Here is a 55,316-nt window from a genome sequence, read left to right as displayed (position 1 = left end):
GCTGATCGCGCGCTTCCCCACCGCGATGCGCAAGACCTATGCCGCCGAGATCCGTGGCCACCGGCTGCGGCGCGAGATGATCGCGACCAGCCTTGCCAATCGCATGGTCAACCGGCTCGGCATGGTCCACCCCTTCGAACTCGCCGAGGAGGAAGGCGTGGGCCTTGCCGAGGTGGCGGGGGCCTTTGTGGTGGCCGAACGCCTGTTCGGGCTCGATGCCTTGTGGCGCGAGCTTGACGCGGCGGCGATCCCCGAAAGCGCAAGGCTGGTGCTGTTTGACCGGCTCGCGGCAGCGGTCGGCAACCTGATGAGCGACGTGCTGCGCACCGCTGCGGGCAAGGTCGAGGCCGGGGCGATGATTGCCGAGCTGGAGAAGGGCGTCGTCCGCCTCGCCGCCGCGCGCGAGGAGCTGCTCGCAGCCGAACCGCGCGCCCGCTCGGCAGAGCTGCGGCAGGGCTTTGTCGCTGCGGGAGCCCCCGAGGCGCTCGCCGCGCGGGTCGCCAACCTGTTCGATTTCGACGGGGCAGTGGGCCTCGTCAAGCTGGCGCTGGAGACCGGGATCGATGCCATCGCGCTGACCCATGCCTTCACCGATATCGGCGGGCGGCTGGGGCTGGACTGGGCGCAGGGGACCGCGGCACATATGTCGCCGTCCGACGTGTGGGACCGCCTGCTGGTCTCGGGCCTCGCGCGCGATTTCCAGGCGATGCGGCTCGATTTCCTGCGGCGCCTGCTGCGGCGCAAGGGCGGCAAGGACGATCCGCGCGGGGCCGTGGGCGAATGGGCCACGCGCAATGCGGCCAGCGTCGCGCAGTTCCGCAGCATGATCGCCCGCGCCCAGGCCCGCCCGCCGGTCGGCCCGGCGATGCTCGCCCAGATCGCCAGCCAGGCGCGGAATTTGCTGGAGCGCTGACGCGCGCGGCCTGTCACACAATCACCAGCTTGACCCTTCGGGCGTTTGCGGCAAGTCAAAGGCCGCAACACGCCGGAGGGGCATTAGGCAGGGCATGACAACAGCGAATATCCAGCACGCAGACGTCGTGATCGTCGGCACCGGCCATGGCGGCGCGCAGGCGGCGATCGCGCTGCGCCAGCACGGGCACGAAGGCTCGATCCTGATGATCGGCCGCGACGATGCCCCGCCCTACGAGCGCCCGCCGCTGTCCAAGGAATATCTCGCGGGCGACAAGGGCTTTGAGAGGATCATGATCCGGCCCGAGAAATTCTGGGCCGACAAGGATATCGCGCTGCACCTCGGCGCGGCGGTGACCGCAATCGATCCCGCTGCGCACCGCCTGACCCTCTCGGACGGGGGCGCGGTGACCTATCGCAAGCTGATCTGGTCAGGCGGGGGCGATCCGCGCCGCCTGCCGGTGCCGGGCGCGGTGCTGCCCCAGGTGTTCTACGTGCGCGACAAGTCCGATGCCGATGCGATGATGCAGGCGCTGGCCGACGGGGCGAAGCGCGCGGTGGTGATCGGCGGGGGCTATATCGGCCTCGAAGCCGCCGCCGTGCTGCGCAAATTGGGCTGCGAGGTGGTGCTGGTCGAGAGGCTGCCGCGCCTGCTCGCGCGCGTCGCGGGGGAAGAGCTTTCCACCTTCTATGCCGATGAACACCGCCGTCAGGGCGTCGATGTGCGCCTCTCCACCGGCGTCCACGCGGTGCTGGGGGATGACACAGTCACCGGCGTCCGGCTCGACACGGGCGAGGAGGTGGCCTGCGACATGGTGGTGGTCGGCATCGGCATCGTGCCTGCGGTCGGCCCGCTGATTGCGGCCGGCGCTGCCGGCTCCAACGGGGTGGACGTGGACTTCTGCTGCCGCACCACGCTGGACGACATCTACGCCATCGGCGACTGCGCCGCCCACGCCAACGACTTTGCCGATGGCGCGGTGATCCGGCTGGAATCGGTCCAGAACGCGCATGACATGGCGAACACCGTCGCCAAGGCGATCATGGGCGAGAAGGAAACCTATCACGCCCTGCCGTGGTTCTGGTCGAACCAGTATGATCTGAAGCTGCAAACGGCGGGCCTCAGCCTCGGCTTTGACGAAACCATGCTGCGCGGCGATCCGGAAAGCCGCAAGTTCACCGTGGTCTATCTGAAGGGCGGCAAGCCAATCGCCTTCGACTGCGTGGGGACGATGAAGGACTATGTGCAGGCAAGGAAGCTGCTGGAGAGCGGCGTCGGCAAAGTCGACCCGGCGCTGCTGGCCGATCCCGAAGTGGCGCTCAAGGATCTTATCTGAGCCGGGTTAGCGCCCAATCGGCGGCTTCGGCCACCGCTGGGTCAGCATCGGCGGTCAACGCCTGAACCTGCTCCACCAACGCGCCATTGCCGCTGTTCCCGGCGGCATAGAGGCAGTTGCGCACAAACCGGTCGCGCCCGATGCGCTTGATCGGGGAGCCGGAGAAGAGCGAGCGAAATCCCGCGTCGTCCAGCGCCAGCAGTTCCGCCAGCCGCGGGGCGACCAGCTCTGCGCGGGGGAGGAATTCGCGGATCGCCTGCGCTTCGGATGCGAACTTGTTCCACGGGCACACCGCAAGGCAATCATCGCAGCCATAGATGCGGTTGCCGAGCCCCTCGCGCAGATCCTCGGGAACCGGCCCCTTGTGCTCGATGGTGAGGTAGGAAATGCAGCGCCGCGCATCGAGCTGATAGGGCGCGGGGAAGGCCTTGGTGGGGCAGGCGTCGAGACAGGCGCGGCAGCTTCCGCACTGGTCGCGGTGCGGCTCAGCAGGCGCGAGGTCCAGTGTGGTGTAGATCGCCCCCAGAAATAGCCAGCTGCCATGGGTCGGGCTGACAAGGTTTGTGTGCTTGCCCTGCCAGCCGATTCCCGCCGCCTCGCCCAGCGGCTTTTCCATCACCGGTGCGGTATCGACAAAGACCTTCACCTCCGCCCCCGGCGCCGCCTCCACCAGCCAGCGGGCGAGCGCCTTCAGCCGCTTTTTCACGACATCGTGATAGTCGCGCCCCTGGGCATAGACCGAGATTCGCGCGTGGGTATCCGAGCCCTCCAGCGCCAGCGGATCATGCGCGGGGGCATAGCTCATGCCGAGCGCGATGACGCTACGGGCTTCAGGCCACAGGCCTTGCGGAGAGCGGCGGTGTTCCAGCCGCGCTTCCATCCACTCCATGCTGCCATGGTGGCCCTCGCCCAGCCATTGCTCTAGCCGGTCAGACCGCAGCGGGTCCTCCCGCGCGCCGGTAAAGCCGCAAACCGCAAAGCCGAGAGCCGCCGCCTGCCCGGCAATGCGCGCCGCCATGTCCAGACTTTCCGGGGCGTTAACCATGTTTGGAGAGGCTCCCGTTTAATCCGACCCGCTAACCGCGTAAGCCATGGATATGGCGGTAAGCGAACAGAATCGGTCGGGCAATCTGGGAATGGGCTTCACCAGCCTTCCCGATGATGCGCGGCCTTTGGCAATCGAGGCCCGCGGGCTGGTCAAGAGCTTTGACGGCACGCGCGCCGTGGACGGGGTGGACATTTCCGTCCCCGAAGGCGCGATCTACGGCATTCTCGGCCCCAATGGCGCAGGGAAAACGACGACGCTGCGGATGCTGCTCGGCATCATCGATCCCGATGAAGGCGTGCGCCGCGTGTTCGGCCATGATCGCCCGCACGAAATCGGCCGGTTGATCGGCTATCTGCCTGAAGAGCGCGGGCTCTATCCGCAGATGAAGTGCATCGAGGCGATTGCCTTCATGGGCGCGCTGCGGGGCCTTTCCTTGAAGGAAGGTCGCATCCGCGCCGCCGAACTGCTCGAACGCCACGGGCTTGGCCATGCCGCCAACCGCACCATCCGCCAGCTTTCGAAGGGCATGGCGCAGACCGTCCAGCTGCTTGGCACGCTGGTCCACAAGCCCCGTCTGGTGGTGCTCGACGAGCCGTTCTCGGGCCTTGATGCGATCAATCAGGGCAAGCTCGAAATGATGATCCGTGCGCTGGCAGACGACGGCGTGACGGTGATCTTTTCGACCCACGTCATTCACCATGCCGAACGCCTGTGCGAAGGCGTGGCGATCATCGCCGGGGGCAAGGTGCCCTATGCCGGGAGCGTCGAGGCGGCGCGCGACCGGATCCCGGCGCAGGTGCGGCTGGAGACGCGCGCGCGTGAAGGCGCGTGGCTCGGCTTCCTGCCGCCCGAGACCCGCCGCAATGGCGATTTTCTGCACTTCCCCCTGCCCGAAAGCGGGATCGAACCGCTGCTGAAGGGCCTGATCGAAGGCGAGGCGGGCATCCTCTCGCTCTCGATCGAGCGCGCAGGCCTGCACGATGCCTTCGTCGCCATCGCGGGCGAGGCTGCTGCCCGCCAGCTTGAAGCCGACAACCAGGGAGACCGCGCATGAGCGAGACCATTCGTCCGCGCCTCTCGGCGCTTGAAGCGGCCTGGGTCATCGCCCGGCGCGATTTTGTCGCGGTGCTGTTCAGCCGAGCCTTCCTGTTCTTCCTGCTTGGCCCGCTCTTCCCGGTGCTGATCGGCGGCATGGCAGGCGCGATCGGCGGCGAGGTGCAGCGCGAGGCGGTGAGTGTCGAGATCGGCCTTGCCATGAACCCTGCGGATAATGCCGCAATGCAGGTCGCCGCCGAAAGGCTTGCCCCGCAGCTGGGCGGCGCGCTGCCGGCCCTGCGCGAAGTGCCCGAGGCCACGGATGATCGCGCCTTCGACGCGCGCGCCTTCATGGAATCGCGCCGCGGCAATTACGCCGCGATCATGACCGGCACGCTCGCTGCCCCCGAACTGGTCGGCACCGAAGGCCAGCTGCTGCGCTGGCAGGGCCCGGTCAGCATGATCGCAGGCCATGCGCTGCAGGCCGAGCCGACCGCCTTCCCCAAGGTGACGAGCGACACCGTCGCCACCTCGGCAGCGACCGAACGTTCGAGCCGCATCCAGACCGCACAGGCGGCGCAGATGATCCTGTTCCTGCTCACCATGCTGCTCGCCGGGATGGTGCTGTCCAACCTCGTCGAGGAGAAGGCGAACAAGATCATCGAGATCCTCGCCGCTGCGATCCCGATGGACGCGGTGTTCATGGGCAAGCTCTTCGCCATGCTCGCGGTCAGCTTTGTCGGCATCGCGGTGTGGGGCACGGCGGGCTTCGTGCTGTGGAGCCTCGGCGGCGGGGCGATCAACGCCTCGACCGGGTTCGACTTCGCCAATCTCCCCGCGCCTGCGGTGGGCTGGCCGCTGTTCATCGCGCTGGGCGTGATCTACTTCGCGATGGCCTATCTGCTGCTGGGCGCCCTGTTCCTGACCATCGGCGCGATGGCGAACACGGTGCGCGAGGTGCAGACGCTTTCGATGCCCGTCACCATGATGCAGCTGATGGTGTTCTTCCTTGCCGCCTATACGATCAAGGCTCCGGGTTCGGGGCTGGAGTTGGCCGCGATTGCCTTCCCGCTGTCCTCGCCTTTTGCGATGCTGGCACGTGCGGCGATGGAGCCGGACGTCTGGACCCACGCGCTCGCGCTGGTGTGGCAGGGGCTCGCGGTGCTGGCGCTGGTCAAGGGCGGATCGCTGCTGTTCCGCAAGCGGGTGATGAAGTCGGGCGGCGCGGGCCGGGTCAAGCGTTCGCGCTTCGGCGCGCTCGCTCCGGCGGCGGAACCGGCGGAATAGGCCCGAAGATAGGTTCGCAATCGCAACCCATATTGACATCGCTGTAAGTTAGGGCAGACTGCGACTCGGACCAGAGCGACCAACCCCGAAAGGTCGCCGGACGGGAGAGACATATGGCCACGATTGCACAGCCGCCCGCCTCGCACACTATCCAGCGCCCGCAAGTGCGCCGCGAGCCGACCTCCTATGATGCGCTGAAGGCCCACTTCGCCGCGCACCCGGAAGAACGGCTGCAACATTCCCATCCGTGGGATGTGAGCCGCTCGGAAATCTATGCCGAGGATCGCTGGCAGCCGGTGTTTTCGGAAATGCGCAAGGCCGGACAGCTGCACTGGATTCCGGACAGCCCCTATGGCCCCTATTGGGCGGTGGTCGGCCACAAGGCGATCCAGCATATCGAGGCCCTGCCCGAAACCTTCTCGTCGAGCTGGGAGCATGGCGGGATCACCATCCTCAACCGTCTGACGGAAGAAGAAGCTGCCGCCGCCGGCATTGATGCGCCGCGCGAGCTGCCGATGTTCATCGCGATGGACCGCCCGCAGCACACCGGCCAGCGCCGCACCGTCGCGCCCAAGTTCACCCCCAGCGCGATCACCGACATGGAAGCGGAAATCCGCGCCCGCACCGGCGAGCTGCTCGACAGCCTGCCGCGCGGCGAGGTGTTCGACTGGGTCGATACGGTCTCGATCGAGCTGACCACGGGGATGCTGGCGATCCTTTTCGGCTTTCCCTGGGAAGACCGCCGCCTGCTGACCTTCTGGTCGGACTGGGCAGGCGATACCGAACTCGGCTCGGTGCGCGCGCTGGATGAAGTGCGCTGGGGCATCCTTCAGGAAATGGCGGCCTATTTCCAGACCCTCTGGATGGAGCGCAGCATGGACAAGGAGCCGGGCAGCGATCTCATCTCGATGATGATCCACTCGCCCGCGATGAACCAGATGCGCCCCGAGGAATTCATGGGCAATCTGGTGCTGCTGATCGTGGGCGGGAACGATACCACCCGCAACACCATGAGCGGCATCATCCACGCGCTCGACAAGTTCCCCGATCAGCGCAAGCTCTACGAGGAACAGCCTGAGCTGATCCCCAACGCAGTGCAGGAAATCCTGCGCATGCAGGTGCCGCTCGCCCATATGCGCCGCACCTGCACCGAGGATACCGAAGTCTTCGGCCAGACCATCAAGGCCGGCGACAAGGTGGTGCTGTGGTACATCAGCGCCAACCGCGACGAGGAGGTGTTCGAGGACGCCGACAAGCTCGACATCACCCGCGAGAACGCCCGCCGCCACCTCGCCTTCGGCTACGGCATCCACCGCTGCGTGGGCGCGCGTCTGGCCGAGCTGCAATTGCGCGTGTTGCTGGAAGAACTGCACAAGCGCCGGATGCGGGTGCATGTCGCGGGCGATGTGGAACGGGTGCGGGCGAACTTCGTCCACGGCTTCCGCAAGCTCGAAGTCGAGATCACCACCTTCTGACAACCGTCGCAGGGGCGGGCATGAAACCTCGGCGGGGCTTCGCGCGTATCATAAACGCAAGATGACGGAGAACTCCCCGATGCGCCTGCCCCTGCTCGACCGCCGCACTGTGATCGCCGCCGCCGGCATGGCCACCGCCCTGCCGCTGGTGGCCGCCTGCGGAGCCGCTCCGGCCGAGGCCAAGAGCTTCCCCAAGGGCAAGACCGAGGCCGAATGGCGCCGCATCCTGACGCGCGACCAGTTCCACATCCTGCGAGAGGAAGGCACCGAACGCGCCTTCTCCCACCCGCTCAACAAGGAAAAGCGCAAGGGCACCTTCGTCTGCGCAGGCTGCGCCAACCGGCTCTATGCCTCGGCGCACAAGTATGACAGCGGCACCGGCTGGCCGAGCTTCTGGCAGGCGATCGACAAGGGGGCCGTGGGCACCAGCACCGATTTCAAGATCGGCTATCCTCGCACCGAGGTGCACTGCGCCGATTGCGGCGGGCATCTGGGGCATATCTTCGGAGACGGCCCCAAGCCCACCGGTCAGCGCCACTGCATCAACGGGTTGGCGCTGAAATTCGTGGCGGGCTGAGCGGGCGTTACTCTTCCAGCAACGCAGGCGCCTGAAGCCGCGCCGCCAGCCGCGCGAAATCGCCCAGCGTGAAGGTGTCATCGAACACCACGCCGTAACGCCGCTCGCGCCGCCAGCGCACCTTGGCGCGCACTTCGCGGGTCACGCCCGAGGGATCGGGCAGAGCGAGGCGCACCGCCTGATCGATCGCCAGCAGCCGGTCGCACTCCAGCCGCGCGCCCTGCTGCGAGAGGTTCTCCACCAGCGATTCAAAGCTCTGGCCGAGCGTGCCGACCTGCACCGGGAAGCACAGCCCGAGCCGCAGGCCGCGCTTGGGATAGTCGCCGGATTCGTTGATCAGCTGTTCGACATCGATTGCGGCATCGAAAGTGAAGCCGGCCTCGTTGGCGCGGTTCCAGACGCGGCTGATGGCATAGACCGCGCCGCCGGGCATGTGCAGCTCGTATTGCTGGCAGCTCGGCAGGGCGTGGAACAGGCGCACGCTGATCCCGGTTTCGGAAACATCGCGGATCACGCAGACGAACTCGCCCTGCGCCGAGACCAGCTTGGCAGCGCGGATCAGCAGCGTGAAGCGCGGTGCGGCGCGCTGCTCGGCGCCGGCCTCGTCTGCCGCGTCGGGCAGGCTTGCTAGATTGACTGCCTTGTCCAATTCGCACGCGCCCCGTCTCCGGCGCGCACCACGAGGGCGGGCGACCGGTCACGTCTGTCCCATAAGTGACACAAATCAATAGGGCTAACAGGTTAAGTCCGGCCTAATGGCGCGCCTGCCTGCTTTGACAGGGGTGGGAGGACTGGTACGGGCGGCGGGACTCGAACCCGCACGAGCAAAGCTCAGGGGATTTTAAGTCCCCGGCGTCTACCATTCCGCCACGCCCGCGCAGGGGTCGCCTTGCCACAAATGCGCGTGGCAGCGCCAGTGGAGATCGCGGGCGCGCTTGCCTCGGAGGGTGCAAAGCCCCATCTCCCCCATGGCCGCAGAGCAGCGGCAGCAAGACAGGGGCGCAGCATGGCAGACGGACATTCGGTGGTGGGCACAATCCAGCCCGCGATCACGCTGCTCGGCCTCGGCATCGGGGCCGCGCTGGCGAGCCGCGCGCTGCGGCTCAATCCGATTGTCGGCTATATCGGCTTGGGGCTGGGGCTGGCGAGCCTTGGGCTTGCGAAGGATTTCAGCGGGCCGCTGGTGGCCGCCATGGCCGAGGCAGGGGTGATGTTCCTGCTGTTCAACCTTGGCTTGCACTTCTCCCTGGGGCGGATCCGCGCGGAGGCGGGCAATATCTTCGGCTTTGGTGCCTTGCAGATGCTGGTCGCGGGCGGGGCCTTTGCCGGATTGCTGGCGCTAATGGGCCTGCCCCCCGCCTTTGCGGTGATCGCCGGGTTCGGGCTTGGGCTGTCCTCGACCGCGGTGGTGATCGGCGTCATCCGCGAGCGCGATCAGGAGGATTGCCCCGTGGGCCGCGCCGCGCAGGCGATCCTGATCTTTCAGGATATCGCCGCGATCATGCTACTGGTGGGCGCGGGCGCGCTGGCGGGCGGAGGAGCGCTGCTGCCTGCACTCGGCCTTGCCGGGGCCAAGGCGCTCGCCGCCTTCGCCATCGCGGTGCTCTTCGCGCGCTTCCTGACCGAGCCGCTATTCCGCCTGATCGCGCGGGCGGGCACCACCGAAGTCTACACCGCCACCGCGCTGTTCATCGCGCTCGCCGCCGGATGGGCGACGGGAATGGCGGGGCTTTCGCTCACTCTGGGCGCGTTTCTGGGCGGCATGGCGGTGGCGGATTCCCGCTACCGCATTCTGGTGCAGACCGAGATCGACGCCTTCCGCGGGCTGTTCCTCAGTTTCTTCTTCATCTCGGTCGGCCTGTCGATCGATCCCGCCGCGCTGGCGCAGGACTGGTTGCTGGTGCTGGGTGCGGCAGCGGGCCTGATCGCCTTGAAATGCGCGTTCAACGTCCTCGCCGCGCTGGTCAACCGCTGGTCGGTGCCCGGCTCGATCCAGCTCGGGTTCCTGCTCGGGCAGGGGAGCGAGTTCACGCTGGTGCTGCTGGCGCTGCCCGCCGTGGCGGGGCTGGCCGATCCGCGCCTCGTCTCGACGCTGGTGACCGCGATTGCGATCAGCCTTGCGGTGACCCCGCCGGTCTCCACCATTGGCCGCAAACTCGCAGGCCGCCTGCGCGCCGGTCCGCCCGATGCAAAGCTCGCTGGCGATGATGCGCCGGTGGTGATCATCGGCCTCACCTCTGCGGGCCGCGCGGTGGCCGATGCGCTGACATTCAACGGGGTGGGCTATATCGCCATCGATCCCGATCACACCCGCTTCCAGACCGCGCTGGCGGACGGCTACCACGTCCATCAGGCCAACCCCGCCGATCCGCGCAGCTGGGACGCGATCGGCATGGTTCGGCGCGAGCTGGTGGTGGTGGCGACCGGCAACGGCGCGATCTCGCGCGAGCTCACCCCGCTGGTGCAGGAGCGCCTCCCGGGCATCGCGCGGATCGTCGCAACATCGGGCGACATCGCCGAGGAGGAGTTCGCCGCGCTCGGCATCGTCACGGTCGACACCAGCGCAGCGAGCGGGAACGAGCGGATGATCGAACTGGTGTTCGGCGCATTGGGCCGCGAACGGCGCTTGCCTGTGCCGCGGCTCGCGGGTGATGAGGTGCTGCGCGCGGCGTGACTTGTTTTCCGCATCGCCTCCGGGTTTTTTGTGTTCTGCATCGCCTCCGCGATGCGTCCTCGGCGCTGTTTCCTGCGCTACGCTACGGAGCGCCTGCGGTTCGCGCGATTGCGCTCGCGGCCCTGCGGGCCGAAATCAGCGCCAAATCCTGAGTGTCACAGTGATCCGGCCCGCCATCGGACGGGCCGCAAGGCCGAACGGCCGCCCGCAGCGACGCGTCCGCAGGGCGGTTGAGCGAGGATTTCGCATCGCGGAGGCGATGCGGAACACTAAAACGCACCGAGGACGAAGGCGCGGAGGCGCCTTCGGAAAACCTAGTCGTTCAAACGCTCGCGGATTTCCTTGCCGGCCTTGAAGTACGGCACGCGCTTGGCGGGAACGTCCACCGCATCGCCGGTGCGCGGGTTGCGGCCGCTGCGGGCTTCGCGCTCGCGGGTCGAGAAGGCGCCAAAACCGCGCAGTTCCACGCGGCCGCCTTCGGCCAGACGCTGGGCGATTTCGTCGAAGAAGATATCCACCACCTGCTCGATTTCCTCGGCACGCAGTTCGGGATTATCCTTGTGCAATTCTTGCAGCAATTCGGATCTGATCATGGCGAACTCCGGACGATCATGGACGGTTCGCTCCGCCCCTTCACGCCAAAGCGGGTTAACCCCGCGGTTTCTTGTCATCGCCTCCGACCCGTGAGGCGCCCCCCCTGTAGCTGCAGCACCCCGCGCGATTCAACCTCGCGAGATACGTACATGAACAAATTGTCAGAATTTGGTTGCAGGTGCAACGATGACAATTGTCAGTGTTGAAGTTTTTTCAGGATAAAACCGCAAGATCGGCCGGATCGAGGCCGAGGCGGCGCATCCGCCCGCGAATCTCGGGCCATTCGCTGCGCAGAAAGGCCTCGCGCTCGGCACTGCGCAGGCGTTCGGCCGCGCCGCGAACGACATACATGCCCACGCCGCGTTGCACTTCGACCAGGCCATCGTTCTGGAACTGCTGATAGGCCTTGGCGACAGTGAGCGGGTTAGCCCCCTGCTCTGCCGCCAGCGCCCGCACCGAGGGGAGCATCGCGCCTTCGGCATAGACCCCGTCGATAATCGCCGCCGCGATCTGGTCGCGCAGCTTGAGGTAGACGGGACGGTTCTGGCTCATGGGTGCTTCAGTGCCATAATACAGCCATGCGGTCAATTGATTTGCGGCCCCGCCTCCGCGGGTCAGTCCTCGGGGTGTCTCCGTCGCTTCGCGCCGGATCGCCTGCGGCTCGCGCGCGTGCGCTCGCGGTCGCTGCGCGACCGGATCTCGCACTTACTCCGCAGAATCGTGCTGATCCGGTCCGCCAACGGACGGGCCGCAAGCCCGAACGGGCGCCCGCAGCGGAAGCGAAGCTGAACCGCCGAAGGCGGGACACCCGGCCTTCAGGCCGCGTGAGCGAGGATTTCGCATTGCGGAGGCGATGCGGAAGACAAGAGGCCATTCCCCTCTTCACACGAGTGAAACACACGCTAGGGTGCGCCCCCATGGGACCGCGCCGGAGAGAGGCGCGTATTAGGGATATCATTCTTCATGGCCACTGCTGAGCTGCCGCACGGGGACAGCGCCGGGACTTTCCTCGGCCATCCCAAGGGACTGTTCGTTCTGTTCTTCGCCGAGATGTGGGAGCGCTTTTCCTATTACGGGATGCGCGCCCTGCTGATCTTCTACCTCACCAAGCACTGGCTGTTCTCCGACAGTCAGGCGGGCGTGATCTACGGCGCCTATACAGCTCTGGTCTACATCACCCCGGTGCTGGGCGGTTACCTCGCGGACAAGTATCTGGGCCAGCGCAAGGCCGTCACCTACGGCGCGGTGCTGCTCACCTTCGGGCACTTCCTGATGGGCTTTGAAGGCAATGGCGGACAGGACGCGGCCAGCCTCAACATCTTCTGGCTGGCGCTCGCTTTCATCATCGTCGGTTCGGGCTTCCTCAAGGCGAACATCTCGGTGATCGTCGGCCAGCTCTACCAGCGCACCGATGTGCGGCGCGACGGGGCCTACACGATCTTCTACATGGGGATTAACCTCGGCGCCTTCCTCGGCTCGCTGCTGTGTGGCTATCTGGGCGAGACCTATGGCTGGGCCTATGGCTTCGGCGCGGCGGGCTTCGGGATGCTGGCCGGCCTGATCGTGTTCGTCTCGTTCAAGCCGCTGCTGCTGGGCCGGGGCGAGCCGCCCAAGGCGCTCGCCAAGGGCACCGAATGGGGCCTCTACGCAGTCGGCGTCGCTGCCGTGGGCGCGTGCTGGTGGATGGTGCAGAACCAGTCGGTGGTGGGCGGCCTGCTCGGCCTCTCGGGGGCTGTGCTGGTCGGCTACGTGTTGTTCACCGCCGTGGTGAAGCTGCCGTCCGAAGACCGCGACCGGATCTTCGCCGCGATGTTCCTGATCATCGGCTCGATCCTGTTCTGGGCGCTGTTCGAACAGGCGGGCTCGTCGCTCAACCTCTACACCGATCGCTATGTTGACCGGGCGGGCGTGCCGGCTTCGGTGTTCCAGTCGGTCAACGCGATGTACATCGTGCTGCTCGCTCCGCTGTTCGCGGCGCTGTGGACCTGGCTCGGGCGCAAGGGGCTGGAGCCTTCGGCCCCGGCCAAGTTCGGCCTGGCGCTGATGCAGCTGGGTGCGGGCTTCCTGGTGCTGGTCGCGGGCGCGGCGACGGGTGACATGACCCCGGTCGTGTTCATCTTCCTCATCTACCTGCTCCACACCACCGGCGAGCTGTGCCTCAGCCCCGTCGGCCTTTCGGCGATGAACCGCCTTGCGCCTGCGCACATGGCATCGCTGATCATGGGCACGTGGTTCTTCGCTTCGGCCACCGGCAACTTCGCCGCCGGCCTGATCGCGGCGGCAACCGGTTCGGAAGCCGCCTCGGGCGAAGGCGCGGGCAAGGAGGTCGTGCTCGGCGTCTACAGCCAGATCGGCTGGGTCGCGATTGCGGTCGGCGTCGGCGTGCTGGTGATCAGCCCGCTGATCAAGAAGCTGATGCACCTCGACACGCTGAAGGACGACAGTGCCGCGGGCACCGAGAACGTCGACGAGGCCTACCCCGTCGCTGCCAGCCGGGCCGAGTAAGTTCGCCTGACAAATTAGTCGTCCAACTGCATGGACAGACCCCCGTTTTCCCGTCACAAAGCTGGCGGGAAGACGGGGAGTCTCTGAATGTTTGCAGATAAGAGCACGCGCGCGCGGTTGGCCGCGTTCACCACCTTTGCCAGCGCGCTGGCGCTGATTGCGGGCGCAACGGTCGCTGGCGCGAAAGAGCGCGACAAGAAGAAGAAGGACGAGGCCGTCGCCGAAGCCCCTGCCTTTGCCGCCACCAAGGCCGGCGATCCGGTCTACCCCTCGACCTACAAGCCCTATCCCGGCACCGCCACGGCGATCCGCGGCGCCACCGTCTATGACGGGCGCGGCGGCAAGATCGAGAACGGCGTCGTGTTCATGAGCGGCGGCAAGATCGTCGCGGTCGGCGGGCCGGACACGCCGATCCCGGCCGATGTCGCGGTGTTCGACGCCGCCGGCAAGGTCGTCACCCCCGGCATCATCGACATCCACTCGCACCTTGGCAACTACCCCTCCCCCGGGGTTGACGCCCATTCGGACGGCAACGAAGCCACCGCGCCGACCACGCCCGAAGTCTGGGCCGAACATTCGGTCTGGCCGCAAGACCCGGGCTTTGGCCGCGCGCTCGCCAATGGCGGGATCACCGCGCTGCAAATCCTCCCCGGCTCGGCCAACCTGATGGGCGGGCGCTCGGTCACCCTCAAGAACGTGCCGGCGCGCACCACGCAGGGGATGAAGTTCCCCGGCGCGCCCTACGGCTTCAAGATGGCCTGCGGGGAGAACCCCAAGCGCGTCTATGGCGCACGCGGGCGGATGCCTTCGACCCGCATGGGCAACCTTGCCGTCAACCGCGAAACATGGCTCGCCGCAATCGACTATGCCAACAACCCCGAAGCCAAGCGCGATCTCACCCAGGAGACGCTGGTGGGCGTGCTGAAGGGCGAAATCCTCGTCCACAACCACTGCTACCGCGCCGATGAAATGGCGCTGGTGATGGATATGGCCAAGGAGATGGGCTACAAGGTCAGCACCTTCCACCACGCGGTCGAGGCCTACAAGATCGGCGATCTGCTCCGCGAAAACGATGTGTGCAGCGCGATCTGGGCCGACTGGTACGGCTTCAAGATGGAAAGCTACGACGGCATCCTCGAAAACGCGGCCTTCCTCCAGCGTGAAGGGGCCTGCGTCGTCATCCACTCCGACGATGCGAACGATATCCAGCGCCTCAATCAGGAAGCCGCCAAGGCGCAGGCGGCAGGCCTCAGGCTCGGCATCGACATTCCCGATGCGACCGTGATCGGCTGGATCACCTACAACCCCGCCAAGGCGATGGGCATCGAGGACATGACCGGCAGTCTCGAAGCGGGCAAGATGGCCGACGTGGTGCTGTGGAACGGCGATCCGCTCTCGGTCTATTCACGGCCCGAGAAGGTGTGGATCGACGGCGCGCTGATGTTCGACGCCAATGATCCCAAACGACGGCCGGTGAGCGATTTCGAACTCGGCCAGCCCGGCGAAGGAGATGTGAAATGAAGCGCCTCCTCGTAGCCGGCGCGGTCAGCGCGCTCGCCCTTACCGCCGCCGCCGCACCTGCGCTGGCACAGGACATGGTCGTCGCCAATGCGCGGCTTGTGATCGGTGACGGTTCGGAAGCCATCGAAGGCGGGGTCGTGATCGTCGATGATGGCAAGGTGGTGTTCGCGGGCAAGCCTGCCCCGGGCCAGACCTTCTCCACCGACACGCTGGTCGATGCAGGCGGGGCCTATGTCACTCCCGGCCTGTTCGCGACCGTGACCACGCTGGGCCTTGCCGATGTCGGCGCGGTGGACGATTCGAACGACAGCACAGCGGGCGGATCGCCCTTCAGCGCAGCGCTCGATGCCGCCATGGCGATCAACCCCACCTCGCAGAACATCCTCGTCCACCGCGCGGCCGGGATCACCCGGGCGGCGACCACAACGCTGCCCTCGGGCTCGATCTTTGCAGGCCAGGGCACGATCATCGATCTCGATGGCGATGCCGCTGCGGTGATGCAGCCGCGCGCCTTCCAGATGATCGCCTTGGGCGAAGGCGGAGCGCGGCTGGCGGGCGGCAGCCGTGTCGCGGCCCATGTGCTGCTGCGCGCCGCCCTGCGCGAGGCGCAGGCGCTGGTCGGCAAGACGGTCATTCCCGAGACCACCGAGATCGCCAAAGACGACGAGGTGCTGCTCAATCGCTTCGATGCCGAGGCGCTGGCGCCGGTGGTGACGGGCAAGCAGAAGCTCTATGTCGCGGTTGACCGCGCGGCCGATATCCGCGCCGTGCTGGCTCTGAAGGGCGAATATCCCAAGCTCGATATGGTGCTTGTCGGCGTGACCGAGGGCTGGCTGGTGGCAGGCGACATTGCCGCCGCAGGTGTGCCGGTGATCGCCAACGGCCTTACCGATCTGCCCGACAGTTTCGAGCAATTGGGCGCAACCCAGTCGAATGCGGGCCGGATGGCGGCAGCCGGGGTCAAGGTCGCGATCAACGCGTCCTCCATGCAGAACCCGCGCCGCTTGCAGCAGGTGGCGGGCAACCTTGTCGCGCTGAGCCGCGTGCCGGGGGCCTCGGGCTTCTCTTGGGGCAAGGCCTTCGCCGCGATCAGCTCCGTCCCCGCCGAAATCAGCGGCATGGGCGGCAAGGCGGGTGTGCTCAAACCGGGCGCATTGGGCGATGTGGTGATCTGGGACGGCGATCCGCTGGAAGCGGGATCGGTGCCCAAGGCGGTCTATATCGGCGGGGTGCAGCAGGACCTCACCAACCACCAGAGCAAGCTGCGCGATCGCTACAAGACCCTCGACGAAAGCCGTCTGCCCGAGGCTTACGACTGGTGAGGCTGGCAGGACTTGCAGGGCTGGCAGCGGCGCTGATCGCGGGGCAACCGGCCCATGCGCAAGACAGCGCGCCCGCCCCCGCGCCCCCGTCTGACGCGCAGGATCCCGCGTGGCATGCGAAGCAGCAGCTCTACCTGCTCGGCCTGACGGCGGCGGATGGGTGGAACTTCGAGCCCGGCGGCGTGCGCTGGCGCTGGCTCACCTATCGCGCCTCGCAGCAGAAGCCGACTGTCGCGAGCCGCATCAAGGTCCACTACGAGGGCCGCCTGATCGACGGGACGGTGTTCGACAGCTCCTATGCGCGGGGCGAGCCTGCCACCTTCCCGCTCGGGCGGCTGGTGAAGGGCTGGCAGGTGGCTATCCCCAACATGGGCGTGGGCGAGACCATCGAAATCGCGATTCCCGCCGACCTTGCCTATGGCCCCATCGGGCGCGGGCCGATCCCGCCCAATGCGACGCTGGTGTTCAAGGTGGAACTGATCGCCATCGAAGGCTAACCGTTCAGGCCGGATGGGGCGGCCAGTCCGGTGCTGTTTCGCCCTCGGCAAACAGGTGGGCGGCGCTCCATCCCGCGATTTCGGCATAGACTGGCACCAGCGCCCTTGCGCTATCGGTGAGGAGGTAGCGCGCGCGCTTGCCTTGCGCAGGCTCGCGGCGCAGCAGTCCGGCCTCCTGCAGGATCGCCAGCCGTGACGTCAGCGCGGCGCGATTGATGCCCAGCCGTTCGATGAAATCCTCGAACCGCTCCGCCCCCAGAAAGGCATCGCGCAGGATCAGCAGCACCCAGCGATCGCCCAGCACCCGCGCGGCGCGGGCAATCGGGCATGGGGCACGCGAAGGCTGGTAGGTCTTCATCGTCTGATTATCAGACTTGCGCAGGGCGAAGGCAAGCAGCATAACATCTGTATTGCAGACTTAAAGGATTCTCCCATGACCGCCTCCCGTTTCGACAGCCCCGAAGCCTCGATTGCCTATATGAAGAAGGTCGCGGTGGCGCGCTCCGGCTTTTCCGCGTGGCTCGATGTCGAACCGGTGAAGGTATGGGAGGGCGAAAGCGAACTGCTGCTCGCCCTGCGCCCCGAGATGACCCAGCACCACGGCTTTGCCCATGGCGCGATCGTGGGCCTGATGGCGGATAATGCCTGCGCCTGGGCCGGGGCATCGGTGGCAGGCGATGTGGTGACGGGGGGCTACACCATCGATTTCCTGCGCCCGGCGAAAGGCGCAAGGCTGCGGGCCAAGGGCACCGTCATCAAGGCGGGCAAGCGGCAGGTGGTGGTGCGCGCCGATGTCTGGGCGGAAAGCGATGATGCCGCCCCCGTCCATGTCGCGGTGGCGCAGGCGACCATCGTGCCGACCGGCCTTCCCAGCGCGCGTGTCGAGATCGCATGACGCACGGCTAGGCGGGCACGCTCGCCCGTGTTAGCTATGCAGGCATGGACGGGACCATCATCACACTCATCGCGGCCAATACGGCCTTTGTCGGCACGCATTTCGCCATGTCGCACCCCTTGCGGGCGCCCATGGTCAGGATGCTGGGGGCGGGCGGCTTCACGGCGGCCTACTCCGTCGTGAGCTTTGCGACGCTGGGCTGGGTGGCCTACGCCTTCAAGGCTGCACCGGGGGCTGACCTCGGCGGTTCGGGCGATGCCGGATGGATCGTCGCGAGCGTGCTGACATGGCTCGCGATGGTGCTGCTGGCGGGCTCCTTCGCGGGCAATCCCGCTCTGCCCACCCCGATGGCCGAAGCCCAGGCCCGCGCCGAGCCCAAGGGCGTGTTCCGCGTCACCCGCCACCCGATGATGTGGGGGATCGGCCTCTGGGCGGCCTCGCACATCGCGCTCATGTGGAGCACCCGCACTCTCGTCACCGCGCTCGCGATGGGCATTCTCGCGCTGGTCGGCGCGAAGTTGCAGGACGGCAAGAAGGCCGCGCTGATGGGCGATGCCTGGGGCGAATGGTCGCGCAAGACCTCCTACTGGCCGCAGCTCGGCAAGCTGCTGAGCGTCGGCGCGTTGCCGCTGGTGGCGGGCACAGTGCTGTGGCTCGCGGGCAGCTGGGCCCACCTGTGGAGCGCCGGTATTCCGGCCGGGGTGTTCCGCTGGATCGGGTGATTATTCGCCCGTAAAATTCGCCTGACGCTTCTCGATCAGCGCCATCACACCCTCGGCGTGATCGGCAGTGGTGTGCATCATCGCCTGAGTGTTCGCGGCCAGCTCCAGCGCCGTGTCATAGCTGGTCTGCTGGCCCTGCCGCAGCAGGTTCTTGGTGTGGCGCAGCGAGTGCGGCGGGAGCAGCGCGATCCGGCCTGCGAGCGCGCGCGCCTCGTCCATCAGCGCATCAGCCGGAACCACGCGGCTGACGAGGCCCCAGTCCTTCGCGGTCGCGGCGTCGATCACGTCGCCAGTGTAGAACAATTCCGCCGCGCGGCTCATCCCGATCACGCGGGGGAGAATCCACGTGCCGCCATCGCCCGGGATGATGCCGAGCTTGAGGAAGGTCACGCCGAACTTGGCGCTCTCGCTCGCGATGCGGATATCGGCGAGGCAGGCAACATCGCACCCGAGGCCGATCGCCGGGCCGTTGACCGCCGCAATCACCGGCACGCGCAGGCCATAAAGCGCGCGCAGCATCAGGTGGATATTGTCGCGATAGCCGTCGGAGATCGCCGGCGTGGTGCCGCCGAAAGTCCCGGTCTTGTCGCGCATCGCCTTCACATCGCCGCCCGCGCTGAAGGCCCGTCCGGCGCCGGTGAGGATCACCACGCGGCACTCCATATCGCGGTTGATCGCATTCGCGACCCGCACGAACTCATCCCCGTCGCCCGGAGCGCCCAGAGGGTTCATGCTCTCCGCACGATCAAGCGTGAGGATGGTGACGGGGCCTTCTTTGGCGATCTGGATCAGAGACATGAAACCTTGCACTTTTGTGGCGGGAAATTCAGCTTGGGTATAGGCTTCAGGCCGCAGGGTGGAAACAAAGGAATGTCATGCCAAGCCTCGTGTTTCTGACAGTCTCGCAGCCGCTCATGAGCGCCGCCCTCGCCGTGCAGGGCGCGCCTGCGCCCGCGCCCGCCGTGGAGGTGGCCGCATGGTCCTTGGCTGAGGCACCCCCGCCGCCCGAGCAGCCTGCCCCCGAAGAACCGCAGGACGCACCGCAGGACGAGAACGGCGAAATCGTGGTCGAGGGTGAATATGGCCCGCCCGCCGGCGATCCGGCCGAAAAGTTCAACGCGCAAAGCTACCGCATCACCAATGCTGTCGATCAGGCCGTGATCGAGCCGGTCGCCTATGCCTATCGTGACGGGCTGCCCACGCCGATCCGCGATGGCCTCGGCAATGTGGTCAAGAACCTCGGCGAGCCGAGCAATGCGCTGAATTTCCTGCTGCAAGGCAAGGTCGGCAAGGCGTTCGAGACTCTGGGACGGCTGGCGATCAATTCGACGCTGGGGCTGGGCGGGTTGATCGACGTGGCGGGCAAGCCGGGGATCGGCCTGCCCTATCGCCGCAACGGCTTTGCCAACACGGCGGGCTTTTACGGGGTGGGGCCGGGGCCATACCTCTATCTGCCGGTGACCGGCGCGACCACCTTGCGCGATATCATCGGCAGCACGCTGGATCAGGCGCTGCTGCCCTTCGCGGTGGGCAAGCCCTTCAGCCAGCCGGCCTATGCGGTGACCTATTTCGTGGTCAACGGCCTCGACCAGCGGCTGGAGGTGGATGCAGAGTTGAAGGACATCGCCGCTTCCGACGATCCCTATGCCATGCGCCGCGACACCTATCTGGCGAAGCGCGCGAGAGAGATCGCGGAGCTGAAGGGCGAGACGGTGCCAGAGCCCGAAGCCGCACCCCCACCCGCTCCGGCGCCAGCGCCCGACACCCCGCCGCTATCGCTGATCGAACAGGTGCAGCTCACCGCTCGCAGCGGCGTGGCTACGCGCTGATCCCGGCCAGCCGCCGTTCGAAATCGGTCAGGGGGCGATGCGCCGCGATCGCCGCGAGGAAGGCATCGCGCGGGTGATCGAGCTGGTTCGACCAGATCCACACATCGCCGAAGAACCCGCGCGCCGCGCTGCCGTTCAGCCGCCAGATGAAGCGGCGGTGGCGGCTCTCGATCGGGTATTTCGCGGGCTTGTGCAGGGTGAGGCTCAGCCGCCCCGCATCCCTGTGCACCCCCTTGATCGCACGCAGAGGAATCCGCATGTCGCCATGCGGGCGGACGTAGATGCTCCCATTGTGGATCACCACCTGCGGGCGGCGGTCGAACAGGCGCAGCGTCTGAACTGCCGCAATCCCGCCGAAGAACAGGCTGCCGATCAGGCCGACCAGCCCGATCAAAACGCCGCCCGGACCTGCGCTGCCCGACAGGCCGGGAACCAGCAGCAGGCAGGGCGCGGCGAAGATGCCCGAACCGGCGATCCAGCCAATCAGTTTGGGAAGGGAAAAGCACGCCACAAACGGCTCGGGCGCGCTCTCCCGAACCGCGTCAGGCACGCGCCTCTTCGACATTGGTGCTGTTGTGCTTCAGCGCCTTCAGCACCGTGTCCACGATCTGCGGTGCGTTGAGGCCGGCCTCGTCATACTGCTTCATCGGATCATCGTGATCGATGAAGGTATCGGGCAGGCGCAGCGTGCGCACCTTCAATCCGTTGTCGGTCAGGCCTTCGTCGCTGGCAAAGGTCAGCACATGCGCGCCAAGGCCGCCGATCGAGCCTTCCTCGACGGTGATCACCACCTCGTGGCTGCGCATCAGCCGGGCGATCAGCGCTTCGTCGAGCGGCTTCACGAAGCGCAGGTCAGCCACCGTGGTCGAAAGCCCCTTGGCCTCCAGCTGGTCAGCCGCCTTCAGCGCCTCGCCCAGCCGCGTGCCGAGTGACAGGATCGCAACCTTGGTGCCTTCGCGCACCAACCGGCCCTTGCCGATTTCGAGCTTCACCGGAACTTCCGGCAGCGGAACCCCGGTGCCGTTGCCGCGCGGATAGCGGAAGGCGATGGGGCCAGCGTCATATTCGGCGGCGGTATAGGTCATGTGGACCAGCTCCGCCTCGTCGGCGGCGGCCATCACCACCATATTGGGGAGCGTCGCCAGATAGGTGACGTCAAAACTGCCCGCATGGGTCGCCCCGTCAGCGCCGACCAGGCCTGCGCGGTCAATCGCGAAACGCACGGGCAGATTCTGGATGCACACATCGTGCACCACCTGATCATAGGCGCGCTGGAGGAAGGTCGAATAGATCGCCGCGAACGGCCGCATCCCCTGCGCGGCAAGGCCCGCCGCGAAGGTCACCGCGTGCTGCTCGGCAATCCCGACATCGAAGGTGCGGGTGGGGTGCGCCTTGGCGAACTTGTCGACGCCGGTGCCGGACGGCATGGCGGCGGTGATCGCGCAGATCTTGTCGTCGGTTTCAGCAAGCTTCGCCAGCGTCAGGCCGAACACGTCCTGATAGGCGGGCGCGCTCGGCGCAGCCTTGGCCTTTTCGCCAGTGACGACGTTGAACTTCGGCACGCCGTGATACTTGTCGGCCGAGTTTTCCGCCGGGGCATAGCCCTTGCCCTTCTCGGTCACGACATGGATCAGCACCGGGCCTTCGCTGGTGTCGCGGACATTCTCCAGCACGGGCAGCAGGTGATCGAGATTGTGGCCGTCGATCGGGCCGACGTAATAGAAGCCCAGCTCTTCAAACAGCGTCCCGCCGGTCACCATGCCGCGGGTGAATTCCTCCGCCTTGCCGACCGCGTCGTGCAACCGGCGGCTCATCTTCTGGATCGCGCGCGATGCCAGACTGCGGATGCCGAGATATTCGCTGGAGGACACCATCCGCGCCAGATAGGCCGACAGCCCGCCCACCGGCGGCGCGATCGACATGTCGTTGTCGTTGAGGATGACGACGAGGCGATTGCCCGCCTCGGCCGCGTTGTTCATCGCCTCATAGGCCATGCCCGCGCTCATCGAACCATCGCCGATCACCGCGATTCCGCGGCCCGGCTGGTTCATCATCTTGTTGGCAATGGCAAAGCCGAGCGCCGCCGAGATCGAGGTCGAGGAGTGGGCCGCGCCAAAGGGATCATATTCGCTCTCGGACCGCTTGGTGAAGCCCGAAAGGCCCCCGCCCTGACGCAGGGTGCGGATGCGATCGCGGCGGCCGGTGATGATCTTGTGCGGATAGCACTGGTGGCCCACGTCCCACACCAGCTTGTCCTGCGGGGTGTTGAACACATAGTGCAGCGCGACGGTCAGCTCGACCACGCCGAGGCCGGAGCCAAGGTGCCCGCCCGAGGTGCTGACCGCGTCGATCATCTCGGCGCGCAGTTCATCGGCGAGCTGGCGAAGTTGTTCAGGCTTGAGGCGGCGCAGATCGTCGGGCGTATTGACCAGATCAAGCAGAGGCGTGTGCGGCGGTTGATTCATCCGGCCAGCTTTACACATTGATAAGCGGCGTGTCGATGTAAGGCTTGATCGACGTCAAAGTGACGCGATCAGGCGCAGGCCTTGCACAGCCCCCGGATCTCCAGCACCGGACGTTCCGCCTTGAATTCGCGGGCGGCGGCGATGGCGCGGACGGCGCGGCTCACCTCCTCGTCATCGACATGGGCTGCCTCGCCACATTCGTCACACACCAGGAAAATGCAGTCATGCGCGCAGCCCGGGTGGGTGTTGGCGAGATAGGCATTGGCGCTCTCGACCCGCAATGCGAGGTTGTTCGCCACGAAGACATCGAGGATGCGATAGACCGAATTGGGCGCCACCCGCTTGCCGCGCGCAGCCGAGAGATTGTCGGCAATGTCATAGGCCGACACCGGGCGATCATGGCGGGCAAGCTCGGTGAACACGGTCTCGCGCATGGTGGTCCACTGCTCGCCCGCAGCGGCCAGCGCGCGCGCGGCGGCTTCGATCAGGCTCTCGCCATGCAGCTCGCGGTGCGAATGGCTGGTTGCGTGGCTATGCGAATGTTGTCCCATAGCTGCGAATATAGAGGCAGGCGGCCGCTTCGCAAAGCCGGAACAGGCCTAACCCGCATCCTTCAAAAAGGCAGCGCGGTAAAAGGTCGGGAACATCGCCTTGAGCGCGGCCACCTTGGGCGCGTCCCAGCGCATGATATAGCCGTGCTTGGGGTTCTTCAGCATGAAGTCCTGATGATAGGCTTCCGCCGGGTAGAAGACTTTGTAGGCCTCGATCCGCGTGACGATCGGCGCTTTCCACACGCCCGACTTGCCCATCTGCGCGAGGTAGGCCTTGGCGACGGCGGCCTGTTCGGCGTTCACCGGCACCAGCGCGGCGCGATACTGGGTGCCGACATCGGGGCCCTGCCGGTTCTTGAGCGTGGGATCGGCCACCACCGAAAAGAAGATGCGCAGCAACTGGTCGTAGCGCACCACCGCCGGATCATAGGTGATCCGCACCGCCTCGGCATGGGCGGTGCCGCCGGAGACGATGGTGTCGTACTGCGCCGTCGCCGCCGAGCCGCCGTGATAGCCCGAGACCGCCGAAGTGACGCCCTTCACATGGCTGAACACGCCCTCCACGCCCCAGAAGCAGCCGCCCGCGAAGATCGCGGTCTTGAGGCCCTTCGCCTCCTTTGCGACGCGGGTGGCGGCGGGTGCGTTGACCGGCTCCTCGGCAGCGATGGCGGGGCCGGCGCAGGCTGTGAGCGAGAGCGCGGCAGCGGCGACCAGCGTGGCAAAGGGACGCATCAACGGCTCTTTTCCGCCGGGATCACGAACTCGCTCGCGGGCTGGAGCCGCTCGGCCGCGGGTTCGGCATGGGCGGCGGAGGAGAGATCGCCGGTAAAGCCATGCGCGTTCAGCCCCGCCACCATCAGCGCGCCAAGCGCGAAGCCGAATGCGAAGTTGCGGAGGAGATCGGGAGAGGGGAGGCGCATGGGAGGGCTCGTGATTCGGGTTTGTGTCTGTCCTCTCCCCCATGCCCGCCGCCGAATTGCGACGCGATGAACGGATCGGGCAGGCAGAAGCAAGGCTTGCGGCCGCGATGTAGATACGCAGACGGCCGCGAAAAGTTGCGTTTAAGAGGGCACAGGCCAGGCCGTGGCGCGGATGCGGCCAAGCGAGAGCAGCGCCCGCGCCGAGAGCACTTTCCTACAGAACAGCCCCCGCGATAGGGTGCAAAGCGGCTGGAAAGCGGGCGGCGAGGTTTTTTGGGCGTGAAACATCGGGCAGGGCAGGAAAACTGTTCGATTTCAGAAGAATGACGCGGGAAATCCTATTTCCCAGACCCCCGCTAGCCCCCGTTTGACCCCGAGTTAGCGCGCACTTGACCCCGCGATGAGCCCGCTTTGACCCCCGCGAGGCATGCGCCAGCTAGCGCAACAAATGTAGGATCGCGATGTTCGGGCCAAAGGCCCGCGAGGCCACGCGGCCGAGCCGCAGCTGCTCGATCCCGCAGGGATCGAAACACAGCGAGAAGGAGGGCGCGGAGGCGCCCTCCCACACAATCAGTGCCTAAAATGCCGCATCCCGGTGAAGACCATCGCGAGGCCGGCTGCGTCGGCGGCGGCGATCACCTCGTCGTCGCGGATCGAGCCGCCCGGCTGGATCACGGCGGTCGCGCCCGCTTCGGCGGCAGCGAGCAGTCCGTCGGCGAAGGGGAAGAAGGCGTCCGAGGCGACCGCGCTGCCGACCGTGCGGGAGGCGGGCCAGCCATAGGTCTCGGCGGCCTCGGCAGCCTTGATCGCGGCGATGCGCGCCGAATCGCGGCGGTTCATCTGGCCTGCGCCAATGCCTGCGGTCGCGCCGTCCTTGGCATAGACGATGGCGTTGGATTTGACGTGCCGCGCCACCGTCCAGGCGAAGAGGCAGTCCTTCAATTCCTGCGCCGTCGGCGCACGCTTGGTGACGACCTTGAGATCGTCGGCGGAAATCGCCCCGGCATCACGCGACTGGATCAGCACGCCGCCCGCGATGGTCTTCATCGCCAGCCCGCCGCGACGCGGGTTCGGAAGCTGCCCACATTCGAGCAGGCGCAGGTTCTTCTTCTTCGCGAAAATCTCGCGCGCTTCGGCGCTCACCGAAGGCGCGATCACCACCTCGGTGAAGATCGCCGAAATGGCCTCGGCGGTGGCGGCATCAAGCTCGGTGTTGACGGCAACAATGCCCCCGAAGGCCGAAACAGAATCGCAAGCGAGCGCCGCTTCCCATGCCGACAGCAGCGAGCCGCCTTGCGCCACGCCGCAAGGATTGGCGTGCTTGACGATCACCACGGCAGGCTCTTGGCCCGCGAATTCCGCCGCCAGTTCCAGCGCCGCATCGGCATCGTTCAGATTGTTGTAGCTGAGTTCCTTGCCCTGCAACTGCGTGGCCTGCGGAACCCCCGCGGTGCCCGCCACCTGCGGCACGTAGATCGCCGCCGACTGGTGCGGGTTTTCGCCATAGCGCAGCGTGTCCGCCCGCTTGAAGGCGAGGGGGAGGGTTTCGGGGAACAGCGTCGGCTCGTCCGAAGCGGCAGGCGAGAAGGCGAACCAGCTGGCAATCGCGGAATCATAGGCAGCGGTGCGGGCATAGGCCTTGCCCGCCATCCGCGTGCGGAAGGCTTGGCTTGTGGCGCCGCCGTTGGCGTCCATTTCCTCGACAAGGGTGGCGTAGTCCGCCGGATCGGTGAGGATCGTCACAAAGCCGTGGTTCTTCGCCGCCGAGCGCACCATCGACGGCCCGCCGATGTCGATATTCTCGATCACTTCCTCGCGGCTCGCGCCCTTGGCGACGGTCGCCTCGAAGGGATAGAGGTTGACCACCACCAGATCGATCGCGCCGATCCCGTGGGCCTCCATCGCGGCGACGTGCTCGGGATTGTCACGCAGGGCGAGGAGGCCGCCATGCACGGTGGGGTGGAGGGTCTTCACCCGCCCGTCCATCATCTCGGGGAAGCCGGTAAGGTCCGACACGTCCTTCACGCTGAGGCCCGCATCGCGCAAGCAGCCTGCGGTGCCGCCGGTGCTTACCAGCTCGACGCCGCGTTCCGCCAAAGCGCGGCCCAGATCAGCCAAACCGCTCTTGTCGGACACTGACAACAGTGCCCGCCGGATCACACCTTCAACCATGATGGAATCTATCCTGTTTTCTTCAGCAGCCAGGAGAATTGTCCCCCGCTGCGCAATGCCAGTCCCTCGATCACCAGCTGCTCGGTGGCATGCGGGCGGCCTTCGCCGTCGACCCACAGGCTGTCCTCGGCAGACAGGGTGATCTCGCCGGCGCCCGCCCTATCGCCGCCCATCCGGAATTGCCAGAGCCGACCGTCAGGCAGCAGCAGACTTGCCCCGCGCCTGTCGCCCGAAAGCTGCACCTCGACCCCGCGCCCCAAGTGGAAGCGGATCGCGAAGGCGATCTTGCCGCGCTTGCCGTTCTTGGCGGCGGGGACGAGGATATCCTCGCCCGCCAGCTCGGTGCCGTCGGCCGAAAGCGTGAGGATGCGCTGGTGGGTGAGACCGAAGCGCGCGGCATAGCCATCATGCGCAGCCTCGATCCGCGTCGCCTCGCGGCCGCGGGCGGGGACCATGCGGCGCTCAAGTTCCACCGTCTCGACCCCCTTGCCGAGCTGGCCGTGGAGCAGGACGGCGGTGGAATTGGCGTTGTCGAGCACCAGCGTCGAGAAGGCAGCACTGGCGCGCAGGCCCTGCCCGATGCGCGCGGGCACCTGCCCTCCGGCAAGCGCCGCGCCGCCGCAATTGACGATCACCCGCGCCGGGCCGTCGGACAGCTCGAAGGCCAGCGTGGAGGCGCAGCCGGTGCGCACATGGCGGGCACGCGGCGGCGGGGCGGCATCGAACTGCACCAGCGTGTCGCCCGCCTTGATGCGCTGATAGCCCCAGCCCTGCGCGGTGGCGAGCGGACGGGTGCGCACGCCCGAAGCCTCGATCACGGCATTCACCCGGTCTGCCGGGATCGCCGCCTGCCCCTGCCAGTTGCCGAGCGCGCCGTCGCCGTGCCGCAGGGCGAGGAGCGGCGGCACCAACAGCTCGCGCATCACTTGCAGCGCGGGCGGCGGCGCAACCCGCACCGCATCATAACAGGCGATCAGATCGGTCAGCAGGCGGATCGCCTCAAGCTGCGCGGCGGGGCAGCGCGACAGCACGCCGCCATCCTCGCCCACCATGTCGCCCAGCGCCTTGACGAGGCCCGCCTCGCCATAAAGGCGGCGCGGCTTTCCGTGGGGGAGCAGCAATCCGGCTGCGACGATCCCCGCCCAGCCCGCCACCTGCGCCAGCCCCGGCGCCTCGCGGCCCGCGCGCTTGTCGAGCCAGCTGGCGGTCTCGCCGATTGCGGCGAGCATGCGCGACTTCAAACTCTTGTCATTGCCCGCCAGCACCAGCGGTGCGTGGACCAGCCAGGCGAGGAGGCGCAGGCCTGCGTGCTCGACCTCCCATGCGGGGCCCTTGCCGGGCTCCTTGTGGGCATGGAGCCACAGCGAGGTGATCCGCTCGGCGACGGGAATCGCGTCGGCGCGCTGGGCGGCAGCGGCGAGATCGGCGAGCCAGCTGAAGGAATGGAGCACCCGCTCCAGCGCCGGCGCCGGACGGGCGGAGCCGGTGAAATCGAGCTGCGCGATCGGCAGGCGTGCGCCGAGGACGAGGAAGTGCCCGGCGCGAAGGGCCGTGCCCGCCGCGCGGTCGCCGCGATTGGGACTTTCGACGGTCGCCAGCACCCGCAAGGCCTGCGGACGGCGGAAGGGCTGGCTCAAGGCGTGGCCGGGAATCCCGAGGCGATAGGCAAAGCGGATCAGCGCCTCGCCCGGGCCCGCGGGCGCGGCAATCACATCGCTGAGAGCCAGCGCGCGACCCGGCTCTTCGGACAGGGGTGCGGGCGCCGCTTCAACCGCAGGCGCAGGGCTTTCGGCCAGCGTCAGCACCGGAACATCCACCACCCGCTCCACCAGCGCATCGGCCCGGCGGCCTGCGGGGGTGCGCAGCAGCGTTGCCATCACCCTATCCCCTTCAAGGCGGCGATATTGGCAGCATAGGCGTCCGGCCCGCCCTTGAACGTAGCCGAACCCGCCACCAGCACATCAGCCCCTGCCGCGACACACAGGCGCGCGGTTTCGGCATTGACCCCGCCATCAACCTCGAGGTGGATCGGCCGCCCTTCGGCTTCGATCATCGCGCGGATGCGGGCGATCTTGGCGAGCTGCGAGGGAATGAAGCTCTGCCCGCCGAAGCCGGGATTGACGCTCATCACCAGCACCAGATCGACCATGTCCATGAGGTTGTCGAGCACCTCGACCGGCGTGCCGGGATTGATCACCACGCCCGCCTTCTTGCCCAATGCGCGGATAGCCTGGAGGGTGCGGTGGATATGCGGCCCGGCCTCGGGATGGACGGTGATGATGTCCGCACCGGCAGCCGCGAAAGCCTCAAGGTAAGGGTCGACCGGCGAGATCATCAGGTGGACGTCGAAGGTCTTGGTCGTGTGCGGGCGCAGGGCCTTCACCACATCCGGGCCGATGGTGATGTTCGGCACGAAATGGCCGTCCATCACGTCGATATGGATCCAGTCGGCACCGGCTGCATCCACCGCGCGCACTTCCTCCCCCAGCCGGGCGAAATCGGCAGAGAGGATCGAGGGCGAAATCAGCGGCGTGGGCATGATGCGGCGCAGGGCCTTTTGTGACGGCGTGTTAACTCCAATACGGGAGGCGCGAATCGGGGGACACCCGCCAGACCGCCGTTTTCCACGGCGGCGGCCCGCCAGATCGCGCAAATCCGCCGATATTCGCATGATTAAGCCGCAATTCAGCCAGAGCCTGCCATTGCCCTTGTCTGCCAGCAGGGCGATAGTCATGCGCAAACCGAACCAGCGCCCGTGCCCCGGCCTCTCTCACCATTGTCTCAGGATCCGCCGATGAATGCCGCTATGACCGCTCTTCTGCCGCTGGGCGCGCTCGCCGCGCTCGGGCTTGGTCTTGCCGGTGCCAGCCCGCTGGCCGCGCAGGCGCTCGGGGGCAAGATCGACAATGACATGAGCCTGTGCGCGGCGGGCAAGGGTCCGGCGGTGCGGGTGGAGATCACGGGGCTGAAGTCCGCGAGCGGCAACCTGTTCGTGCGCACCTACCGCGCGAAGGAGAGCGACTGGCTGAAAAGCCGCCGCTACATCCACCGCATCGACACGACCCCGCGCAAGGGCGCGATGAGCGTGTGCGTGCCGCTGCCCGCAGCAGGCGATTACGCGATCGTCGTCCAGCATGACGCCAACGGCAACCGCGAGAAGGATTTCTCGTCCGATGGCGCAGGCATGTCGAACAATCCGGAGGTGAAGACCTTCCTCGGCATCCCGCGCGCGCCCGATCTCGCCAAGACGCGCTTTTCTGCCGGAGCGGGCGTCACCCGGATCGCGATCCAGGTGAAGTACCAGAGCTAGCGCGGCGGTGACGCCAGAGCGCCCACAGCACGCGGGGCGCGGCAAGCAGCGGGAAGCGTTCACTGAGCGGCGTCACTTCGAGCGGCAGGCCGGTGTGCCGCTCAATCTTCCACGCGGCATAGCGCGCCGCGCCTTCGAAGGTGGTGCTGGCCTTGACGAGGCGCAGCAGATTGAGCGGCTTGCCAAGCCGGCGGCGGCGCTGCCACCAATTGAGGATAACGCCGCGCTGCCAGTGCGGCAGATCGGGCGACAGGCGCTCGCCCGCCATGCGTGGCGGGATCCCGCCCGCCTCCAGCGCCAGCGGCAGGAGGCCCGCAAAATGCGCGGCGTTGACGGCAAGAATGTCGTTCTCGCGCCCGCCCTTCTCGACCCGGAATTCGGCAGCATAGGTGGCGCGGAACAAGCTGCGCCAGTAATCCTCCGCCGTGCCGCTGTCAGGGCCGAGCGCCGCAGCGAGCCTTGCCGCCGTGGTGCAGGCCGATGCGATGGCGGCAGTGACGTCATCGCCGGCTGTCTCGTCCGCGGTCCACACCAGGCCGCTCGGCTGGACGAAGCGCGCCCAGATGGTGGTTTCGGTCAATTCGCCCCCCGCCGCCTTGGCGAAGGTCTCCAGCCGCATGGTGGCGACCTTGGCGCGCAGGGTGATGCCGTCGGCGTGCGGACGCTCGTGATAGCTCACCGTGGGCCAGATCCGGGGCTCGTCCGCAGCGGGGCCGGGCAGCAGGACATAGAAATCGAGCACCCCGTCGAGCGAGCGGGTGCGCAGGTTCGATCCGTAGAACAGCACGGCCCGCGCCCCCGCCGCCGCGCCGAGTGCCGCTGCAAAGCCCGCCACTGCCGGATCGACCGGCGCGGCAAGCTGGTTCGCAATACGCTGGTGAAGCGCGCTATCCCGCGCGCCGGGAGCCACCGTCATGGGCTGACGAAGGCAAGCTCCGGCCCCTGGCCGACCAGATAGTCGCCCGCCGGAAAGGCCTCTCCGTCGAGGATGAACTGATCGTCGATCGACAGGGTGAACTGGCTCGCGGCGAGCTGGTGGATGCCGCGCTCACGCAGGCCCGACTGGATCTTGCCCGCCGCCGCCAGCGGGATCAGCGCCGTGGTGCGGCGCGAGATCTGGTCAACCGCGACGAGCTTCAGCCCGTTCTTGAGGAAGCCGAACGGCCGGATGCCCGCGGGCAGGCGTTCGAGCGTCGAGGCAAACAGCACCTGCCGCATCTCCGGATCGCCGTGGCCGCTATGCGCCATCGCGACATCGCCCGCACCAAGGCCGATGCGCATCTTCGCGCCGCGCCGCCACGGGTTGGAACGGCTCGCAAACAGCGATTGCGTGAGCGCCCAGGCCGCCGTTACCGCGACGGCGAGGCTGTTGAACGCGCCCAGCCGATGCGCGCTCTGCCCGGCGCGGGTGGCGGTGGTGAAAGCCCCTGCGCCGAGAATAAAGCCGGAGACGCCGGATTCCGCGCCCTCGGGCGCGCCCTGCGGGGTGATCTCGATCGGGCGGCGCCACACACGGTTGCCGTGATCGAGCGCGTTGATCGCGTCCTGCAGCGTCCAGTTATCAGGAATGCCGAGATCGACGGTGAGCGCGTTGGTCTTGCCCTTGGGCAGCACCGCGATCGCGGGCCAGTCATCGCCGAAGATCGGACGCCCGCAGGTCAGCACATCGCGCACTGTCCCGTCGCCGCCGTTGATGACCAGCAGATCGATCCCGCGCGCGGCAAATTCCGCCAGCGCGGCAGGCAATTGCGCGCGCGCACCGGGCTGGGCGATGTGGACATGGGGCGACAGGCCGCAGTCGAAATCGGCGCCCAGATTGCGGTGGCTGCGCGGGTTGTAGATCACGCCGACCACCGGCGCCTCGCCGCCCGCACGCGGCCGCTCCTTGCGACTGCGCACCGGATCGGCGGGATCGACCCGCGGTATCTGCGCAAACTCGTAGATCGGCGTCGGCATGAGCGTCCTATAGTAACCCCGCCCTCAAACTTCCACTGCGATGTTGCACGCAAGGGGCCGGGCGCCCTGTGGCAGCGCCGCCCTGTGCCGGAGATGAACGGGCGAGGCCGCACAAGAATTTGCTTGCGTGATCGCTCACATTGTCATCATTGTCACATCTGCAACGGCCACAAGGCCCTGCGGTCGCACAAGCAGAACAAGCGGAAGAGAGCGCCGGTGGGACGAGGCATCACCATCGAGGACGTGGCCAGCGCGGCAGCCGTTTCGCGCCAGACCGTGTCGCGCGTCATCAACCGCAGTCCGCGGGTCAGCCCAGAGGCCAAGGCGCGGGTCGAGGCCGCCATTGCCGCGCTGGGCTGGGTGCCGAGCGCGGCCGCGCGCAGCATGGCGGGCGGGCGCAGCCGCATCCTGCTCGCCGTCTTTGCCGCTCCGGCTGAAGGCCTGCCCGCAGCCCAGCCACTGGGTCAGCTGCTGCTGGCGGGGACCACCGCCTGCAACGCCCATGGCTACCGCCTGATCTTCGAACAATTGCCCGCCGAAACCGAGGCGGCGGCAGGGGTGGCGCAGCTTGCCGCAGCGATCGGCGCGCTGGAGCCCGAAGGCGTGATCCTGCTCCCCCCGCTTGACCGGCGGCGCGATCTGGCGGCGCTGGTAGAGAGCCGGAACCTCCGGCGCGAGACGCTTTCCGGCACGGGTGCGAGCGTGGTGGCCGGCAATCCGGGCGAGGCGGCGGCGCGGCACCTCATGGCATTGGGCCACCGCCAGATCGGCTTTATCGCAGGCGCAGGCGATCCGGCGGTGAGCCAGGCCAACCTTGCCGGATACCGCCGCGTCATGGCCGATAACGGCAGCCGCGCGCATCACCACTTCACCGCCGATGTCGCCGCCGATCTCGGTGCGACGCTGGAGCTGGCACGGGCATGGCTGGTGCCGACCATCCGGCCGACCGCGATCATCACCGAAAGGGCCGCAAACGCGCTCGCCGTGCTGCATGTCGCGGCGAGCCTGCGAATTGCCGTGCCGCAGGCGCTCTCGCTCGTCAGTCTGGAAGATGATCCGGCGCTCGCCGCCTGCCAGCCGCCGCTGGCCGCGCTGCACATGCCGGCAGGCACGCTGTTCGCTGCGGCCTGCACCCGCCTGATCGCGAAGGCCGAGACGCCCGGCGAGGCCGCGCTCCCGCCGCCTCCGTCACTCGAACTGATCGAACGCGCCAGCCTCGCCCGCGCGCCGCGGGGGATCTGACAGACCGCGCTAGGTGACGACCCAGACCGAGCGCGTGTAGCTGATCACCGACAGCGGCAGCGTGACGCCGGGAATGAAGTTCTCGAGCGTGTAGTTGACGGTCAGATCGATCTCGGTCGCGCCGGTCACGCGGCTCGCGCCCGACCGGTCGACGGTGATCTGCACCCGGTCGGTGTCGAGCAGATATTGCTGGCTGGTCGCACGGGACAGCAGCACTTCGCGGATCTGGTCGTTACTGAGCGGATTGTTCTTCTGGTATTCGATCATCACAAAACGCGCGCCGTCGGAGGCGAGCGATTGCACCGCGTTGAGGTGCTGCATGTAGAAGGCGACCTGCAGCATCCCGAACACCAGCATCAGGAACACCGGCGCCAGCAATCCGAATTCGACCACCATCGAACCGCGTTCATCGCGCAGCAGGGCCGAAAACACCGGGCGGTGGGCCATCACGACACCTGCACCGTGCGCTGGACCGAGAAATTGATCGCCCGACCGAGGCCGTAGGCATGCCAGATCGGCTCATGCTGGTCCGTGATCGAAATGGTCATGTAGGTCGAGACCGCTTGCCCGGTGGTGCAGCTGCTGCGCGCCGTCACCAGCTGGGCGCTGGTGCCGCAGCGGAAGCGCTGGCTGATGGTCAGCTGGTTGGCGTTGACATCGACCGAGGAGCGGATGATCGCCGCCAGCTGGTCCGGCGTCACAGATGCCCCGCGATTGGTGGCGACTGCGATGATCGCCGCTTCGTTGGCGGCGGTCTGCAATTCCTGCTGGCGCGCCACCATGGTGCTGACCTCGAAGGCGCCCAAGGTCATCATGATCAGCGTCGGCGCGACGATCGCGGTCTCGATCGCCATCGAAGCACGGGCGTCCCGCAGCAGGCGGCGAAGCATGGCGCGGCCCATCATGCCACCAGCCTCACGTCAGCGACCGAGGTGCCGGCGCTGGTGGTCTGGCTGATCGGGCACAGGGTTTCGAGGAAAGCCCCGCCCCGGATATCGATCGTATAGGCCGAGATCTGCAGGCACTGCGCCGCCACGTCAGCCGTGCCGTTCACGCGCAGGTTGCCGTCGGGCAGATAGATCAGCCCTTCGATCAGCGAGTTCGAATTGCCGTTGAAGATGTGGTCACCGCTGGGATTGTTGTTGCGATCCTCGAACACGAGAATACCGGCAAGGTTCGCCGCCTGGCTGGCATAGGGTGTGCCGGCAAAGTCGGCCGCCACCATCGGGGTGAGGTTGATCGCATTGGCATTGCCCATGCCGCCCAGCCGCATCTGCGCGCCGTTGCGCAGCACGAACATCACGCCGTTGCCGACCATGGATGCGTTGAAGGTGAGATCGAGCAGGCCGCCGTTGATCACATAGATCCCGCGCGCCAGCACAGTGTTGCAGCTGATCACGAGGCTGCTGTAGGTGCCCGGCAGCAGCGAGGCCTGACGGTTCTGGCCGCGGCCCGTGCATGTGACAGAGCGCGGGGTGTTGTTCACCGGCGGCACCAGCGAGGCATAGGCATCGCGCAGGCCGATCACGTCCTCGACGATGATGTCCTCATGATCCGGATCGGTGGAGCTGACCGTGCCGCAGGCGGCGATCGAATCGGTCACCACGGTGGCCGAGCCATCAATCACAATAGCGTCCTCGTCGCAGGACAGTGCGGCAAGGCCGCAGCGCGCGCGCACCTCGGCATTGCCGCCGATGCTGGTGCCGGTGCCGCTGTTGCGCAGCGAGATGAGGCAGGCGTTGTAGTCCTCGCCAGCGCGGAAGCTGGCCTGGGCGCGGGCGGTGATGGTCGCCGCGGCGCCGGTCAGGAAGCTGCTGAAGGGCAGGCGGCGCGTGGCGCTCGATGTGACGACGACGGAGTTCTGGGTGCCGTTGCCGTAATTGGCGATCGCGATCACCGGCGCGGTGTCGAAGGCGACCACCTTCGAGACGTTGGCGTCATATTCCTGCTGCGCACGGGTGGCGTAGGTGTTTTCGCTGGTGGGATTGGCGCGCGCCCAGGCACCGGCATAGGCCGCCTGGTCGACCGCATATTGCAGTTCGCGCTTCCACATATACCACTGGGCCACATCGACCGCGAAGCCCGCTCCGCCGACCAGCACCGGCATGCCGGCTGCCACGAGGACGAGAGCGTTTCCGGAGATATTCCGGGCTATCTGCGAGAGCAGCTGCTTGATCTTCTTCATAGCTTACCCCCCGACACGTTCTGGCGCGCCGGACCTTCTCATTCGGACCATCGCCAGAATTGAAGGAAAAAGGTAAACAAAGCGTATCAGCGCGACCGGTTGATACCGGAATGTGACAGGCCATTTCGGTGTAATTGCGGGGTTCTTCGAGCGCGCCGCAAACACTGGTTCTGCGCGTAGGAAGGGCGGATTAACCGGCTTTTCCGGGACAAGTCCTGCAAGCTCAAGATGATGGCCCGCGGGCACTGGAAGACGAAGAGCCAATCATTAACCGCTGCGGCCTGACCCGAGAGCTCTGTCAGGATTTAATGGGCTGCGCGGTTCTTCCGGAGAAAGCGCAAAAGCATTGGCGCACCCGACAGGATTGCTGCGCCGCTACGCGGCTCCGCCACCTGCGCGCTGCGCGCTCCGGTTCCGAAGAGGATTCGAATCTGCCCGGACAGAACCGACAAGGCCCGCCCCCTTTGCAGGGAGCGGGCCTTGTTGGCGCACCCGACAGGATTCGAACCTGTGACCTCTGCCTTCGGAGGGCAGCGCGCTCTTGCAAGCTATTGAAAGGGTTGAAGAAAATCAGCCCGATTTTCCGGTTGCTTATGATCCGCTTATTGTGTGTGGCTCAAGTTTTTGATTTCGCGGGCTTGTGAGCGCACCCATCGTCTATGCCGTTTGCCACCGTACAGCACCAGCCCCGGAAACAGTGCCTGAGCGCATAAGAAGCCTGTGCCAGCTACCCAAGCGCCCCTGACGCTGCTCCGTGCGCTGTCTGGGGCTCGCAACGCAGATTTCAGGGTGTTGCGAACATTAGTGTTGAGCATGGCATGTCACACGCACCAGTGCCCCCCCAGTTCAGCCAACTGAATACGGCGCTTGTATTCCGCGTAGCGTTCACGCTTATCTGAAAGGAAATTGAATACGTCAGCCTCATGTGCTCGGGTCATAACGGGAAAGGCACCGAGCCCGACGTTCTCGATTAGGCGCTTCGCCTGCGCAAGAGTACGGCTCGCTGCACTGGCAGAGTCCTTTTTGGTGGTTGTATCTACGGGTCCGCTTTGTTCATATACGCCGCAAAGAATACCAAACTCATGCAAAGGCATAGATGGGTTAGCCAAGCGCAGCTTATGGACCTCGTAACATCGATGCAACGAATGCAAGACTGGCTTGGTGAAGACAGGATATAGGGCTGTGCTCGGGGGCTGATCAGGATCAGGTACCAACTCAAACTCAAGAAGCTCACGAATTTCTGCTAGGGCCACATTCAAGTTGGAATGACGGTTGACGGCGATCACAATCGCATTGTCAGCCGTCGGATCAAGCTCCCTAAATCCAACATTTCCGTCGTTTATGCGCGAGATGGAAGGCTTATGGGGTGCGTCATCCAATTCGCAGAAGAGTTCACACCCTCGCGTTTCCCACCAAATCTTGAAATTGCCATCCCGGACATCGCCAAAATCTCTGTAGATTTCTGCACATGGTCCACGCCCGCCATTCTCGCAGGTAGCAATGTAATCCGCGTTCTCCCGGAGAAAGAGCCACCAGTAGTAGTAGACGCTGCTTTGTTCTGACGTTGCTTCCGGAAACGGAGGCTTAGGCGGCTTACCTCCATATACGTCGCCCCGCCTTTTGCTCGGTGGAAAATACTGAAAAGTATATGTTCTTCCAAATAGCTTGAGCATTGCACCCTCCAGAAATTCCGCAGCAGCAGGTTGGCAACATTAACCCGCGCGTCAATGCCGCCAGATGACGCTTGCCCCCTCCATAGATGATTACGTGCTCGTCGAGGCATTGCCCCGGCACGTTCCACACGCCGTCAAACAACTCGCGGCACATCTAAAAGGAGATAGAAATATGACGACTCTCAACACCACCGTCACCGCCGAAACGCTCTCGACCGTGGCAGACAACCTGATCGCGCAGCGCGAAGTTTGGCAGAAGGGGTCGTACGCGACCAGCAATGCCGAGCTGTACAAGCTGCTGGGCGGCTGTCTCGATCTCTACAATGTGATTAAGCACGATCCTTCGTTGGCTAAGGGCCTGAACGCATACCTCCGCCTCCTTGGTGTCGATTTCACCGAGAACACCAGCCTTGAGCTGCGTCTTGCACGCCTTGTGTTCGCCACTCCGGGCGCGGAACAGAAGATCAAGAACCGCGTCAACGCTTATGCTCGTGTGATCAAGGTTGCTGCCGCCCACGGCCAAACCAGCGCCACGATCTCGCAGTTCATCGTTGCCAATCACGGCATCGAGGAAATTCGTCGTTCGGGTGTTAAGGCTGGTCAGGATAGCCCTGCAAAGATCAAGTCCCGCAACCGCGACGTTGCCGAAACGCAGTTCGCCGATCCCACGCTTCCCGCTCTGTTCGCTGGTTTTGCAATTCCCGAACAGCTGATGCCTGAAGCGGGGCAGCGCTACAGCGTCGCACTTGTGCGTCGCAATCCGGATGGCACGGGCAGCATCGTTTTTGGCACTGGCAACACCGCTGTTGTCAACACTGTGCTTGCTGCTGGCGGCAAGGGCCTGGTCGATCAGGCGCACAAGCAGGCAGAAGTTGATCTCCTGAATCAGCAGGACGCGCAGCTCTCGGCAAATCTGCAGGCCTTCAAGACCGCGTCAAACGACATCGGCGTCCTTCAGCAGAACGCCGCGTAATCCGGCAAATCATCGGGCAGTGCAGAGATGCGCTGCCCGAATGCCCTCACCACATTCTGGAGATATGTCATGACTTTTGAAGAGAAGCATCAGCCCCGGTCGATCTCCGACCTCGTTTTCCGCGATCCCCATGTGGCCGAAACCATCGGCGAATATGCCGCAGGCAAGCGTACCAAGCACCTCTTGCTCTACGGCCCTCCCGGCTCCGGAAAATCTGAAGCGGCTCGTATTCTGGTGGACACGCTGTGCCCCGGCACGGCCGGGAGCATGGTGAATGAGCATATCAATCCCAAGAACTTCAAGGGCACGGATTTCAGCCAAATTCTTAGCTCTTGGAGCGCACAGACCAGCTTGGGTGCAGCGGCACGTGGCTTCATCGTGATTGATGAGGTGGATTGGTTTGCGGACAAGATGAAGCACCAGCTGCGCGGTTTCATCGACGACCACAAATCCGGCACCATCATCTGCACGACCAACAATCTGCATGACCTCGACGACCCGCTGAAGAGCCGCTTTCACAAGCTCCAAGTGGAGTGGCCCACGGTGAATGACTGGCTTCCTCGCGCACAAACTATCCTCGCTGCTGAGGGTTTTGAACTCGCGCTCGCTGAGGTTCAGTTCTTGCTCAATGGGTTCGCAGGCGACGCACGCGCTCTGACGGATTGGTTGCAGGAATGCGTGCTGCGCTTGAATGCTCCTACCTTTGTTCAGCCTGCCGGCGCCCAGAAAACCACCCCCTCTCTGACGGTCCTCAACGGCGGAAGCGGCATCCAGCCCTAACGCGACCTACCACTAAGAAATTCCGGGCTGCACATTTTGGAACAGCATGCCGCTTTCCGGAGAACGGCGAAGCTTTGCCCCGTGCAGACCGGTCTACATACAAAAGGAATTTCAGATGTTTGATGGTTTTGAATTCAACCCCACCTTCGAAATCACTGCAATCGAGTTTACGTTTAAAAAGCTGGCGCCGCTGCAAGCTGTGCAACTCGCCCAAGCCTTGGTGGACCACATCGATTATGCAGGCTTCAGCGATGTGGATTGGGACCTTGTCACGTTCGAAGGCAAGCCCACGCTGCGTGGTGAGCATCCTGCCGTGCCCATCACTGTTAGCCACCAGAATCTTCACGAATTTGTCGACCGAATTGGCCTTCAGACGAGGCATATGATCGCTGCCTATAATGAGACGTTCGGTGCAGATCTGAAGTTCTATAGCGTCAGCGCCTTCTACGATCCTCCCGAGGTCGATGAATGGGAGGCCTGACCGAAACGCTGGAGAAGGCACGCAAGGTCAAAAAGCTAGGCGAGTTGTGGCGACTGCCCCGGGTCGCTTGAGAACAGTCGCCACATCAGAGCCCATACAGCAGGGTCCGCGCTGCTCCCATAACGGTTTTGGGCATAAAAACTGGAGAAGCATTGGCCGACTGCCGAGCGTGCACGGCCTACCCGCCAAATGCTAAATACCGGCATGAGATTACACGAATTTGCCCCATCCACCCTCAAGCCTATCAAACCCATGACCCCGGCGCAGCATCGCGTGTATTCGATGAAGCGCAACGTGGATCAGGCCAAGGATGCCTTGAAGCGCGAGAAAGACGCGCAGAAGCGGCGCAGGGATTTGGAGCAGCAATGGAAGAAGCTCCGCACACGGTGATCTGCAACCAATTGGCCGGATCGTTCTGATTTAGATCGACATAACAATCGTCTGAAAGCAGCGTGACGCCATCAACAGATGGAGAAACGCATTGTCCAGCCTAGCCAAATTGAACCTGAAGACCGTGCAGCGCATGGTCCAGAAAGATCCTGTCATTGCCCGTCGGGAAAAGCTCATCGCCGCAATTGGCGAGCAGAAGCTGGTGCTGGACGCGATGATGCGGGGCGATGCCTACATCACCCGCGTTCAGCGCTGGAAGGATGACGGTAACGGCAACAAGGCGCTGGTCGAATTGCCCAAGAAGGTCCGTCCATGGTTTTTCCAGCAGGACAATGGCTGGTACGTGCAGTGCCGTTATGGCGCTCGCCCGTTGATGCTGGATGCCAAGAGCAATGCCGTATTCGTCACCAAGCGCGAGGAAGTGGCAACCGCACTGAACGCGATTGAAGCTGCCGTGAAGGCTGGCGAACTGGATGAAGCCATTGCAGCGGTATCGAAGCGGCAGAAGGCATGACCGCCACCGCCATCGCGCTGCTCAACGATCATGCCAGGACAACGCTGACCAATTGCCGCTTGGTGATCACGCAGGGCATCGCGGGGCTTGATGACCTCGAAGCAGTGATTGAACGGGTGCGCAGCTTCACCGATTTCACGCCCAGCAATGACGCCTATGGCGAGCACGACTTTGGTGCCTTGGAGCATGGTGGACACACGGTGTTCTGGAAGTTCGACTACTACGACCTGGACCTTTTGATGCACTCGCCCGATCCCACCGATCCCGCAGTGACTTGCCGGGTGCTGACGGTGATGTTGGCCGAAGAGTATTGACGCATAGTCTGTGGGCCAACGGTCCGCTGCATCCCGATTGCTTGATGGCCATCGTGCAACCGTACTAAAATTGCCCGGTTCTGCATGACCTGCTGTTGCTGCGAAAACACCGGGGGCACGTGGGCGAAAACCCACCCGATCCAGAATCGGGATCGCGTGAAAATTGCAGTGCAGATTTTCTGCCAGCGCCCCAGCCTTTCCGGTCGACCCATCAACATACTGAAAGTAATATGTTACAATGGAGGTCTGACCTTCAACGGCCAAGCCACAGCGCCTTGCTCTGCTGATTGATCTGGGCATGGCATTGCTGGCTCAAGACCAGAAATCGCTCACCCAGCGCTCGGTGATTGGTCTGTTGAACCAACTGATTGCCATAGTGCTGTAGCTTGGACGCGCAGATGGCGATGGTGGCGACAGACGGCTCAGCGTTCTTGAACCGTAATGTGCGCAGATAGCATTCGCTGCGCCCCAGCCAGTCCCTGCTAAACTCGCTCTCGCTGTCCACCGCTTTGATGGTGTGAAGGAGGTCAAAGACCTCATTTATAACCGTTTTCTGCATGTTTCGTGTCCCCGTTGATAAATAACAGCGCAGGACGGGATTGGCGATCAGCGCATCCCTCCCTGCATATTTATCGGAGAAGCAACATGCAGGGACAAAACGCGGGCAGAGCGCCCCTTTCGCTCAAGGATCGGATGACGCGAGAAATCCTCGACCACGTCCAACCCACACACTTCATCACATTATCGCTGTGCCAAGGGCGCATGATCATCGGCGAACACGGCTTGAAATGCTGGGTACGTGGCGATGACGTGATCTATCAACGGGTCCACGAAGGCTTCATGCAGTCACTTTCAAAACGCCTGACACCAAGGGTGGCATGGGATCGTCACAGGCCCATTCTCCCCAGTCTGTCTGCAATCGAGGGAGACGGGAGAGCACAGCGCAATCACTTGCACCTGCTCATCGCTAAACCCGATGGCGTCAGCGAAGAACGCTTCCGCATGGCCGTGTGCGGCGTTGCGGAAGGCAATCCATGGATCATGAATGGCGAATACGCCGTGGACATTAAAAACATCGCGGATGACCGCGAAGCAAACAGGAAAGCCTACTACACCCTGAAGCGCGGTGTTGAGCGCATCTGCATATAGGGTGAAACGGGAGGGCGAGAGCAGCAACGCATTGGAGCGCCTCGCCCGTTTGAACCAGCTCACTCATTTGAAATTCACCCAGCGCCGCCTCGTCCGGTGCTTTAGTGGTCCTGTACCTGATACACCTAGACCATCCCACACAGCGGCAGCGACGATGAAAAACATCGGCAAGGATTGCAGGACGTGAAGCGACAGCGGAACGAACGGCAATCAGCAGCCGTAAGCAAGCTGCGAAGCAGTGAGCTTCATAACCTAATGAAATCACTATTATATTAGATTTCACCCGAACCCATTGAAGTCCTTGGAGGTCTTTTCTGCCCTAAATCGGTCGACTGGCCATAACCTAAGAATATATACCCATATTACTGATAATATGAGGTTTTTGGTCGATGAAGCAGGCGCGGACGCTCAATGAGGCAGAACTGAAGCTGGTCATGGCTCACTGTGCCACAAGGCGACATGCAGCACGTGACCGGGCCATTGTTATGGTCAGTTTCCACCTCGGACTTCGCGCCAAAGAGATAGCTGCGCTGACTGTTGGCGATGTGCGCAGCGATGATGGTCAAATCCGCGATCAGTTCACGCTTGATAAAGCGCAGACCAAGGGCGGCGTCACTCGCACTGTTTACCTGAACCAGAAGCTGCGGCGAGAGTTGCGCTCATTCGTGCCAGCAACAGCGCAAGCCACTGATCCGCTGTTCGCCAGTCAGAAAGGTGGTCACTTCTCAGCCAACACCATGTGCCAGCTGTTCCTCTACATATACGGGCAATGCGGGCTTGCTGGGGCATCCAGCCACTCCGGCAGGCGCTCGTTTATCACCCGACTGGCCAACAAGGGCATCAATGTCCGCTTGCTGGCTGCCTTGGCCGGTCATTCCAGTATTCAGATCACGCAGCGGTACATCGACGTGAACCCGGATCAGCTCAGTGCGGCGGTGGAGTTGCTCTGACTGACCACGAATCGTCGTGTGGCACGAGTGCTTGTAACGAGGGGAACGGATCGTAAAAAATTTCGTAATGTCCCCTCTGAAGCATGATCAGCAATCGGACGAACCAGCACAATACTCATCATATTGCCGCATCTGATCATCGACGTAGGCCTTACCTTCGGAGCTCATATTATCATATTTTTCACGCTGCTCAGAGTTCATGCTCTCGCGGATTGAAGACGAAGGTCCGCTGTAGGAACTGTCAGACTCGGATCTATATTCACTGGTCCCTTCATAATCTGAAGCAATTGCAGGTTCCGAAGAATTTTCGCTAGGCGAGGTGCTCGGCTTAAGGAATATATAAGATACAAAGGCTAAAAGTATCACGACCAATATAGCGCCGCCAAGGCCGCCGTTCCGTCCCGTATTTTTTTGCCTTTCAGCGGAAGGCGATCGCGATCTGGAATTACCGGATTCTTTCAACGCCTTAAATGCAAGGCCTGAGCTGCCATGCTTAGTAAGTAGCCCCCTTACCTCCTCAGCCTCAGCGTCAGACAAGACAGTCTTCGATATCTCGACCATTGCATCATCCGACATCGGCTCCTCAAGCTGCCACCTAGACAGAAATGGGAAGTGGTTCTTTAGAGCGTCCGCGCCATCGGAAAATCTAGAAAGCCATCCATTGTCGCTGACTTCTTGATCAGCTGTATATTTCCCAAAATATAGCTTCCCATTCCGTCTTGAGAAAGCAAAACTATTGGCCGCATAAACTTCTGTCGTATATAAATTCATCAAGGGAAGAATTTTTAAAATCTTCTCTCTAGAAGTCATCAAATCCCATCGGGTCGGCTCATCATTCTCATCGGCAGAGTTATAGTAGCCGCGATCAAATTTTGTTTCTTCTAAAAATTTCTGAGCCAAAATTTTATGAAAAATCTCGTCATCAGATGAAGGCATGTCACTAGAAGGGATTATATCCCTAATGTAATTAAATACTACCCTCTCGGTCTGCCCGTTCACGAATTCCATTTTCATATATTCGACTAAAGAATCAACCCTATCCCTCAATGGAGTAGAATCATCTAGAGATGTGAAATATTCAATTGCTAGCTGCTTTTTCGATCTTTTAGATTCCGTCATTATCAATCCATTCGTTCGATATCGTTAGATTCCGAGAGTTTTCATCCTGGCCGCACGATACTCATCATCGCCAATGACACCGCGATCGAGCAAACTCTTGAGATTTATTAGCTTTCTTTCAATCTCATCAGCATCAAATGACGCTTCACCGTTTGGCGACTTCATAGCCTCCGGCTTGCTTACAGTTTCGGGCAGAGGATCAAATGACCGGCATTTCTTGAATATCTTCAAGGCGCCGGCTTTTGCTATGACCGACGACGGCTTCGGCTTTGACCACGCTTTCCGCACAGCATCCTCTGAAACGAGGGGGGCGAAGTAGGCGACGAGCAATTCGATAACCTCATCGGCTGTCCCAGACAGTGATGATAGCTGGCGAATTTGGTGGCTGGTTGCCGACAATGCGACTGACACAATCTCGGCCATTTCGAGATCGCTCTCTACCTCCAGATCGTAGTGCCGCCATTTGATCGTGTTGACGCTGTCTAAGGCGACCTGGAGATGTCGAAAAAACAGATCTACGCTTTTGGCCTCGAGTGGCTTCCCGAGCTTCTTCGTCAGCTTTGAAATCGGAAATGGCTTCTGCTTTGTTGAACGGCCTTTGATCGGTTCAGGTAAGGCCGCGTAAGCGTCCGGCTTGGCATTCGAAATGACCTTTGGCGCAGCCGAACTGCCCCCTGTACTCTCGACTGTATGAGCTGCCAATGGAGCGGGGGGGGCTAGAAAACCTCTCAGCTGCTCAAGCTCGAAGGGGGTAACGTCGCCAAGCAAAAACTGGAAGTCTTTGAAGGTTAGAATGACGCTATAGCTCTCAGAGCGCCCTGCTTGGCCCGCACTTGCCCCAGAAGCGCCAGCGCCAGCACCCAAAACCGTTCCAACAGGGCCAGCAATAAGAAAGCCCAACACTGCGCCAGCGGCGGCGCGAGGCAACCCGTCGCGGCCCGCAACAGCGTCCCTCGCCTCCGAGTGGCCACGGACTTTAATTTCTTTTACATTATCCGCGAGGTTAATCGATTTCCTTGGGTATGACCGCTCTATACGATCTCCCGAAATTGACCAACTGCCCTTTGATTCCTCTGGATGGCTAACCTTCATCGAATACTCCCATGTGCCTTTCAAACGCAGAGATGCGAGGTGTCAACAAGCCAAAGTTGTCAATTTGGTACAAACCTCGACCCCAATCGGTCGTGTCACACGACCAATCTCAACGCCGCCCAGCCAGCACGTTTTTTCTGAGCCGGGGCGTGAGGAGACGTCGGTGCCGAGATACATTCGTCTAGGCACGGCTGTGGAGCTGCTCTGACCGACTGCGAGTGGTCATGTGACACGACAGCTTCGCGCCAACGAAGGCCCGCTATTCCTAATGGCACCGCCCACTGGCCATTCTTCAATCGATGCTATATCAAAAATTGTCGGTGTGGCCGGATTTCGGCCGGATGTTGAAGAACGGGGGACTTGGGGTGGGCAAAGGATACCTTCGAGCCGGGCTGACGGCAGCATTGGCATTGACGACGTTGGGTAACACTGCCCCAGTTTATGCGCAGAATGGAACTGCCGATGTGCCGCCAGCTTGGGTGCAGTTCGTGCCCCTAGTCGCGCTAGTTCTGATGGTCGCGATAGCATGGAGCCTCTGGTCTAAGTCGAAGCAAAACTTCGTTCAAACAACATTGTCTCTTGGTGAATCTATCAAGTACCGCGCCCATGTCAGCATTTGGTCAATGTGGCCAACAATGCTGATTGGAATCGCATTTTTCATCGCAGGCTTCGCATATAGTATGCCACCGTTTTTTACGATCGTAATCATCGTATTTGGCGCTGCATTCTTAAAATGGCGCAGCACAGAGCTTGCGATCACCGATAAAAAAGTTGTCGCCAAATACGGTTTGTTTCAGCGCAATACTGTAGAAATTTTGATCCCTCGCATCGAGAGCATTCAGATCCAGCAGGGCCTTATTGGGGGAATGATCGGTTACGGCACGGTCATTTTGTTAGGCACGGGAAATTCTGCAATACCCATTGTGGGGATAAGCGATCCACTTGGATTCCGGCAATCATTCGTTAAAAATCAGGAATCCTTTTCAATTCACTCGCCGCCCAAAATTTGATGACATCAACATTATAGTGACCGGAAGGACCGCAAAAGGTTGAGCTTGCGCGCCCATCCCCAATCAGTCGTGTCACACGACCATTCACGACCGCGTCCCGTCCAGCACATCCTTCCTAAGCCGGGGAGTGAGGTGATCGACCGAAGCAATGTGTTCGCAACACACTGCTCGACCTTCAAGCCACCAGCCGTTTTTCCGGTCGACCTCTAGCCCCACCCGACATTAGCGCCGTGGCATGGCCCGATTGCGCGCAGAGAAGGCGGAACTGGATAACCGCACCTTCCTCGACGGTGCCATCTACCTCTACCGCCGCAAGAACTCCGCGCAGGGCAAATGGGACATCAGGCTCAAGGTGCTGGGGCACAAGGGCTACATCATTCGCAGCAGCAGCACAGCCAACGAACACGAGGCCTACCATCGCGCCTATGACCTGTATCTGGAATGCGTAGCCAAGCAGCGAGCCGGACGCAGGCTGGACAGCAAGCGCATTGCTGCAGGGCTGGACGAATTCCTCGCCGCGCATGAGCAGCACAACAGGCCCGAGGATTTCAAGACCGTGCTGTCCATAGCGCGGATGCTGAAGGACTTCGTGGCCAAGGATCGCTTCGATCAGCTCGACACGGCCTACATCATGCGGATGCTGGACCATGTGGCTGCAAACGGGCGCAAGGGATCGGCGTCCCAGAACACCTATCGTCGCAATGTCAGCCGATTGAAAACCATCGTCAAGTGGTGGGTTGCGAACGACTATCTGCCCACGATGCCGCAGATGCCGGTTTATCAGGCCGAGCAAAATCGTCGCCCCCATTTCTCGAACGCCGATTGGCAGAAAGTCGTCGCTGTGATGCCCGAATTTGCAGAAGCAGAAGGCGTGGCGACCCGGCGCGACAGGTTCATGCTCATCCATTGGGTGACGGTCTTGTATCACACCGGATTGCGAATGGGCGAAGCGCGGGGACTGCGCTGGGAAGACATTCGCGCCATTGCCGATCCCGACACACTCGGCGTGATCCACGTGGCTCTCAATGTCTCAGGAAAAACCGGCCGGCGCACCACCGTTGCCAGTTCCGGCGAGGTGCGGCGCAATTTCGCAGCGATCTTGGAACTGCGCCGCGAGGACCTGCATAACCCAGCCTCGGACATCTACCTGCACAACGATGTTCCGGCGAGCAGCTTGGTGTTTTGCCACCCTGACGGAACGGCAATCGGCTCATTCAAAAAGAGCTTCCTTGCGTTGCTCAAGATGGCTGGGGTCACGCATAGCCCTGATGGCCGCATTCGAACGCCCTATTCCCTGCGCCACACCTACGCCACAGAGCGGCTGAATGCGGGTGTGCAGGAGTATCACCTCGCCCGGAACATGGGCACGTCCGTTGCCATGCTAGAAAAGCACTACGGGCACACGTCCACCGTCGGTAACGTCAGGGAGTTGACCAAGCAGCGGCGGAGGTCAGCGACTGTGGTGGACTTGGAGTGGTTGGCGGCTTGAGGGCGGGCAATGTGTTCGTAACACACAACGCGAAACACTCGTGTCACACGACCACTTGATGTCATGTTAGGCGGGTTGTTGCCCTTTCACTGGCCAACGAAATATAGAACCTTCTGATCAGCCTTCCGTCTGACAAAACTGCAAAAAGTCGACGTGAGAAGATGATAGCGCAGCGGATATCGAGACGTTTCCTGAAAATACGGCGCTTGTGGCTGAACGATGTAAACGACTTCATGATCACCGCTTTGTGCGAAAAATTGTCTTGCTGATTGAGGATCCATTTGCACCTCAATCTTGCCCACTTTTCCTACGTCGATAGCGACAAACCCGCTCTCTAACCCATACCGATCGTCCCAACCGCTTGGCTTCACGGTGACACGGGCACCTGGTTCGATGATGTAGGTTTGGGTTTCAGCATTATAGACGTCACCGCCTAAATTGACCGATGTTGGAAGCACTAAGAAGTGGTACTTCTGTGCCCATGCCACACGCCGCGCAACCTGCCGTGCGTCGTACTCAGCCACGGTTTCGAACTGATCTTTTGCATCGGAGGGGAGATTTCGAGCACTGGCTCGCAATGTGGTAAGATCAGTTCTCGGGAAAATGAACGGAGTATAAGATTGCTTCGCTTGTTGAGCTGCGTTGCAGATACCTGCAGCCGAGTTCAAATCGAGGCTCTCATTTTTAGGCGGCATTCCGGTCGCGTTAGTGGCCGAATTGCTACCCTCCTGCACACCAACGACCGGACCAGTAACAACCTGCATGTCACTTAAATCTTTGGGGGAGAACTGCGCAAAGGTTGGCGAGGCGATAATTAGGGAAAGCAGGCCAAACGTCTTTTTAAAAAAATTACCTATATAAAGTATGTTCCTAAATGCGCTGTGTTGCGTCATCTGCATGGCTCCTGCCGAGAAATCGCTGAAAATCGTGGTTCGAGGCGGTATTTTGCCTCAAATTCATACTCGACGATAAACTCCCTCAATGCGATGCAGTATCGCCGCTCATCCCCGAGCTGCATCATGACTTCTGCTAGCGACAGCAGGCTATCGGCTCCGCGCTCCCCACCAGGATCTAACTGATAGTTTTGAAGGAACCAAGACGCAGACTTTGGGAGATTCACATCGTGGAGCCTGTAATAGATTCCTAAGTAATTACGCACGAAACTCCTGTAATATCCGTTCGGATAATTTTTTATATATTCCTCGAAGATGCCTTTCGCTTGAGTATATAAATTTTCTTCCCACAGGAGGTATGCTCTATTGTAGGTTTCAAGCTCTATTTCAATTTCTCCGGACCCTGCAGTATCATCTGAAAACTTTTCTTCTCGTAGAAAATATTTGCTGTGAATGGTTCGTTGCCGATCGATCTGGAATTCCAGATCGCCCTCTGGGCATCGAAACCAAGCATCATGCCCGCCGTGAACATCGACAACAAAATGATCTTCTGAAAACTTAATAGGGGTTATCGGCTCATCTCCAAAATCCCCCTTTTCCTCCGGAGTGTCCGAGCCTGCCTCCCATCGCCCAGTAGTTCGTAAAATTAGAGTGCCATTAGCGACAGTCCACGTACCACCCTCCCCCTCGGTAAACCATTTTCCATTATCCGAAACATTCCACGGCGCTCCTGAATTGCAGGATTGCAAACTGTCGGGCGCCCAAGCGCCGATTGCCCAGCCCCTATTAATCTTGCCTTCCCGAACTGCCTGTTGCCGAGCAGCTAGCAACGCCGCGTTTTTGCGAGATTCCGCGACCCTTGCGCTCTCTGCTTTCAAAGCAGCTTGCCGCGTTCTAGCGGCGTCTTGAGCACGAGCATTTGCCTCAGCGGCTCTTCGCGCACGATCAGCTTCTGCGCGAGCCGCAGCCTCCCGAGCAGCTCGCTCTTTTTGCGCCTTCAATTGCGCGGGGGACATTTGAGCAGAAGCAGGAGCTGTTGAAAGCGGCATCGCCATACCCACGGCGCAGATCAGCATGCCTTTCAGTAAGGCTTTCATATCACTCTGCCTCTTTATCAGTTCTCAGTGTGGCAATCTCGGCCGCAATCCGCCGCTGATGCCGCTCCATGGCGACAATTAGAAAGAAGAACATCAAGCCAAGGAAGCCCGCCAAAGCGTTCCGCGCCTCTATGAAGCTCAAGCTTGCTGCCTCACTCTTTTGTGCCAGCTCAGCTTGTTTGGCAGCTGCTCTTACCGCCTCTGCATCGCGCTTGATCTTGAGCGTCACCCAGTATCCATCCGTCAGGCGCATGAATGTCTGATCATAGCGATCCCAAAATTGGTTCTTGGACTTCCCAGCCTGAAACGCCTTCATGCGGGCGACGACAGCTGGGTCTTTTGCAGCCTTGGCCAAAACCTCCACTGACATTTCCAGATCGGCCTTGGTGCGGTCTTCATAAAGCACCCAGTCGAGCACATCGTGCTTCCGCAGTGTGCCATTGATGTACTCAGTCTGATACCATTCCGAAAAGTCTGCAAAGGTCAGCGCCGGGTCGCCCTTGGGTCGGTAAGGCTCGAACTGGTTTTTCCATATCTGATACATCTTCTTGGCGTGCACATCGTAGATCGATGGCGGCAGCTTTTTCTTTTCCGTTTCCACCGTTGCCCGCACAGGCGCAGCGTCGGTTTTCGGCGGAGTGGCAGCCGCGACCATATCGGCTTCCGTGACAGCGACTGGCTTTACCTCAACCGTCTGCAATGTTTGGACGTAGTTGAAGGCACTGCTCAGGCCATTCCATGCGGCAAAAGCCAGCAGGAGCGTTGCTATGATGATTGCGATCCATCGCAGAAGGCGCAGGTAAAGCGCCTCCGCCTTGTCGACGATGCCGACACGATGTTCCATATGATCTTCTGACATGATGCCTCCCTGCAGATGGAACGCTAGCACCCGTGAGATGCGTTGTCATTGGGAGGAACATTAGGCCGAAGAGTGAGGCTCAAGCTGTTTGCAATCAGTCGCGTCACACGACCATTCACGACCGCGCCCCCCGCCGCACCAAAGCTATAGACCGCATGCTTGCCGCCATAGATCACGAGCCGCTACAAATCCTTTGAGAACCAAGGATGGACTTGACGCCAATACAAAGCTTCGAGCGGCCACTATTCGTTGCACACCTTGCGACGCATAGGGAAGCTGCGCAGTGTTGTTCCAGCTATCATACATTTCATTGTAGACGGACCGTGCAGGCAAGCGCAGGTCTTGATTATCGAGCCGGACATGAATGGCGGGCTGAGTGATTTTGTTGTCGTCATCGCTGAACTCATAAACATCGACTATCCCGGTCCGGCGATCGCAGGTTAGCATAATGCCGGTGAATTCGTTCTCCGAATACTCTGGAAAAACTAGCCCGAGTTTCGATGTGTCAGAGCCCGTGATAGCTTGCCATTTAGCGTCCGCGCGGCGAGCCGCCTCAGCAGTTCGCTGCCGCGTCACAACACGTTGACGCTCAGCCTGTGCCCGTGCAGCAGCTTCACGAGCAGCCCGGTCCTTTTGAGCCTTTAATTGAGCGGGCGACAGCTGCGCAAAGCTAGGAGCTGCGGACATAGTGATCCCCGCGATGGCAAAGCCGAATAGAGCCCTGCGGACTACATTTCTCAATCGCATTTCCACCCACACCACATCATCAGCCTCGCTGGTACAGGCGTAAGCAACGAGAGAGAAAATGTCAGCAGGGATTTCGTGCGGAAGAACGTTGACCAGACTTCAACCAGTCGTGGCACACGACCGTTCTGCAACCGCCACAAGGGCCGTGTTCTGGACACCGTGACAGCAGCCTGAGCATGATATTGGGATCTCAGCTGATCACAATCAGTCGTCTCACACGACCATTAATCGGCAGCCCAAACTTGAGCCGCTCACGAAGATCTACCGTCTCTGCACCGTGTTCCAGCACTGTCCCAGCAGCCTTAAGCACCGCCCGGCAGCGCAGAAACGCCGGGCAAAATTTGCTTATGATCCGTGGATGGGAAAATTGAGCTCGCGAGCTGTTTTGTCGAGGGCGTAAGCTGTTGATGCAAAACGCGAAGTGGTGGCGCACCCGACAGGATTCGAACCTGTGACCTCTGCCTTCGGAGGGCAGCGCTCTATCCAGCTGAGCTACGGGTGCGTGGTGCCCTTGGGCGGGCATAATCATCGCGTGCGGCGGGGCGCTTAGCAAGAGCGCCCGCACCGCGCCACACAATTATGGTCACTGGCGGCTCACCCATTGGGGCGCGCTTAACCAATCGGCAAGGAGCCGTGCCTAGCCTCCCCCTCATGGCCAGTCTTCCGCCCGAACCGATTCTCTGCCCGCCCGCCGCTCCGGCGACGGATGCAGCGCTTTCGGCGCAGTGGGAGACCCTGCACGCCCGCGCCGGCGAGCTGTGCGCTCTGGCCGGGATCGCTCCGGAAGAGGCGCCCGAACCGCTTGCACCGCTGCTCGGCTCCGCGCGCGAGTGGCAGCGCAATCTTGCCGCACAGGGACTCGGCGATATCGAGGCGATGCTGGGCGCGGGGCTTGCCGCGCTCGCCACGCTTGCCGCGCGCGGGCAGGAGCCTCACGCTGCCGCACTGGCGCTGTGGCGCGAATTCCATGCTGCCCGCGCGAGCGTGCTGGCAGCGCTGCAACCGCTCGAAGTCGCCTGACCGCCGCCCTTTGCGCGCCGGACGCTTGACTGCGTTCACATTCTGTTCCAGCCAGCGGGGATGAGCGCACAGCCCCTCCCCACCAGCGATTCGCACACCGCCCGGGATGTCGCGCGCGGGATTGCCCGGCTGTTTGCGCGCAATGATATCTGGTGCCTTGCCGAAGTGCCGATCCGCAATGGTCGCCGCGCCGATCTGATGGGGATCGATGCGCGTGGGCAGGTGGTGATCGTCGAGATCAAGGTGGCGCGCGGCGATCTGCTCGGCGATGCCAAGTGGCCCGACTATCTCGACTTCTGCGACCGCTTTTTCTGGGGCGTGCCCCCGGGGCTCGATCGCGCGCCGCTGGAGACCGAGGCCTATCGTCCGGCCACCTGCGGGGTGATCGTGGCCGATGGCTATGATGCCGAAATCCTGCGCCCCGCCGCGCTCGAACCGCTGGCCGCCGCGCGGCGCAAGACGCAGGTCGAGCATCTCGCCCGGATCGCGATGCGGCGGCACACCGCGCTGATCGATCCACTGTGCGCCGCGCTCGACATGACGGCCTGATTCGCGCCGCCGATTGAGGCTGTCCCCTGACGCGGAATTGCGTCATACCTGCCGACGCAATGCTGCCCGCCGATCTGCCCGTTCCGCTTGCCCTGCTGATCGTCAGCCTTGCGGTGACGCTGGTGGTGGCGCTGCGCTACCTCCTGTCGAGCGGGCTGTTCGCGCTGATGACAGCGCGGATGCGCCCGGGGCTCTATGCCGGTCGGGGCCAGCAGATCGCGCGCGAGATCCGCTGGTCGCTGCTCTCCGCCGCGATCTACGGCGCGCCAGCAGGAATCGTGCTGTGGGGCTGGAATCACCACGGCTGGACTTGGATCACCGCCGATTGGGCGAGCCTGCCCTGGTGGTATCACTTGGCTTCGCTGCTGATCTATCTCGCGGTGCAGGACACCTGTTTCTACTGGAGCCACCGCTGGATGCACCGTCCGAAATGGTTCCGCATCGCCCACGCGGTGCATCACGACAGCCGCCCGCCGACCGCCTGGACCGCGATGAGCTTTCATCCGATCGAGGCCGTGACCGGCGCCATCGTGGTGCCCGTTCTGGTGTTCCTCGTCCCCATCCACCTTGCGACGCTCGGCCTGGTGCTCACCATCGCGACGGTGATGGGGGTGACCAATCACATGGGCTGGGAGATCTTCCCGCGCTGGCTGGTTCACTCCCCGTTGGGGAATTGGCTGATAACCGCCAGTCATCACGAGCGGCACCACGAGGAATACAAATGCAATTTCGGGCTCTATTTCCGCGTCTGGGATCACCTGTGCGGCACCGACAAGGGATTGTCGCGGCGGATCGTCGCCGAGGCTGGGCACGCCGCTCCGGTACGGGCCGCGTGAGAGCGGCGCTGCTGGCGCTGGCGGGGCTCGCCGCCGCCTTCGGGGCTGCGCCTGCGCTGGCGGGCGAGGTGGTGATCACCGTCACCGATCTCAGAAGCTCGAAGGGCGTGGTGCGCGCCTGCATGACCACGCGCGAGGATGTGTTCCCCAAATGCGCGAAAGACCCGAACTCGCATCGCACCGTGGTGCCTGCCGGCCCGAAGGTGGTGATCCGCTTCACCGGGGTGAAACCCGGCAATTACGCGGTCGCGCTGCTGCATGACGAGAACGACAACGGCAAAGCCGACCGCGCGATGGGGATGATGCCCAAGGAAGGCTACGGCTTTTCGCGCGATGCGCCGGTGAACATGGCCCCGCCCAAGTTCAAGGACGCGGTCTTCCCCTCCGCCGACGGCAACGGCCGGCTGACGATCAAGATGCGCTATTTCCTGTAACCGCCTCCCCGAACAACGGGTCTGCCGACTTAACGTGATGTTTACCACAAGGCTTCAGAACGGCCCGGTTAACAGTCACCAAGGGGCGGATTACAGCCATGGACACTCTGCGCGGCCCATTCGATTCCGGCGAACCCGCCGATCGCGGCTGGGATGCATCCGACGACGAGAGCCCCGAGACCTATGGTCACCGCGAGTTGCCGCCTGAAGCCATCGGCCAGGACGAGCGCCGCATGCAGGTGCGCGCCTATAATCACTGGGCGGGCCTGCTGGGCGACCGGATGTTCCCGTCGATCGACGATCTCGATCCGGCCAATCTCCACGATTTCGGCCCCTATTCGGTGCTGCTCGATTTCACCGCCGGAATCGAGAACCCGGCGGTGCAGTTCCTCGGCGCCAAGCTCGCGCAGGAGTGTGGCGGCAACGGGGTCATCACGCACCTTTCGGACGTGCCGCCGCGCTCGCTGCTGAGCCGCATCACCGATCACTACATGCAGATCCTCGCCAACCAGGCGCCGATCGGCTTCGAGGCCGAATTCGTCAATCTGCACGGGGTGGAGATCCTCTATCGCGGGATCCTGCTGCCCTATTCGAGCAACGACGAGACGATCGACTTCATCTACGGCGTGATCAACTGGAAGGAGATGGCCGACCAGCTGATGGCCGACGAACTCCTGCTCGAAATCGATCAGGCGCTGGAACTCGGCGCCGATCTTGAACTGGCCGAGGAACCGGCCGTGCGCGCCGCCGATCCGGTCACCGACTGGGCGGATTCGCCCGCGCACGAAGGCAGCGCCGAATTCGGCGACGGCTTCAGCGGCATCGCCCCCTATGATCTCTCGCACGCCGAGGAAGAGGACGAGGAAAACGAAGCGGAAGAGGGCCTCTCCTTCGCCGATTTCGCCAATCTCGGCTTCGACGATGAGGAAGAATATGACGAGGACGAGGGCGAGGAGGAAAGCGGAAGCTACTCCTTTGCCAGCCTCGCCAGCTATATCGAGGCACCCGCCAAGAAGGCGATCGATCCGGCCGAACTGCCCTATGATCCCGACGCGGATGTCGATTACGAGATGGCCTATGATCCGGCCTATGACGCGGGTTACGAAGCCCCGCTCGAAGCGCCCTTCGCCCCCGAACCGGCTGTGGCCGAGGACGAGGTCGAAGACGAAGACGAGGATGCGCTGACCGCCGAGGCAGCTGAGGACGAGGTCGAGGAGACCGAGGAGGCCGAAGCGGCCGAAACCATCCTCGAAGACGTCTACGAAACCGAAGGCGACGACGTGTTCGAGGATGAGGACTTCCCCGTCTCCGAAATGCCGGAAGAAGCAGGGCTTTACGACTGGCTCGCCGCCGCGCGCGAACTCGCCCATGCGGCCGACGCCACCGAAGACCGCAGCCGCAGCGCGCTCTATGCCGCAGTCAGCCGCGCCTACGACTTCTCGCTCGCCGCTCAGGCCGCGCCGCAAGACTATGCCGAACTGCTCGAAGATAGCGGGCTGACAGTGCAGGAGCGCGCGCCGATGACCCCCGTGGTCAAGCTGGTGTTCGGGCATGATTACGACAAGACGCGCCTCACCGAATATGCCGCCGTCCTTAGCCATGCCCACCGGCTGGAGCTGGAGCAGGGCAGCCTTGCCGACTTCCTCGGCCAGACCGAGGGCGGGCTCAAGGCCGTGGTCAAGGCCGAACGCCGCCTGCGCCGCGAGGAGCAGGGCAAGCCGATCGAGGATGCCTCGGCGGTGCGCGAGGCGCTGGCCGAAAAGCTGCGCGAGCTCGAAGCGATCACGCTGGAGGCGCTGGACGGTGCAGGCCCCGAATTCGCGCTGGTGCTGATCCGCCGCGACGAGGTGGGCTGCGCGGAACTGGTCGCAGAACTGCCCGAGGATATCGCCCAACTGGAACGCGCAGCGCGCAAG

At 63.3% G+C, this 55,316-nt stretch carries 58 protein-coding genes and 2 tRNA genes (2 of these 60 cut by a window edge); 31 read left to right on the top strand and 29 right to left on the bottom strand.

What is annotated here, in order from left to right; genetic code table 11:
* Positions 1–913, top strand: the 3' end of a protein-coding gene (locus RSE14_RS10680) for an NAD-glutamate dehydrogenase domain-containing protein (protein ID WP_324073511.1). Its footprint begins 3,809 nt before the window's first position; only the last 913 of its 4,722 coding nucleotides appear in the window; its start codon lies off the left edge, out of view; its stop codon occupies positions 911–913.
* Positions 914–1,007: 94 nt separating this feature from the next.
* Positions 1,008–2,249 (top strand): NAD(P)/FAD-dependent oxidoreductase, encoded by a 1,242-nt coding sequence (locus tag RSE14_RS10675; protein ID WP_324073509.1) that lies wholly within the window; start codon positions 1,008–1,010, stop codon positions 2,247–2,249.
* Here the strand turns inward: RSE14_RS10675 and queG are convergent.
* A complete protein-coding gene (queG, locus tag RSE14_RS10670; protein WP_324073507.1) occupies positions 2,242–3,294 on the bottom strand; it encodes a tRNA epoxyqueuosine(34) reductase QueG in 1,053 nt (350 codons plus the stop codon). The two genes, RSE14_RS10675 and queG, sit on opposite strands and share 8 nt — an antisense overlap.
* A 91-nt stretch (positions 3,295–3,385) precedes the next feature.
* On the opposite strand from queG, the gene RSE14_RS10665 reads away from it, so the two are divergent.
* The 4 genes from RSE14_RS10665 (at position 3,386) to msrB (ending at position 7,671) form a co-directional block, all read left to right on the top strand.
* The gene (locus tag RSE14_RS10665) at positions 3,386–4,351 is read left to right on the top strand and encodes an ABC transporter ATP-binding protein (RefSeq protein ID WP_324076902.1); all 966 of its coding nucleotides are present in this window, start codon (positions 3,386–3,388) and stop codon (positions 4,349–4,351) included.
* The gene (locus RSE14_RS10660) at positions 4,348–5,619 is read left to right on the top strand and encodes an ABC transporter permease (protein WP_324073505.1); all 1,272 of its coding nucleotides are present in this window, start codon (positions 4,348–4,350) and stop codon (positions 5,617–5,619) included. Before RSE14_RS10665 ends, RSE14_RS10660 begins: the two co-directional genes overlap by 4 nt.
* Before the next feature lie 113 nt (positions 5,620–5,732).
* A complete protein-coding gene (locus tag RSE14_RS10655) occupies positions 5,733–7,094 on the top strand; it encodes a cytochrome P450 (RefSeq protein WP_324073504.1) in 1,362 nt (453 codons plus the stop codon).
* A gap of 127 nt (positions 7,095–7,221) precedes the next feature.
* Entirely contained in the window at positions 7,222–7,671 is a 450-nt protein-coding gene (gene msrB / locus RSE14_RS10650; RefSeq protein WP_416379381.1) for a peptide-methionine (R)-S-oxide reductase MsrB, read from the top strand.
* A gap of 7 nt (positions 7,672–7,678) precedes the next feature.
* Here the strand turns inward: msrB and RSE14_RS10645 are convergent, their stop codons facing one another.
* Positions 7,679–8,320, bottom strand: coding sequence for a PilZ domain-containing protein (locus RSE14_RS10645; RefSeq protein WP_324073501.1), 642 nt, complete (start codon positions 8,318–8,320; stop codon positions 7,679–7,681).
* Between the two features lie 143 nt (positions 8,321–8,463).
* Positions 8,464–8,548, bottom strand: a tRNA-Leu gene (locus RSE14_RS10640).
* Positions 8,549–8,677: 129 nt separating this feature from the next.
* On the opposite strand from RSE14_RS10640, the gene RSE14_RS10635 reads away from it, so the two are divergent.
* Positions 8,678–10,345: a cation:proton antiporter domain-containing protein gene (locus RSE14_RS10635; RefSeq protein WP_324073499.1), complete on the top strand. Its 1,668-nt coding sequence runs from the start codon at positions 8,678–8,680 to the stop codon at positions 10,343–10,345.
* Between the two features lie 314 nt (positions 10,346–10,659).
* Here the strand turns inward: RSE14_RS10635 and RSE14_RS10630 are convergent, their stop codons facing one another.
* Together RSE14_RS10630 and RSE14_RS10625 are read right to left on the bottom strand one after the other, a co-directional pair.
* The gene (locus RSE14_RS10630) at positions 10,660–10,938 is read right to left on the bottom strand and encodes an integration host factor subunit beta (RefSeq protein ID WP_324073497.1); all 279 of its coding nucleotides are present in this window, start codon (positions 10,936–10,938) and stop codon (positions 10,660–10,662) included.
* Positions 10,939–11,152: 214 nt separating this feature from the next.
* Positions 11,153–11,491 carry a GntR family transcriptional regulator gene (locus RSE14_RS10625; RefSeq protein WP_324073495.1) on the bottom strand — a complete coding sequence of 113 codons (339 nt, stop codon included), beginning with the start codon at positions 11,489–11,491 and terminating at the stop codon, positions 11,153–11,155.
* Between the two features lie 411 nt (positions 11,492–11,902).
* Between RSE14_RS10625 and RSE14_RS10620 the strand changes: the two genes are divergently transcribed.
* The 4 genes from RSE14_RS10620 to RSE14_RS10605 all read left to right on the top strand — a co-directional run bounded on the left by RSE14_RS10620 (position 11,903) and on the right by RSE14_RS10605 (position 16,784).
* Positions 11,903–13,444 (top strand): peptide MFS transporter, encoded by a 1,542-nt coding sequence (locus RSE14_RS10620; protein ID WP_324073491.1) that lies wholly within the window; start codon positions 11,903–11,905, stop codon positions 13,442–13,444.
* 87 nt (positions 13,445–13,531) lie between these two features.
* Entirely contained in the window at positions 13,532–14,965 is a 1,434-nt protein-coding gene (locus tag RSE14_RS10615; protein ID WP_324073489.1) for an amidohydrolase, read from the top strand.
* Positions 14,962–16,287 (top strand): amidohydrolase family protein, encoded by a 1,326-nt coding sequence (locus RSE14_RS10610; protein WP_324073487.1) that lies wholly within the window; start codon positions 14,962–14,964, stop codon positions 16,285–16,287. Before RSE14_RS10615 ends, RSE14_RS10610 begins: the two co-directional genes overlap by 4 nt.
* Entirely contained in the window at positions 16,284–16,784 is a 501-nt protein-coding gene (locus RSE14_RS10605) for an FKBP-type peptidyl-prolyl cis-trans isomerase (protein WP_324073485.1), read from the top strand. Before RSE14_RS10610 ends, RSE14_RS10605 begins: the two co-directional genes overlap by 4 nt.
* A gap of 4 nt (positions 16,785–16,788) precedes the next feature.
* Here RSE14_RS10605 and RSE14_RS10600 read toward each other — a convergent pair whose 3' ends face one another.
* A complete protein-coding gene (locus RSE14_RS10600) occupies positions 16,789–17,184 on the bottom strand; it encodes a winged helix-turn-helix transcriptional regulator (protein ID WP_324073483.1) in 396 nt (131 codons plus the stop codon).
* 33 nt (positions 17,185–17,217) lie between these two features.
* Between RSE14_RS10600 and RSE14_RS10595 the strand changes: the two genes are divergently transcribed.
* On the top strand, positions 17,218–17,679 hold the full coding sequence (locus RSE14_RS10595; RefSeq protein ID WP_324073480.1) for a PaaI family thioesterase: 462 nt from the start codon (positions 17,218–17,220) through the stop codon (positions 17,677–17,679).
* 44 nt (positions 17,680–17,723) lie between these two features.
* Positions 17,724–18,401 carry an NnrU family protein gene (locus RSE14_RS10590; RefSeq protein ID WP_324073478.1) on the top strand — a complete coding sequence of 226 codons (678 nt, stop codon included), beginning with the start codon at positions 17,724–17,726 and terminating at the stop codon, positions 18,399–18,401.
* On the opposite strand, the gene RSE14_RS10585 is transcribed toward RSE14_RS10590, so the two are convergent.
* Positions 18,402–19,199 (bottom strand): crotonase/enoyl-CoA hydratase family protein, encoded by a 798-nt coding sequence (locus RSE14_RS10585; RefSeq protein ID WP_324073475.1) that lies wholly within the window; start codon positions 19,197–19,199, stop codon positions 18,402–18,404. It abuts the gene before it with no gap.
* Between the two features lie 77 nt (positions 19,200–19,276).
* Here RSE14_RS10585 and RSE14_RS10580 point away from each other — a divergent pair, with 77 nt between their 5' ends.
* Positions 19,277–20,230: an MlaA family lipoprotein gene (locus RSE14_RS10580; RefSeq protein WP_324073473.1), complete on the top strand. Its 954-nt coding sequence runs from the start codon at positions 19,277–19,279 to the stop codon at positions 20,228–20,230.
* Here RSE14_RS10580 and RSE14_RS10575 read toward each other — a convergent pair.
* From RSE14_RS10575 to rpe, 8 genes are all read right to left on the bottom strand, one after another.
* Complete coding sequence (locus tag RSE14_RS10575; protein WP_324073471.1) at positions 20,220–20,795, bottom strand: hypothetical protein; 576 nt, start codon at positions 20,793–20,795, stop codon at positions 20,220–20,222. The genes RSE14_RS10580 and RSE14_RS10575 overlap by 11 nt on opposite strands.
* Positions 20,773–22,695, bottom strand: a complete 1,923-nt coding sequence (dxs, locus tag RSE14_RS10570; RefSeq protein ID WP_324073469.1) for a 1-deoxy-D-xylulose-5-phosphate synthase — start codon at positions 22,693–22,695, stop codon at positions 20,773–20,775. The genes RSE14_RS10575 and dxs overlap by 23 nt, the downstream gene beginning before the upstream one ends.
* 68 nt (positions 22,696–22,763) lie before the next feature.
* Complete coding sequence (locus RSE14_RS10565; protein WP_324073467.1) at positions 22,764–23,246, bottom strand: Fur family transcriptional regulator; 483 nt, start codon at positions 23,244–23,246, stop codon at positions 22,764–22,766.
* A 48-nt stretch (positions 23,247–23,294) separates the two neighbouring features.
* The gene (gene msrA, locus RSE14_RS10560) at positions 23,295–23,978 is read right to left on the bottom strand and encodes a peptide-methionine (S)-S-oxide reductase MsrA (RefSeq protein WP_324073466.1); all 684 of its coding nucleotides are present in this window, start codon (positions 23,976–23,978) and stop codon (positions 23,295–23,297) included.
* On the bottom strand, positions 23,978–24,166 hold the full coding sequence (locus RSE14_RS10555; protein WP_324073465.1) for a hypothetical protein: 189 nt from the start codon (positions 24,164–24,166) through the stop codon (positions 23,978–23,980). Before RSE14_RS10555 ends, msrA begins: the two co-directional genes overlap by 1 nt.
* A 570-nt stretch (positions 24,167–24,736) precedes the next feature.
* Entirely contained in the window at positions 24,737–26,338 is a 1,602-nt protein-coding gene (gene purH, locus RSE14_RS10550) for a bifunctional phosphoribosylaminoimidazolecarboxamide formyltransferase/IMP cyclohydrolase (protein ID WP_324073464.1), read from the bottom strand.
* A gap of 8 nt (positions 26,339–26,346) precedes the next feature.
* Positions 26,347–28,215, bottom strand: a complete 1,869-nt coding sequence (locus RSE14_RS10545) for a heparinase II/III family protein (RefSeq protein WP_324073463.1) — start codon at positions 28,213–28,215, stop codon at positions 26,347–26,349.
* Positions 28,215–28,877, bottom strand: a complete 663-nt coding sequence (rpe, locus tag RSE14_RS10540; protein ID WP_324073461.1) for a ribulose-phosphate 3-epimerase — start codon at positions 28,875–28,877, stop codon at positions 28,215–28,217. The genes RSE14_RS10545 and rpe overlap by 1 nt, the downstream gene beginning before the upstream one ends.
* 267 nt (positions 28,878–29,144) lie before the next feature.
* On the opposite strand from rpe, the gene RSE14_RS10535 reads away from it, so the two are divergent.
* Positions 29,145–29,648, top strand: a complete 504-nt coding sequence (locus RSE14_RS10535) for a DUF2141 domain-containing protein (RefSeq protein WP_324073459.1) — start codon at positions 29,145–29,147, stop codon at positions 29,646–29,648.
* Here the strand turns inward: RSE14_RS10535 and RSE14_RS10530 are convergent.
* Together RSE14_RS10530 and RSE14_RS10525 are read right to left on the bottom strand one after the other, a co-directional pair.
* Complete coding sequence (locus RSE14_RS10530; protein ID WP_324073458.1) at positions 29,611–30,564, bottom strand: hypothetical protein; 954 nt, start codon at positions 30,562–30,564, stop codon at positions 29,611–29,613. The genes RSE14_RS10535 and RSE14_RS10530 overlap by 38 nt on opposite strands.
* Positions 30,561–31,604 (bottom strand): diacylglycerol/lipid kinase family protein, encoded by a 1,044-nt coding sequence (locus RSE14_RS10525; RefSeq protein ID WP_324073456.1) that lies wholly within the window; start codon positions 31,602–31,604, stop codon positions 30,561–30,563. The genes RSE14_RS10530 and RSE14_RS10525 overlap by 4 nt, the downstream gene beginning before the upstream one ends.
* Positions 31,605–31,820: 216 nt before the next feature.
* On the opposite strand from RSE14_RS10525, the gene RSE14_RS10520 reads away from it, so the two are divergent.
* Positions 31,821–32,846, top strand: a complete 1,026-nt coding sequence (locus RSE14_RS10520; RefSeq protein ID WP_324073454.1) for a LacI family DNA-binding transcriptional regulator — start codon at positions 31,821–31,823, stop codon at positions 32,844–32,846.
* Between the two features lie 9 nt (positions 32,847–32,855).
* Here the strand turns inward: RSE14_RS10520 and RSE14_RS10515 are convergent, their stop codons facing one another.
* The 4 genes from RSE14_RS10515 to RSE14_RS10500 all read right to left on the bottom strand — a co-directional run bounded on the left by RSE14_RS10515 (position 32,856) and on the right by RSE14_RS10500 (position 36,704).
* The gene (locus tag RSE14_RS10515) at positions 32,856–33,293 is read right to left on the bottom strand and encodes a TadE/TadG family type IV pilus assembly protein (RefSeq protein WP_324073453.1); all 438 of its coding nucleotides are present in this window, start codon (positions 33,291–33,293) and stop codon (positions 32,856–32,858) included.
* Positions 33,293–33,751 carry a TadE/TadG family type IV pilus assembly protein gene (locus RSE14_RS10510; RefSeq protein ID WP_324073451.1) on the bottom strand — a complete coding sequence of 153 codons (459 nt, stop codon included), beginning with the start codon at positions 33,749–33,751 and terminating at the stop codon, positions 33,293–33,295. The genes RSE14_RS10515 and RSE14_RS10510 overlap by 1 nt, the downstream gene beginning before the upstream one ends.
* The gene (locus RSE14_RS10505) at positions 33,748–35,031 is read right to left on the bottom strand and encodes a pilus assembly protein TadG-related protein (RefSeq protein WP_324073450.1); all 1,284 of its coding nucleotides are present in this window, start codon (positions 35,029–35,031) and stop codon (positions 33,748–33,750) included. The genes RSE14_RS10510 and RSE14_RS10505 overlap by 4 nt, the downstream gene beginning before the upstream one ends.
* An 821-nt stretch (positions 35,032–35,852) precedes the next feature.
* Positions 35,853–36,704 carry a hypothetical protein gene (locus tag RSE14_RS10500; RefSeq protein WP_324073447.1) on the bottom strand — a complete coding sequence of 284 codons (852 nt, stop codon included), beginning with the start codon at positions 36,702–36,704 and terminating at the stop codon, positions 35,853–35,855.
* 172 nt (positions 36,705–36,876) lie between these two features.
* On the opposite strand from RSE14_RS10500, the gene RSE14_RS10495 reads away from it, so the two are divergent.
* The 6 genes from RSE14_RS10495 (at position 36,877) to RSE14_RS10470 (ending at position 40,156) form a co-directional block, all read left to right on the top strand.
* Positions 36,877–37,677 carry a hypothetical protein gene (locus RSE14_RS10495; RefSeq protein ID WP_324073445.1) on the top strand — a complete coding sequence of 267 codons (801 nt, stop codon included), beginning with the start codon at positions 36,877–36,879 and terminating at the stop codon, positions 37,675–37,677.
* Positions 37,678–37,746: 69 nt separating this feature from the next.
* Positions 37,747–38,457, top strand: coding sequence for an AAA family ATPase (locus tag RSE14_RS10490; RefSeq protein WP_324073443.1), 711 nt, complete (start codon positions 37,747–37,749; stop codon positions 38,455–38,457).
* A gap of 115 nt (positions 38,458–38,572) precedes the next feature.
* The gene (locus tag RSE14_RS10485) at positions 38,573–38,938 is read left to right on the top strand and encodes a hypothetical protein (RefSeq protein ID WP_324073441.1); all 366 of its coding nucleotides are present in this window, start codon (positions 38,573–38,575) and stop codon (positions 38,936–38,938) included.
* A 252-nt stretch (positions 38,939–39,190) separates the two neighbouring features.
* Complete coding sequence (locus RSE14_RS10480; RefSeq protein WP_324073439.1) at positions 39,191–39,328, top strand: hypothetical protein; 138 nt, start codon at positions 39,191–39,193, stop codon at positions 39,326–39,328.
* Positions 39,329–39,437: 109 nt separating this feature from the next.
* Positions 39,438–39,842, top strand: coding sequence for a DUF6641 family protein (locus RSE14_RS10475; RefSeq protein WP_324073438.1), 405 nt, complete (start codon positions 39,438–39,440; stop codon positions 39,840–39,842).
* Complete coding sequence (locus RSE14_RS10470) at positions 39,839–40,156, top strand: DUF3768 domain-containing protein (RefSeq protein WP_324073436.1); 318 nt, start codon at positions 39,839–39,841, stop codon at positions 40,154–40,156. The genes RSE14_RS10475 and RSE14_RS10470 overlap by 4 nt, the downstream gene beginning before the upstream one ends.
* A gap of 253 nt (positions 40,157–40,409) precedes the next feature.
* On the opposite strand, the gene RSE14_RS10465 is transcribed toward RSE14_RS10470, so the two are convergent.
* Positions 40,410–40,715, bottom strand: coding sequence for a DUF6626 family protein (locus tag RSE14_RS10465; RefSeq protein ID WP_324073434.1), 306 nt, complete (start codon positions 40,713–40,715; stop codon positions 40,410–40,412).
* A gap of 86 nt (positions 40,716–40,801) precedes the next feature.
* Between RSE14_RS10465 and RSE14_RS10460 the strand changes: the two genes are divergently transcribed.
* Together RSE14_RS10460 and RSE14_RS10455 are read left to right on the top strand one after the other, a co-directional pair.
* Positions 40,802–41,305 (top strand): hypothetical protein, encoded by a 504-nt coding sequence (locus RSE14_RS10460; protein ID WP_324073433.1) that lies wholly within the window; start codon positions 40,802–40,804, stop codon positions 41,303–41,305.
* Positions 41,306–41,694: 389 nt separating this feature from the next.
* A complete protein-coding gene (locus RSE14_RS10455; protein WP_324073431.1) occupies positions 41,695–42,255 on the top strand; it encodes a tyrosine-type recombinase/integrase in 561 nt (186 codons plus the stop codon).
* Positions 42,256–42,342: 87 nt separating this feature from the next.
* Here RSE14_RS10455 and RSE14_RS10450 read toward each other — a convergent pair whose 3' ends face one another.
* Together RSE14_RS10450 and RSE14_RS10445 are read right to left on the bottom strand one after the other, a co-directional pair.
* On the bottom strand, positions 42,343–43,374 hold the full coding sequence (locus RSE14_RS10450) for a hypothetical protein (protein ID WP_324073430.1): 1,032 nt from the start codon (positions 43,372–43,374) through the stop codon (positions 42,343–42,345).
* A 24-nt stretch (positions 43,375–43,398) separates the two neighbouring features.
* Positions 43,399–44,466 carry a hypothetical protein gene (locus RSE14_RS10445; protein WP_324073429.1) on the bottom strand — a complete coding sequence of 356 codons (1,068 nt, stop codon included), beginning with the start codon at positions 44,464–44,466 and terminating at the stop codon, positions 43,399–43,401.
* 320 nt (positions 44,467–44,786) lie between these two features.
* On the opposite strand from RSE14_RS10445, the gene RSE14_RS10440 reads away from it, so the two are divergent.
* Positions 44,787–45,476, top strand: coding sequence for a PH domain-containing protein (locus RSE14_RS10440; protein WP_324073428.1), 690 nt, complete (start codon positions 44,787–44,789; stop codon positions 45,474–45,476).
* Between the two features lie 235 nt (positions 45,477–45,711).
* A complete protein-coding gene (locus RSE14_RS10435) occupies positions 45,712–46,965 on the top strand; it encodes a tyrosine-type recombinase/integrase (RefSeq protein ID WP_324073427.1) in 1,254 nt (417 codons plus the stop codon).
* 86 nt (positions 46,966–47,051) lie between these two features.
* On the opposite strand, the gene RSE14_RS10430 is transcribed toward RSE14_RS10435, so the two are convergent.
* The 5 genes from RSE14_RS10430 to RSE14_RS10410 all read right to left on the bottom strand — a co-directional run bounded on the left by RSE14_RS10430 (position 47,052) and on the right by RSE14_RS10410 (position 51,063).
* A complete protein-coding gene (locus RSE14_RS10430; RefSeq protein WP_324073426.1) occupies positions 47,052–47,864 on the bottom strand; it encodes a hypothetical protein in 813 nt (270 codons plus the stop codon).
* Entirely contained in the window at positions 47,855–48,955 is a 1,101-nt protein-coding gene (locus tag RSE14_RS10425) for a tetratricopeptide repeat protein (protein ID WP_324073425.1), read from the bottom strand. The genes RSE14_RS10430 and RSE14_RS10425 overlap by 10 nt, the downstream gene beginning before the upstream one ends.
* Before the next feature lies 1 nt (position 48,956).
* On the bottom strand, positions 48,957–49,814 hold the full coding sequence (locus RSE14_RS10420) for a hypothetical protein (protein ID WP_324073423.1): 858 nt from the start codon (positions 49,812–49,814) through the stop codon (positions 48,957–48,959).
* A 144-nt stretch (positions 49,815–49,958) separates the two neighbouring features.
* Positions 49,959–50,501, bottom strand: a complete 543-nt coding sequence (locus RSE14_RS10415; protein ID WP_324073420.1) for a hypothetical protein — start codon at positions 50,499–50,501, stop codon at positions 49,959–49,961.
* Between the two features lie 485 nt (positions 50,502–50,986).
* Positions 50,987–51,063: transfer RNA gene (locus RSE14_RS10410), tRNA-Arg, on the bottom strand.
* Between the two features lie 149 nt (positions 51,064–51,212).
* On the opposite strand from RSE14_RS10410, the gene RSE14_RS10405 reads away from it, so the two are divergent.
* The 5 genes from RSE14_RS10405 to RSE14_RS10380 all read left to right on the top strand — a co-directional run.
* Positions 51,213–51,581: a hypothetical protein gene (locus RSE14_RS10405; protein ID WP_324073419.1), complete on the top strand. Its 369-nt coding sequence runs from the start codon at positions 51,213–51,215 to the stop codon at positions 51,579–51,581.
* 60 nt (positions 51,582–51,641) lie between these two features.
* Positions 51,642–52,130 carry an MmcB family DNA repair protein gene (locus RSE14_RS10400; protein WP_324073418.1) on the top strand — a complete coding sequence of 163 codons (489 nt, stop codon included), beginning with the start codon at positions 51,642–51,644 and terminating at the stop codon, positions 52,128–52,130.
* Positions 52,131–52,189: 59 nt separating this feature from the next.
* Complete coding sequence (locus RSE14_RS10395) at positions 52,190–52,966, top strand: sterol desaturase family protein (protein WP_324073417.1); 777 nt, start codon at positions 52,190–52,192, stop codon at positions 52,964–52,966.
* Entirely contained in the window at positions 52,963–53,400 is a 438-nt protein-coding gene (locus RSE14_RS10390) for a DUF2141 domain-containing protein (protein WP_324073415.1), read from the top strand. Before RSE14_RS10395 ends, RSE14_RS10390 begins: the two co-directional genes overlap by 4 nt.
* A gap of 98 nt (positions 53,401–53,498) precedes the next feature.
* Positions 53,499–55,316 carry the 5' portion of a PAS domain-containing protein gene (locus RSE14_RS10380; RefSeq protein ID WP_416379344.1) on the top strand. Its footprint extends 12 nt past the window's final position, so only the first 1,818 of its 1,830 coding nucleotides appear in the window; the start codon lies at positions 53,499–53,501; its stop codon lies off the right edge, out of view.

Origin of the sequence: Erythrobacter sp., assembly GCF_035194505.1 — a bacterium.
Classification (GTDB): Bacteria; Pseudomonadota; Alphaproteobacteria; order Sphingomonadales; family Sphingomonadaceae; genus Erythrobacter.
Note: the sequence above shows the minus strand (reverse complement) of the source record. Positions and strands in the feature narration are given on the sequence as shown.

Coding starts and splice junctions, on each gene's coding strand:
- RSE14_RS10675 (WP_324073509.1), top strand. CDS start 1,008: ATGACAACAGCGAATATCCAGCACGCAGACGTCGTGATCGTCGGCACC.
- queG (WP_324073507.1), bottom strand. CDS start 3,294: ATGGTTAACGCCCCGGAAAGTCTGGACATGGCGGCGCGCATTGCCGGG.
- RSE14_RS10665 (WP_324076902.1), top strand. CDS start 3,386: ATGGGCTTCACCAGCCTTCCCGATGATGCGCGGCCTTTGGCAATCGAG.
- RSE14_RS10660 (WP_324073505.1), top strand. CDS start 4,348: ATGAGCGAGACCATTCGTCCGCGCCTCTCGGCGCTTGAAGCGGCCTGG.
- RSE14_RS10655 (WP_324073504.1), top strand. CDS start 5,733: ATGGCCACGATTGCACAGCCGCCCGCCTCGCACACTATCCAGCGCCCG.
- msrB (WP_416379381.1), top strand. CDS start 7,222: ATGGCCACCGCCCTGCCGCTGGTGGCCGCCTGCGGAGCCGCTCCGGCC.
- RSE14_RS10635 (WP_324073499.1), top strand. CDS start 8,678: ATGGCAGACGGACATTCGGTGGTGGGCACAATCCAGCCCGCGATCACG.
- RSE14_RS10630 (WP_324073497.1), bottom strand. CDS start 10,938: ATGATCAGATCCGAATTGCTGCAAGAATTGCACAAGGATAATCCCGAA.
- RSE14_RS10625 (WP_324073495.1), bottom strand. CDS start 11,491: ATGAGCCAGAACCGTCCCGTCTACCTCAAGCTGCGCGACCAGATCGCG.
- RSE14_RS10620 (WP_324073491.1), top strand. CDS start 11,903: ATGGCCACTGCTGAGCTGCCGCACGGGGACAGCGCCGGGACTTTCCTC.
- RSE14_RS10615 (WP_324073489.1), top strand. CDS start 13,532: ATGTTTGCAGATAAGAGCACGCGCGCGCGGTTGGCCGCGTTCACCACC.
- RSE14_RS10610 (WP_324073487.1), top strand. CDS start 14,962: ATGAAGCGCCTCCTCGTAGCCGGCGCGGTCAGCGCGCTCGCCCTTACC.
- RSE14_RS10600 (WP_324073483.1), bottom strand. CDS start 17,184: ATGCTGCTTGCCTTCGCCCTGCGCAAGTCTGATAATCAGACGATGAAG.
- RSE14_RS10595 (WP_324073480.1), top strand. CDS start 17,218: ATGACCGCCTCCCGTTTCGACAGCCCCGAAGCCTCGATTGCCTATATG.
- RSE14_RS10590 (WP_324073478.1), top strand. CDS start 17,724: ATGGACGGGACCATCATCACACTCATCGCGGCCAATACGGCCTTTGTC.
- RSE14_RS10585 (WP_324073475.1), bottom strand. CDS start 19,199: ATGTCTCTGATCCAGATCGCCAAAGAAGGCCCCGTCACCATCCTCACG.
- RSE14_RS10580 (WP_324073473.1), top strand. CDS start 19,277: ATGCCAAGCCTCGTGTTTCTGACAGTCTCGCAGCCGCTCATGAGCGCC.
- RSE14_RS10575 (WP_324073471.1), bottom strand. CDS start 20,795: ATGTCGAAGAGGCGCGTGCCTGACGCGGTTCGGGAGAGCGCGCCCGAG.
- dxs (WP_324073469.1), bottom strand. CDS start 22,695: ATGAATCAACCGCCGCACACGCCTCTGCTTGATCTGGTCAATACGCCC.
- RSE14_RS10565 (WP_324073467.1), bottom strand. CDS start 23,246: ATGGGACAACATTCGCATAGCCACGCAACCAGCCATTCGCACCGCGAG.
- msrA (WP_324073466.1), bottom strand. CDS start 23,978: ATGCGTCCCTTTGCCACGCTGGTCGCCGCTGCCGCGCTCTCGCTCACA.
- RSE14_RS10555 (WP_324073465.1), bottom strand. CDS start 24,166: ATGCGCCTCCCCTCTCCCGATCTCCTCCGCAACTTCGCATTCGGCTTC.
- purH (WP_324073464.1), bottom strand. CDS start 26,338: ATGGTTGAAGGTGTGATCCGGCGGGCACTGTTGTCAGTGTCCGACAAG.
- RSE14_RS10545 (WP_324073463.1), bottom strand. CDS start 28,215: ATGGCAACGCTGCTGCGCACCCCCGCAGGCCGCCGGGCCGATGCGCTG.
- rpe (WP_324073461.1), bottom strand. CDS start 28,877: ATGCCCACGCCGCTGATTTCGCCCTCGATCCTCTCTGCCGATTTCGCC.
- RSE14_RS10535 (WP_324073459.1), top strand. CDS start 29,145: ATGACCGCTCTTCTGCCGCTGGGCGCGCTCGCCGCGCTCGGGCTTGGT.
- RSE14_RS10530 (WP_324073458.1), bottom strand. CDS start 30,564: ATGACGGTGGCTCCCGGCGCGCGGGATAGCGCGCTTCACCAGCGTATT.
- RSE14_RS10525 (WP_324073456.1), bottom strand. CDS start 31,604: ATGCCGACGCCGATCTACGAGTTTGCGCAGATACCGCGGGTCGATCCC.
- RSE14_RS10515 (WP_324073453.1), bottom strand. CDS start 33,293: ATGGCCCACCGCCCGGTGTTTTCGGCCCTGCTGCGCGATGAACGCGGT.
- RSE14_RS10510 (WP_324073451.1), bottom strand. CDS start 33,751: ATGATGGGCCGCGCCATGCTTCGCCGCCTGCTGCGGGACGCCCGTGCT.
- RSE14_RS10505 (WP_324073450.1), bottom strand. CDS start 35,031: ATGAAGAAGATCAAGCAGCTGCTCTCGCAGATAGCCCGGAATATCTCC.
- RSE14_RS10500 (WP_324073447.1), bottom strand. CDS start 36,704: ATGCTCAAGCTATTTGGAAGAACATATACTTTTCAGTATTTTCCACCG.
- RSE14_RS10495 (WP_324073445.1), top strand. CDS start 36,877: ATGACGACTCTCAACACCACCGTCACCGCCGAAACGCTCTCGACCGTG.
- RSE14_RS10490 (WP_324073443.1), top strand. CDS start 37,747: ATGACTTTTGAAGAGAAGCATCAGCCCCGGTCGATCTCCGACCTCGTT.
- RSE14_RS10485 (WP_324073441.1), top strand. CDS start 38,573: ATGTTTGATGGTTTTGAATTCAACCCCACCTTCGAAATCACTGCAATC.
- RSE14_RS10480 (WP_324073439.1), top strand. CDS start 39,191: ATGACCCCGGCGCAGCATCGCGTGTATTCGATGAAGCGCAACGTGGAT.
- RSE14_RS10470 (WP_324073436.1), top strand. CDS start 39,839: ATGACCGCCACCGCCATCGCGCTGCTCAACGATCATGCCAGGACAACG.
- RSE14_RS10465 (WP_324073434.1), bottom strand. CDS start 40,715: ATGCAGAAAACGGTTATAAATGAGGTCTTTGACCTCCTTCACACCATC.
- RSE14_RS10460 (WP_324073433.1), top strand. CDS start 40,802: ATGCAGGGACAAAACGCGGGCAGAGCGCCCCTTTCGCTCAAGGATCGG.
- RSE14_RS10455 (WP_324073431.1), top strand. CDS start 41,695: ATGAAGCAGGCGCGGACGCTCAATGAGGCAGAACTGAAGCTGGTCATG.
- RSE14_RS10450 (WP_324073430.1), bottom strand. CDS start 43,374: ATGACGGAATCTAAAAGATCGAAAAAGCAGCTAGCAATTGAATATTTC.
- RSE14_RS10445 (WP_324073429.1), bottom strand. CDS start 44,466: ATGAAGGTTAGCCATCCAGAGGAATCAAAGGGCAGTTGGTCAATTTCG.
- RSE14_RS10435 (WP_324073427.1), top strand. CDS start 45,712: ATGGCCCGATTGCGCGCAGAGAAGGCGGAACTGGATAACCGCACCTTC.
- RSE14_RS10430 (WP_324073426.1), bottom strand. CDS start 47,864: ATGCAGATGACGCAACACAGCGCATTTAGGAACATACTTTATATAGGT.
- RSE14_RS10425 (WP_324073425.1), bottom strand. CDS start 48,955: ATGAAAGCCTTACTGAAAGGCATGCTGATCTGCGCCGTGGGTATGGCG.
- RSE14_RS10420 (WP_324073423.1), bottom strand. CDS start 49,814: ATGTCAGAAGATCATATGGAACATCGTGTCGGCATCGTCGACAAGGCG.
- RSE14_RS10415 (WP_324073420.1), bottom strand. CDS start 50,501: ATGTCCGCAGCTCCTAGCTTTGCGCAGCTGTCGCCCGCTCAATTAAAG.
- RSE14_RS10405 (WP_324073419.1), top strand. CDS start 51,213: ATGGCCAGTCTTCCGCCCGAACCGATTCTCTGCCCGCCCGCCGCTCCG.
- RSE14_RS10400 (WP_324073418.1), top strand. CDS start 51,642: ATGAGCGCACAGCCCCTCCCCACCAGCGATTCGCACACCGCCCGGGAT.
- RSE14_RS10395 (WP_324073417.1), top strand. CDS start 52,190: ATGCTGCCCGCCGATCTGCCCGTTCCGCTTGCCCTGCTGATCGTCAGC.